Consider the following 55,111-nt stretch of genomic DNA (forward strand, 5'->3'; position numbering starts at 1 on the left):
GATCACCTCGACCATGCTGTCGCTGGTGCTGGTGCCGGTGGTCTACCGCTTCGTGGACGACTTCGAGCAGTGGCTGCGGCCCAGGCTCGCCCAGCTGGTGACACCGCGCCACGCGCCGCTGCAGCCCGCCCCCGAGGACCGCCTCTAGCGGTGCAGGCTTCCGCCGACGGGCCTAGCCGACGGTCCGGAACGGCGCCTATCCTCGCTCGAACTATGGGGCTTGGGAGGGTGTCATGGGCGGGTTTTCGGGGGGGCAGGCGATCGGCTCCGGCTTTGGGCTGATCCGGCGCCATCCGGCGGCTATCGCCGTTTGGGCGGTGTTCTATCTGATCGTGGGCGTCGGCCCGGCGCTCCTTCTCCAGGCCGGAATGTGGAGCCATCTGCCCTACGCCCCGGGCGGCGATCCGAGCGCGGCGCTCGCCCAGCTGTCGCACATGGCCGGCTGGTTTCCGCTGATCTGGGTGCTGAGCCTGTTCCATGCCGCGGTGGCCTATTCGGCGGTCTACCGGGCCGTGCTCGACCCCGAGGACCGGCGATACTTCTACCTGCGGCTCGGCCGCCGCGAGCTGTCGGTCGGCCTGACCGTGCTGGCCCTGCTCGTCGTGTTCTTGGTCGGCATGATCGTGGCCGCGATCGCGCTCTTCGTGGTCGTTCGCTTCGCGCCAGGCGTGGTCGCCTTCCTCGCGACGGTAGGCGCGATGGTGGGCTTGGTGTGGCTGGCCTTGCGGTTTTCCATGGCTGGACCGATGGCCTACGCCGAGCAGCGGTTCGTCTTCGCCGAGTCCTGGACCCTGACCTCAGGTCAGGGTTGGAAGCTGTTCGGCGTCGCGCTCTGCCTCATGCTGATCATGATCGGGCTGGAGTTCGCCATCCTCATCCCCACCGTGCTCGCACTCAGCCTGAGCGGCGCGCTCGGCAGCATGATGGCTGCGGCGCAGGCCGGCCATGGCCCCAGCTCTTCGCCGGCGACGATCGCGGCCTATGCGGTGATCCTGCCGATCCTCGGAGCGCTGGTCGTCGCCATCTTCGGCGCGCCCTGGGCCAGCATCTACCAGCAGCTCTCGGCGGGCCGGACGGCGTCGCCCTACGAGGAGGCCTAGGCCTCGCTGCGCAGGATCCTGGCGAACAGTTCCGGGTCGACGTTGCCGCCGGAGACCACCACGCCCACGGTCTTGCCCTTGGCCTCGACCTTGCCGGTGAGCAGGGCGGCCAGGCCCACCGAGCCGCCGGGCTCGATCACCAGCTTCAGCGTCTGGAAGGCGTAGCGCATCGCCTCGGCCACCTCCGGGTCGGTAAGGCCCACCGCGCCGGTCAGGTTGGCCTTGAGGATCGGCCAGGTGATGTCGCCGGTCGAGGGGCTTTCCAGGGCGTCGCAGAGGGTGCGCACCGTCGGCTTCACCGTCACCCGCTCACCGCTCTCCAGCGACTGGGCCAGGTCGTTGTAGACGCTGGGTTCGCAGCCCCAGACCGCAGTGCGGGGCGACAGTTCCTTCAGCACCTGGGAGATCCCGGCCAGCAGGCCGCCGCCGCCCACCGGCGAGACCACGACGTCGAAGTCGGCGCCGACGGCCTTGGCCTGGGCGACCATCTCCAGCCCGACCGTGCCCTGGCCCGCGGCGATGTGTTCGTCGTCGAAGGCCGGCACCACCACCGCGCCGCGCCCTCGCGCGATCTCCGCGGCGATGGCCTCGCGGCTCTCGGTCAGGCGGTCGAAGAGGCGCACCTCGGCGCCATAGCCCTTGGTGGCCGCGACCTTGATGGCTGGGGCGTCGGACGGCATGACGATCACCGCCGGCATGCCCAGGAGGCGCGCGGCCAGCGCCACGCCCTGGGCATGGTTGCCGGAGGAGAAGGCCACCACGCCGGCCTTCTTCTGCGCCTCGTCGAGCTGGACCAGGCGGTTGTAGGCCCCGCGGAACTTGAAGGCCCCGACCCGTTGCAGGGTCTCGAGCTTCAGGAGGATGCGCCCGCCCAGCCGTTCGTTGAGCGCCGGGCTCTCCACCAGAGGCGTGACCACGGCGTGGCCGGCGATGCGGACGGCGGCGGCCTCGATATCGGCGAAGGTCACGCTCACTTCGCGAACACCATGGCGTCGTCGGCGAAGGCCTTGAACTCCAGCGCATTGCCGGAGGGGTCGAGGAAGAACATGGTCGACTGCTCGCCGGCCTCGCCCTTGAAGCGGGTGTGCGGCTCGATGACGAAGGTGGTTCCCGCGGCGGTCAGGCGCTGGGCCAAGACGTCCCAGGCGGCAGGCGGAAGGATGGCGCCGAAGTGGCGCACCGGCACCTGGTGGCCGTCGACGGCGTTGGTGGACCTATGGCCGACCTCCTCCGGCGCGAGGTGCGCCACGATCTGATGGCCGTGGAAGTCGAAATCGACCCATTCGTCGCTGGAGCGCCCCTCCGGGCAGCCCAGCAGATCGCCGTAGAAGGCGCGGGCCTCGGCCAGGTCGCGGACCGGGAAGGCCAGGTGGAAGCGGGGAATGTCCATAGCCGCCTCTTAAACCGCGACTTTTGATGAGGCGAGAACCGTTTCGCGGCTTCAGGGTTTATTGCGAGGGTTGTTTGGGGGGCAGGTATGATTCGACTGTTTTGGGCCCCGCCGGCGGTTGGGCTGGCGGTTGCGCTGATCGCGATGCCGGCGGCGGCGGCCGACGCCATCCTGGGCGTCTACGCCCACGATGTGACCTTCCTGGGCGACGCCCTGGGCATCGGCTCGGCGGGACGCGAGAACGGCGATGGCGCCGACATCGAGATCGGGGTCCGCTCCGACCGCATCGACTGGCTGAGCTGGATCGGCCGCCCGCAGGCGCATGCGTTCATGTCGCTGAACACCGACGGCCTCAGCAACTTCGGCGCGATCGGCCTCAGCTGGCCGATCAAGATCACCCACACCTTCTACGTCCGCCCGGGCCTGGGCTTGGCCCTGACCGACGGCAAGGCCGGCCTGCCGGCGGTCAATGCGCCGGGCCTGACGCCCGACCAGATCGCCCGGCGGCTGGACGCTTTCGAGCACCGCATCGACTTCGGGTCGAAGGAGCTGTTCGAGCCGGAGATCAATTTCGGCGCCCACCTCAGCCGCCGCTTCGACGCGGAGCTCTCCTGGGTGCACATCTCCAATGGCGAGATATTCCATCACGGGAAGAACCAGGGGCTTGACGATGCGGGCCTGCGGCTGATCTACCGCTTCGGCCCGCACGGCGGATGACGCTGGCGGTTCGAAAATCGATCTTCAGTCGCTGCGCCGAGCACCTGTCGAAGGGCGCAGCTGACAGACCGGGCAGGTCGGGAGACCGTACCCATGGCCAATGTCACCGTGATCGGCGCCCAGTGGGGCGACGAGGGCAAGGGCAAGCTCGTCGACTGGCTGTCGAACCGCGCCGACGTCGTCGTGCGCTTCCAGGGCGGCCATAACGCCGGCCACACCCTGGTGGTCGGCAACCAGACCTACAAGCTGTCGCTGCTGCCGTCGGGCGTGGTGCAGGGCAAGCTCTCGGTGATCGGCAACGGGGTGGTGGTCGACCCCTGGCACCTCCTCGAAGAGATCGACAAGCTGCGCGGCCAGGGCGTCGCCATCACCCCGGACCTGCTGGTCTTGGCCGACAACGCCTGCCTGATCCTGCCGCTGCACCGCGACCTCGACCGCGCCCGCGAGGCCGCCGCGACCCAGAAGATCGGCACCACCGGCCGCGGCATCGGCCCCGCCTATGAGGACAAGGTGGGCCGCCGCGCGATCCGGGTCGCCGACCTGGCCGACCGCGAGGCGCTGGAAGCGAAGATCGACCGGCTCTTGTCGCACCACGGACCCCTACGCCGCGGCCTCGGCCTGCCGGAGGCCGACCCCGCCGCCATGCTGGCCGAGCTGGAGGCGATGGCGCCCAAGATCCTGCCCTACGCCAAGCCAGCCTGGCGGCTGCTGGACGAGCAGGTGAAGGCCGGCAAGCGGGTGCTGTTCGAGGGCGCGCAGGGCGCGCTGCTGGACGTCGATCACGGCACCTATCCCTTCGTCACCTCCTCCAACACCGTGGCCGGCCAGGCGGCGGCGGGCTCCGGGCTCGGGCCTAAGGGGCCGGGCTATGTGCTGGGGATCGTCAAGGCCTACACCACGCGGGTCGGCGAGGGCCCGTTCCCGACCGAGCTCACGGACGAGGTCGGCCGCCATCTGGGCGAGGTCGGCCGCGAGGTCGGCACGGTCACCGGCCGCTCGCGCCGCTGCGGCTGGTTCGACGCGGCCCTGGTGCGCCAGTCGGTGGCGCTGAACGGCATCGGCGGCATCGCGCTCACCAAGCTCGATGTGCTGGACGGCCTGCCGACCCTGAAGATCTGCATCGGCTACAAGCTGGGCGAGGAGGCCCTCGACTACCTGCCCGCCGGGCTGAAGGCCCAGGGGCAGCTTGTCCCCGTCTATGAGGAGATGGAGGGCTGGAGCGAGACCACCCAGGGCGCGCGTTCCTGGCGCGACCTGCCGGCCAATGCGGTGAAGTACGTGCGGCGCATCGAGGAGCTGATCGGTGCGCCGGTGGCGCTGCTCTCCACCAGTCCGCAGCGCGACGACACCATCCTGATGCGCGACCCGTTCCAGGATTAGGCCCGAGGGTTGCGATTGAGCAGGCCTAACGCCCGCCGACAGGCGGTGTGCGGATGAGCCGCGGGACTACCATAGGTTTCAGCGGCTTAACCCTAGGCGAACATGGTTATCGTCAAGGCGTTCTTTACCTGGCTTGGTTTAGCGTGCGCCGCCTAGCCGGAGCGCAGCCTTGTTCAACGCCGACGCCAAGATCATCCAGAAGATGGCGCCCTTGATGCAGCGGGTGATGATCGTCGACCCGCAGCCGGCCAGCGCGCGGCTGATCGGCGAGCTGATGCGCGATATCGCCCGCTCGCAGATCTGGGTCGCCGAGACCAACGAGAAGGCGATCCGCCTGGCGAGCAGCTACGACCCGCACATCATCTTCGCCGAGATGGGTCCCGCGCCGATCGACGGCATCGCCTTCACCCGCGAGCTGCGCCGCAGCCACGCGTCGGCCCGCTACGCCCCGGTGATCATGGTCACCGGCCAGGCCACCGCCGCCGGCATCCTGTCGGCCCGCGACGGGGGCGTTCATGAGTTCCTGCGCAAGCCCTTCACGCTGAAGGACCTGCTGCGCCGGCTGGAAGCGGTGACGCTGCGCCAGCGCGACTGGGTCGAGGCGGTGAACTACGTCGGCCCCGACCGGCGGCGGTTCAACTCCGGCGACTACCAGGGCTCGCTGAAGCGCCGCTCCGACGCCCGCGCCACTCCGGATTCCGAGCGCCTGGCCCAGGCGCTGAAGATCCTGCGCTCGGGCATCAACGCCGTGGGCAGCGACCCGGTCCAGGCCATGCGCTCCATGCAGGCCCAGGTGGTCGACCTGCGCAAATGCGGCATGAGCGTCGCCGACCTGAAGCTGACCACCGCGGCCATCGACTTCGGCCGCCACCTCGACGAGATCGAGAAGAAGGGCGCGCCCTACGACGCCGCCGAACTCAAGGCCAAGGCCGCGACCCTCCTGGCCTACATGCCGAAGGACGTCCCGGACGCCTTCGCGGCCTAGCGGCGGCCCGGTTCCTTCTCCACGAAGCTGAAGCCGGTGATCCGGCAGGTCTTGGGATCGCGCGTCAGCGACACTTCCGCCCAACCGCCCAAGTGCAGGGCGTCTTCGTCTGCGCCGATGGCGAAGCTGCTGACCGTACTGTGCTCGACGTCGACGCCGAGCGTGAGCGGGACCGGCCAGTAGTCGAAGACGTCGCCTGACCGGTTGTGGGTATCGTTCTTGCCGAGCCGGGCCTCGAGGGCCACGACGCTGTCGCCCTCGCGGACGCCGGCAAAGCTGCGGAACGGGCCGAAACCCTTCGCGTCGCCATCCGTCACCGCCAGGCCCCTCATGCGGCCGCAGCGGTTCGAGCTGGTCTCGGTCGGCGGGGCGCTGGCGATCTGCACCGCGCGGTCCTGGAAGTAGGCCACCTTCAGGATCCGCGTCCGAAGCTCCTTGGGCGGCTTGCGCTCCAGCTGTTTGGCCAGGTCGCGGGGGAAAACATAGAAGGCGTTGCGATAGCCGGTCCGGTCCACCTTGGCGGGCAAGTTGACGGTGGGGCCGGCCGTTTCATGATCCGGCGGCCCGATCAGGGCGGCGACCTCCGCGGTGGTCATGCCCAGGGTCACCGGGCCCAGGCGCCAGCAGCCGGTCTCGACGGACGACTCGCCTTGTTCGGATTGGCGCTTGATCTCGGCGGCGCAAGCTCCGGGGCTGGGCGCCGCGAGCGCGGCGGCGGGCAGGGCGGCGAGGGTGAGGGCGGCGAGGGCCAAGACAGCACGCATAGGAAGCTCCGGACGCCCCCGTCAGATGCCCCCAGCCAGCGTCCGGATACAGGCCGGGGCGTCGCCCGTCACGCGATCGTTCGGAGGTGTGATCCTGCAGCCACGGCCACAGCGCGCGAGGCCCCGTTGACGCGGCTTCGGGCTGGTCTATCCCTGCGATCCTCAGCCGGGTGGGGAATTTCCGTATGCTGCGTTCCAGGCTCTTCGCGCGCGCCGCCGCGCTGTCCCTCGCCGCGCCGATGATCGCCTTCGGGGCGGCCCACGCCCAACAAGCCATGGACCCGACCTTCGCCGAGCACCAGAAGGCCTGGACCACCAAGCCGGAGTTCTCCAGCCCGCTGGTCGACCACCTGCCGGCCTCGGCGGCCGGCGGCGTCCCCAGCCCGCGCGACGTCCTGGGCCACGACATCGGCGCGCCCCGGGTGCTCGACCACTACGCCGACCTCCTGAAGTACTACCGGGCGCTCGCCGCCAAATCCCCGCGGGTGAAGATCGTCGAGACCGGCAAGACCGAGGAGGGCCGGCCCACCGTGGTGGTGCTGATCTCCTCCGACGAGAACATCGCGGGGCTGGAGGCCAATCGGAAGAACCTGGCGCGCCTGGCCGATCCGCGCGGCCTGTCCGAGGCCGACGCCAAGGCGATCATCGCCAAGACCAAGCCGATGTACGTGGCGCTGGGCGGCCTGCACTCCGCCGAGACCGGGCCGCCGGAAATGCTGATGGAGCTGGCCTATCGCCTGGTCACCGAGGACAGCCCGCTGATCGACCAGATCCGCAAGAACGTCATCGTCGGCATCAACCCGGCCACCGACCCCGACGGCCGCGACCGCTATACCGACTGGTACCTGCGCAACAAGATCGACGACACCGACGACCTGAACCCGGTGCCGGGCGCGCCCTACTGGGGCAAGTACATCTTCCACGACAACAATCGGGACATCAACTACACCGGCCTTAGTGCGCGGAATCTGCTGGACTTTTATCTGCAGTGGCATCCGCCGGTGATGCACGACCTGCACGAGTCCGTGCCCTTCCTCTACACCTTCTCCGGCCAAGCGCCGCAGAACCCGACGCTGGACCCGATCCTGTTCGGGGAGATGCCCTGGATCGCCAACTTCGAGATGGCGCAGTTGACCAAGTACGGCATGCCGGGGGTCTGGACCCACGGCTACGTGGACGAGTGGTCGCCGGGCTACGTGGGCTTCATGTCCACCAACCACAACGGTCTCTTCAAGATGTACGAGACCTTCGGCAACGGCGGCGCCACGACCGAGCTGCGCCACGTGAGTCCGGTTCACGGGCCGGGCCAGGGTGCGGGCGACGACAACGACCAGACCAAGCGCGACTGGTTCCGGCCGGACCCGCCCTACAAGGTCGTCGAATGGTCGATGCGCAACAACACCAACTACATGGAAACCGGCGTGCTCACCGGCCTCTCGGCGGTGGCCTCGAACCCCGAGCTGATCGTCGAGAACTTCTACCGCAAGAGCCGCAACTCCATCGAGGCGGGCCGCAAGGACGCGCCCTACGCCTTCCTGATCCCGGGCGACCAGCCGGACATGACCCGCGCCGCCCTGGTGGTGAACCTCCTGCGGATGCAGGGGATCGAGGTCGGCCGCACCACGGCGGAGGTGACGCTGAAGGAGGGCAAGTTCCCGGCGGGCTCCTTCATCGTCAAGCGCGACCAGCCCTATGGCCGCCTGGCCAAGATCCTGCTGGAGAAACAGACCTTCCCCGACAACAAGCTCCGCACCTACGACGACAGCGCCTGGACCATGGGGATGATGGCCCATGTGAAGGTGACGCCCACCGCCGACCTGAAGGCCCTGGATGTGGCCGCCACGCCGGTGGACACCGACAAGGTCGAGGGTTCGATCGGCGCGCCCGGCGCGGCGGCCTACGCCGTCCTCGACCGCGGCTCGGTCAACCTCGCCACCCTGCGCTATCGGCTGAAGGGCGAGCCGGTGCGGATCGCGGAAGCCGCGTTCAAGGCCGGCGGCGTCGAGGCGCCGGCGGGCTCGTTCCTGGTCGACGGCAAAGCCTATGAGAAGCTGAAGGCGGCGGTGGTCCCGCTGGGCCTGACGGCGGTGGCGCTGACCGACAAGCCGACGGTGGCCAGCCACGAGGCGGCCCTGCCGCGCCTGGCGGTCTATTCCACCTGGGGCTCGACCCAGAACGTCGGCTGGGTGCGCTACGCCTTCGACCAGTACGAAACGCCCTACGACCTGATCTTCAAGGACGAGGTCAAGAAGGGCGGGCTTCGCGCCCGATACGACGTCATCGTCATCCCCAGCCAGGGCCGCTCCGCCAAGAACCTGGTGTTCGACATCCCTGAGACCGGCAAGCCCTTGCCCTACACCAAGACGGCCGAGTTCCCGACCCAGGGCGCCTATGGCTCATCGCCCGACATCCGCGGCGGCATGGGATTGGCGGGCCTGGAGGAGCTGCGCCGGTTCGTGGCCGAGGGCGGGACCCTGATCACGCTCGGCGACTCCAGCGCCCTGCCCGGCGAGTTCGGCCTGACGCCGCAGGTGGAGGTGAGCCGTCCGGCCCAGGGCTTCTATGCGCCGGGCCCCATCGTCACCGCCAAGATCCTGAAGCCGGCCAACCCGATCTTCTATGGCTATGCGGAGCCGACCACGACGGTGCGCTGGGCCTCGAGCGCGCTGCTCTCGCTGCCGATACGCGACCAGCAGAACGTCCTGATGAGCTTCCCGGGCGGCGACAAGGCCGTGCAGTCGGGCCTGATGGTGGGGGCCGCCCAGATCAAGGACCGCCCGGCCATCGTCGACCTGCCGCTGGGCCAAGGCCAGGTCGTGATGTTCGCCACCAACCCGGTCTACCGCTGGCAGAACTTCGGCGAGTACCGGATGCTCTACAACGCGCTGTTCTCCTACAAGGACCTGCGCACCGGCTTGGGCGGGCCGCCGACCATCCCCGACCCAAACGCCAAGGACGACGACAAGAAGGACGGCGACGAGGCGGAGAAGAAGGCTGGGGGCTGAGCCAGTCCACGAACCACACGAAGAAGCCCAGCGAAGCGGACTAGGTTTTGAACCACAGAAGGACACGTAAAACGCGCGCGCCTCTTTCCGTGAATTCCGTGTTTTCCGTGGTTGAATCCAAGAAGCCTTCGGCTCGTCCCGGATCGCGCCGGTCCGGTTCAGGCAAAAAGAAAGCCGCCTTTCGGCGGCCTTCTCTCGGGTCTGATGAATGCGACCTAGGCGTCGACCAGGTTGCGGTCCAGGGCGGCGGACTTCATCGACTTCTGCAGCTTCTCGAAGGCGCGGACCTCGATCTGGCGGACGCGCTCGCGGCTGACGCCGTATTGCGAGGCGAGGTCCTCCAGGGTCGTGGGCTCGTCCTTCAGGCGCCGCTCGGTGAGGATGTGGCGCTCGCGGTCGGTGAGCTCCGTCATCGCCTCTTCGAGCAGGCTCATGCGGATGGTCTTTTCCTGGCTGTCGGCGACCACGGTCTCCTGGGAGGGCGTGGTGTCGTCCACCAGCCAGTCCTGCCACTCGCTCTCGCTGTCGGCGCGCATCGGCGAGTTCAGCGAGGCGTCGCCGCCGCTGAGCCGGCGGTTCATCGAGATGACTTCCTCGTTGAGCACGCCCAGCTTGGTGGCGATGGTCGAGACCTGGTCGGGATGCAGGTCGCCTTCCTGCAGGGCCGAGATCTCGCTCTTGGCCTTGCGCAGGTTGAAGAACAGCTTCTTCTGCGCCGCGGTGGTGCCCATCTTCACGAGCGACCAGGAGCGCAGGATGTATTCCTGGATCGAGGCGCGGATCCACCACATGGCGTAGGTCGCCAGGCGGAAGCCCTTGTCCGGATCGAACTTCTTCACCGCCTGCATCAGGCCGACGTTGCCCTCGGAGATCACCTCGCCGATCGGCAGGCCGTAGCCGCGGTAGCCCATGGCGATCTTCGCCACGAGGCGAAGGTGGCTGGTGACCAGGCGGTGCGCCGCCTCGGGGTCCTCATGCTCCTGCCAGCGCTTGGCGAGCATGAATTCCTCATCCTTCGCCAGCATGGGAAATTTGCGGATCTCGGACAGATAGCGGCTGAGGCCACCGTCCGGCGACATCACTGAAAGCGCGCTTGCGGCCATTTTCTTACCCCTTATTCCCGGACGTCTGGGCCCGCGCATCCCACGCGCTCAACTCCAGCCGCCCCCTCAACCTGTCAGATAGGTACGAGGTTGCGGGGGCGGAAGAGCTTGGCCAGGGAAAACGGCGGCGAATATCCGACTGCGTTAGTGGGACTTTCTAGCCCCCGAAATGGGCGCCTTCAAGGCGATGGTTTCTCACAGGGCGCACAGGAAACCTGCGCTTTGCGACAGGACGTCAGGTTCCCGAGCTGAACAGCTTGCGGAACTCGATCTTCCAGGTGCGGCCGAGCGGGTCGAGGTAGGCCGGTTGGAAGTTGAGCGGCGTGGCGCCGGTGGCGTCAGTGACCTTCTGGCGCGCGTCGAAGATGTTGGAGACCGAGAAGGAGACCCGCACGCCTTTGAACATCGGATGCTGCTCGATCAGGGTCTTGCGCTGGTTCAGGTCGGCGAAGACGCGGGCGCCCACCTTGACCAGGTCGGAGAAGGTGAGGTCGCCGGTCGAGCCGACGGCGGCGCCGTTCACCGTAGAGCCGCTCTTCCAGTCGGCGTTCAGCTCCGCGCCATAGCCGCGCTCGGCGATGTTGATCTGCGCCTGGACCTCCTGCTGCGGCTGGCCGCCGGCGCCGGCCAGCGAGGAGCCGTTCAGGAAGTCGAGCAGCGGGCCGCCCGGCGCCACCAGGAACCGGTCGGCGAAGTAGATGGTGTGGAAGACGCTGATCCGCAGGCGCCCGTCCTGGGTCCCGCGCCCGCCGCCGCCCCGGAAGCCGCCGCCTCCGCCACCGCCGCCACGTCCGGCGAAGCCCGCGCCGCCGCCCGGACCGCCGCCGCCCGGGCCACCAGGTCCCGGACCATTCCCGGGACCGCCGGGCGCCGCGCCCGGCGGCTGGCCTGGGCCTCCAGGCGTCCCGTTGGGCGTCGAGCCGTCGGGACCCGGAGGCCCGCCCGGCCCACCGGCGCTCGGGTCAAGCGCGGCGCCGGGCGGGCGGCGGCCCACGCCGTTCACGCCGGCTTTGCGAAGCGCCTGGGCGATCTGGTTGCGCGGCGGCGGCGAGGTCGCCGGGCCGATCGGCCGCGAATAGTCGAAGCCCCACTTCAGCGAATTGACGTCCTCGCTGGCGAAGTTGACCGGCCGGTAGTCGACCTCGGTCAGGTCGCCCTCGGAGTCGCGGATGAAGCGCTCGGGGAAGGCCGCCTCAATGGCCGCCGAGGCCGCCGGGAAGGTGGCGATCGGGTTCTTGTAGTGGATCTGGTTGTAGTCGGCCCGGAAGATCAGCTGCTTGTCCTGGAACGGCTGGAAGGTGATCCGGACGGAGGTGCGGTAGCGGTTGTCGCTGGTCAGCGCCGGATTGCCGCCGGTGATCTCCGTCACGTCGACGGTCTGGCCGGTGGCGAAGTCGAAGATACGGGTGTTGGGCGTCAGCAGCAGTGGCGCGCTGGTCTGCTGCTGGGTGGGCGCGGCCTGGTCATGCAGCTGGTTGACCAGGATCGACAGGCCGGTGATCGGCGTCCAGTGGACGCCATAGCCCAGGGTGTCGAGCACGCCGAAGCCGGAGACCTGCTGGAAGGCCACGTGGGTATTGGCCGACAGGTCGCCGAACATCGGCAGGATCTTGTTCTTGGCGCTAGTCAGCGGCACGTCGATGCTGAGCTGAACGTTGCCGCCGTCTTGGCTGAAGGTTTCCGACGGGGTGACGATGCCGCCGCGCTCGGACTCCGAGGTGAAGTCGGAGAGGGTGGCGCCGACGCGGATGCTGGTGCGGATCTCGCCGGCCGGGATGGTCCAGATCGGCCCCGAGGCGACGAACTGGATGTTGCCGGTGTCGGACTTCGAGCGGCTGGTGTCCTGGGGAAGCCGCGACAGCAGGTTGGCCGGCAGGGGGCCGAAGGGATTGACGGTCCCGGCCAGCACGGCGGCCTGCAGGGCGGTGGCGTCGACGCCGACGTCGTTGTCGTTGCGGGTGTCGACGTGGTCGAAGTTGCCGGTCAGCGCCAGCCGCCAGCTCGCGATATCGCGGTTGAAGCTCATGCCGAAGTGGCCGGTCCAACTCTCGGCGTCCTGGTTCAGCGGGCCGAAGTTGGGGATCAGCCGCTCGACCTCCGTGTCGTTGGAGAAGGGCGAAAACGTATTGCCGGCCGGCAGGTCCAGGCCGATCCCGGGCAGGCCGCGCTGGGTGTCGCTGGTCATCACCGTGAAGGTGCCGTTCACGGTGGCGCTGATGCCGTAGAAGATCGGCTGGGTGTAGACGGCGTTCAGCGAGACCTGCTGGCTTTCCGGCACCACGCTGCGGAAGGGCCGCACGTCGGTGGTGTTCGGCGCGTTGGCGGTGGCCAGGAAGTCGGCCAGCGTCAGGGGCCGTCCGGCCACGCCCGCCGGCACCCCCGCGATGGTCACCGGCGCCCCGGCGAGCGCCGACAGGCGCGGGTCGAGTTCGGTGGCCGTCCCACCGGGGATGACGTTGCCGGTCAGGTCGAAGGGCGGGCCGTTGGCGGCCAGCGAGGTCAGATTGCGCTGCTGCTCGGTGAGCGCGGCCACGGGATTGTACTTCAGGTCGATGTTCAGCCGGTGTTCGCCGGAGATGCGGGTGACGCCCGCCTCGGCCTGGCCGCTGGCCCCGCCGCCCTCGGTGGCCGCCCCGCCCTGCAGGTCGGCGAGGATGGCGTCCACATGGTCCTTCAGGACGATGTTGACCACGCGTTGGTTGGCCGAGAAACCGTACTTCAGCGCCGCCTCTTCCGGCAGGATGTCGACCCGCAGGATGGCCTCGGTGGGCAGGTTGCGGATCTCGTTGATGCTGCTGATCCGCTTGCCGTTCAGCAGGATCGCCGGGCCCTCGCCGCCGCGGCCGCTGTTGGAGCCGATCTCCGGCGCCAGCTCTTCGAGCAGCTCGGTGATGGTGGAGACGCCGTAGGACTGGATGTCGTCGGGGGCGAGCTGCAGGTCGGGCTTGATGTCGCCGATCACCGCGCCCGGCTCGACCTTGGGGATGGCCGGGACCACCACCTCGGAGACGGTGGGCGGCGCCGGCCTCGCCGGCGCGGGCGCGGCGGCCCGCTGGGTGGTCACCGGCGTATCCGGGGCCTCGGCCAGCGCCGGGCTGGCGACCGCGGCGAGGGCGGCCAGGCTCACGCCCGCGCGCAGCGCGCTCGCCAGGCGCAGGCGCCCTGAAGATTGCCGGGGATTGCGGATCACGCGCCGTCCATTCTGATGCGGGTCCGCCCCAAACTCGTCCAAAGACCGCGCTGGCCACCCTCGAAGCTCCAGCGTCTGACCTCGCCGTTGAGCCCGGCCAAATGAGGGCGCCATTGTTACGAGCCGATTACCCCGTCTTGAGGCCGTCCTGCGGCGCTGAAATATCAGAGGTTTTCGAGTAACGCCTGCAGGGCCGCCATGTCGGGCGGCAAGAGGCTCTCGAAGCGCAGCGCCTCGCCGGTCACCGGATGGCGGAACCCCAGCACCGCGGCGTGCAGGGCCTGGCGCCTCAGCCCGGCCTCGGCGATGGCGGCGCGGACCGGGGCGGCCGGCGGTCCAGAGCCATAGAGCGGGTCGCCCAGGCAGGGCGCGCCCACCGAGGCCAGGTGGACGCGGATCTGGTGGGTGCGGCCGGTCTCCAGCTGGCAGGACAGCCGCGCGGCCAACGGCCGCTCCGCCGGGCCGAACACCCGCTCGACGGCGTAGTGGGTGATGGCGTGGCGCCCGCCGCCGCGCACCAGGGCCATCTTCTTGCGGTCGGCGGAGGAGCGGCCGATGGCGCCCTCGATGGTTCCGCGGATCTGGCGCGGCGCGCCGCGGGTCAGCGCCACATAGACCCGCTCGATGTCGTGGGCGGCGAACAGAGCCGAGAGTCCCTGGTGCGCCGCGTCGGTCTTGGCGACCACCACGATGCCGGAGGTGTCCTTGTCGATGCGGTGCACGATGCCCGGCCGCGCCACCCCGCCGATGCCGGACAGGCTGTCCCCGCAGTGGCGCAGCAGGGCGTTGACCAGGGTGCCGCTTTCGCTGCCGGGCGCCGGGTGCACGGCCATGCCGGCCGGCTTGTCGATCACGATCAGGTCGGCGTCCTCGTAGAGCACGCTGAGCGGGATGGCCTCGGGCTGCGGCGTGGCGGCGACGGGCGGCGGGATCTCCAGGCGGTAGTCGCCGGCCTGGGCCTTGGCCGAGGCGTCGGCCACCGCCGCGCCGTCGCGGCTGACGCGGCCCTCGGCGATCAGCGCCTGGACGCGGGCGCGCGAGAGCTCCGGCAGGCGGTCGGCCAGCACCTTGTCGATGCGCGCGCCCGCCGCGTCGGGGCCGACCGGGACGACGCGCACCCCGAAGGCGTCGTCCGCCTCCTCGCCGGCCAGCGCGGCCTCGTCCGGATCAGAGTCCATGCTTCTCGCTGGCGTCTTCCTCGTGGCCGACGATCGAGCCCTCGCTGAACAGATATTCCTTCAGTTGCTCGTTCACCTCGGTGTCGTTGCGGCGGATCCACTCCAGCACCATGGCCGCGTGCTCCAACTCCTCGCGGGCGTTGTGCAGCAGGATGGCCTTCAGGCTGGGGTCGTCGCAGTCGTCCGCCCGCTGGCGGTACCAGTCCACCGCCTCGAACTCCTCCATCAGCGAGGTGATCGCGTAGTGCAGGTTGAGGGTTTCCCGGCGCAGCTTCTCGCGGGGGACGTGCAGGACTTCGCTGGACAAGGGGCGCGCCTTTCTTCTGTGCTATTCTCCCGACTCTAATAGGGGCGCGGCTGGGGAAGCGCGAGGCCGGGGACGGAGATGCGATTGGATCGGCGCAGGGCGCTCGCCCTGCTGGGCCTTGGGGCTGCGGCGCCCGCAACCAGAGCGCTGGCCCGCGACCCGGTGACCTTCGAGCACGGCGTGGCCTCGGGCGACCCGTTGCAGGACCGGATCATCCTGTGGACCCGCATCACCGCGCGGGGGTCCGATCCGGTCGCCTACAGCTGGCGGCTCGATCCCCTCGACCGCAAGGGCGGCGGCAAGCACGGCAGCGGCGTCACCGGCGCCGACCGCGACTTCACCGTCAAGGTCGACGTGGTCAACCTCGATCCGGGCCGCGCCTACAGCTTCCAGTTCGAGGCCGGCGGCGTGAAGTCGCCGGTGGGCCGCACCGCGACCCTGCCGGACGGGCCGGTCAAGGACGCGGTGCTGGCGGTCTGCACCTGCGCCCTCTATCCGAACGGCTATTTCAACGCCTATGGCGCGATCGCCCGGCTGGCGCGGGTCGACGCGGTGGTCTGCCTGGGCGACTACATCTACGAATACGGCGGCCCCGGCTCCTACGGCATGGACAGCCCGGTGGCCGACGAGCGGCCGCACCAGCCCGGGCATGAGTGCGTCACCCTCGGCGACTACCGCCGCCGCCACGCCCAGTACAAGACCGACCCCCAGCTACAGGCGGCGCACGCCCGCGCGCCCTGGATCGTGGTCTGGGACGACCACGAGACCGCCAACGACAGCTGGACCGGCGGGGCGGAGAACCACCAGCCGGCCACCGAGGGCGACTGGAACGTCCGCAAGGCCGCCGCCATCAAGGCCTATTACGAGTGGATGCCGATCCGCGAGCCCTCCGGCGGCGGCTTCGCCATCAACCGCTCCTTCGACTTCGGCGACGTGGCCAGCCTGTTCATGCTGGAGACCCGGCTGACGGCGCGCGACCACCAGCTCTATCCGGAGGTGGAGTTGCCCCGCACGCCGACGCCCCTCGACGTGGCCGCCTGGCGCCAGCGGCTGGACAACCCGGCGCGCAAGATGATGTCGGCCAGCCAGGAGGCCTGGCTGGCCACCGGCCTCTCGGCCTCGGTGAAGGCGGGCACGCCCTGGCAGGTGCTGGGCAACGAGGTGGTGATGGCCAGGCTCAACACGCCACCTCTGCGCCGCTACATGACCGCCGAAGCCTATGCGGCGATGAAGGCCGAGCTGCCGAAGCCGTCACAGGCCAAGCTCGCCCGTCTGGAGGCGAACGCCACGCTCGGTCTGCCGTGGGGCGCGGACATGTGGGACGGCTATCCCGCCGACCGCCAGCGGCTCTACGCCCTGGTGGAGAAGGCCAAGGCCAACCTGGTAGTGATCTCCGGCGACAGCCACGCCTTCTGGGCCAATGAGCTGTGGACCGCCGAGACCGGCGGCAAGCGGGTGGGCGTGGAGTTCGGCACGGCCGGGGTCACCAGCCCGGGCCCGGGCGAGGTCTTCCCGCAGGCGCCGCTGGGCGAGGCCTTCGCCCGCTACAACCGCGAGGTCGTGTTCAACAACCAGACGGCCAAGGGCTTCCTGCTGCTGACCCTGACCCACACCCAGGCGACCTGCGAGCTGATCGCGGTCTCCTCGATCAAGGACAAGGCCTACACGACCCGCGCCATCGCGACCTATCGCGCGACGCCCGGGCCGAACGGCGTCTCGGCCCTGAAGGCGGTCTGAGGCTCAGGCCTCAGCGGAAGACATGGATGCCGCCAACCCCGCCGCTCGGCGCCTCGGCCAGGCCACGGATCTCCAGGCGCACGCGCCGCGCGCCGCAAAGGCAGCGGAGGCGGCTCTCCAGTTGGGCGGTGGCTTGGCGCGTCAGCCCCTGGCCGACCCAGGGCCTGGGATCGATCACCGCCTCGCGTCCGCAGCCGCAGACCGCCCACAGGCTGGAACGGGCGGCGAGCGCCTGGAAGAGCCTGGGCCATGCCGGCCACGCCTGGGCGATGTATTGGGCCGCGCCGTCCGCCATGTCCGTTCTCCGCCATCGAGGGGAAGGAACAAAAACAGAACTTCTGGAGCCGCGCGAGTCCCTTGGAGTTGTACCGGCGAACGAGGCGTCTACCGTCGCGAGAGCGCCAGCTTGACGCCGAAGCCCAGGAAGACCGCGCCGGTGGTCCTGTCCAGCCAGCGCACCACGGCGGGCCGCCGCAGGGCCCTGGCGATCGGGCGCGTGGCGCCGACCAGGGCGGCGAACCAGACGAAGCTCATCGCCACGTGCAGCGCGGCCAGCAGGAAGATGAAGGGCGCGGGCGCCACGCCGGCCGGCAGGAACTGCGGCAGGAAGGAGACGTAGAAGACGCCGACCTTCGGGTTCAGCAGATTGGTCAGGAAGCCCTTGCGCAGCCAGCCCAGCGGACTGGCCCTGGACGCGGCGGCGTCGCCCACCTCAAAGCGGTCGCGGGGCTTCAGCAGGAGGCCGATCCCCAGCCAGACGAGATAGGCCGCGCCGGCCCACTTCAGCGCCGTGAAGGCCAGCGCCGAGGCCTGCAGCAGGGCCGCGAGGCCCAGCGCCGTGGCCGCGCCCCAGACCAGGCAGCCCGCGCCGATCCCCAAGGCCGCCAGCCCCGCGCGCTTCGGCCCCTCGACCGCAGCGGTGCGCAGGACGAGCGCGGTGTCGAGCCCTGGCGTCACCGTCAGCAGGCCCGCGGCGACGGAGAAGGCGATCAGCGCCTGGACGACGGTCATGGCGCCTCCCGGAGCTTCCCGTCCGCGATCACCCGGTAGAAGCACGACCGCGCCCCGGTGTGGCAGGCGCCGCCGTCGCCCTGCGGCAGCACCTTCAGCCAGACGCAGTCCTGGTCGCAGTCGATGCGCGCCTCGACGATCCGCTGCACCTGGCCGCTGGTGGCGCCCTTATGCCAGAGCTCGCCGCGGCTGCGGCTCCAGTAGTGGGCCTCGCCGGTGGCCAGGGTGCGTTCGAGCGCCTCGGCGTTCATCCAGGCGAACATCAGCACCTCGCCGGTCTCGGCATGGGTCGCCACAGCGGCGATCAGGCCGGCGGCGTCGAAGCGCGGCGCAAGCTCGGTCCCATGCTCCAGGGCGTGCTTGTCGGGCGCGGTGGGGAAGGTCGCGGTCATGGCCGTCCATATGGCGCCGCTGGCCCAGGCCCCACAACCGACTGTCCCGGCTTTCACCGGGACGTCCGGAGGACGGGCGGCGCGCGGTTACTTCTTGTTCGCGAAGTCCAGGAAGCGTTGGCGCAGCGTCGGGTCGGTCTTGAAGACGCCGGTGAACTGGGTGGTGATGGTCGAGACGTGCCGGTGGTGCACGCCGCGCGTCGTCATGCACTGGTGGGTGGCGTCGATCAGCACGGCCACGCCCGCCGGGCGCAGGCTGTCGGTGATGGCGTCGGCGATCTGCTGGGTCATGGTCTCCTGGGTCTGGAGACGCTTGGCGAAGATCTCGACCACCTTGGCGAGCTTGGAGATGCCGACCACGCGGTTGGTCGGCATGTAGGCCACGTAGGCCTTGCCGAGGAACGGGGCCATGTGGTGCTCGCAGTGGCTCTCCACCTCGATCTCGCGCAGCATGACGATGTCGTCGTAGCCCTGCACGTCCTCGAAGGTGCGGCTGAGCTCCTTGGCCGGGTCGGCGGCATAGCCCTCGAACCATTCGCCGTAGGCGTCGACGACGCGCTTGGGCGTGTCGAGCACGCCTTCGCGGCGCGGGTCGTCGCCGGCCCAGGCGATCAGGGTGCGCACGGCCTCCATGGCCTCCTCGCGGGAGGGGCGCTTCACGGGGTCAAGATCAAGGTCGGTGTTGGAGCCGACCAGGGTTCGGTCGCGGAGAGCGTCCATGATTGTGCGGGGTCTTTCCAGGGCTGAGTTGCGCCGGGACGAGGGTCCCGGAAATGACGCGTGGCCACCCTTTGGCTTGGATGGGGAAACCATCGAGGGGTTCCCGTGGCTTCCCGATCCGCCCATCTGTATATGGGCCGGACCGGTTTCCGGGCAACTGTCACTCCGCGTTAGAAAAGCTCAATGCCGCTCAAGCTCTACGACACCATGGCCCGCGCCAAGCGGGACTTCGCGCCCAAGGATCCCCGCCGGGTGACGATGTATGTCTGTGGGCCGACGGTCTACAACTACAGCCACATCGGCAATTTCCGGCCCGTCGTGGTGTTCGACGTGCTGTTCCGCTTGCTGCGCCGGCTCTATGGCGAGGACGCGGTGCGCTATGCGGCCAATGTCACCGACGTGGACGACAAGATCAACGCCAAGGCCGCCGAGGAAGGCGTGCCGATCACCGCGATCACCGACCGATACCTGGCCGCCTACAACGGCGACGCCGCCGCGCTCGGCGCCCTGCCGCCGACGGTGCAGCCTCGGGCGACTGAGACCATGGACGCCATCGTCGCCATGATCGGCCGGCTGGTGGAGAACAGCTCGGCCTACGCCGCCGAGGGCCATGTGCTCTTCGACACCCAGAACTTCGCCGACTACGGCAAGCTGTCGGGCCGGCCGCTGGACGAGATGATCGCCGGCGCCCGGGTCGAGGTCGCTCCGTACAAGCGCCACCCCGCCGACTTCGTGCTGTGGAAGCCGTCGAAGCCGGGCGAGCCTGTGTGGGAAAGCCCCTGGGGTCCGGGCCGGCCGGGCTGGCACATCGAATGCTCGGCGATGATCGAGCAGGAGCTGGGCCTGCCCATCGACATCCACGGCGGCGGCATCGACTTGGTCTTCCCGCACCACGAGAACGAACTCGCCCAGGGCGTCTGCGACGGCCACCAGCACGGGACCTACGCGAACTACTGGCTGCACAACGGCTTCCTCAACATGGGCGAAGAGAAGATGTCGAAGAGCCTGGGCAATGTGACTCTGGCCCACGACCTCCTGCAGCAACAGCCGGGCGAGGCGATCCGCTGGGCGCTTCTCGCCGCGCACTACCGCCAGCCGCTGTCCTGGACCGAGGACGCCCTGGTCCAGGCGCGCAATTCGCTGGATCACCTCTACGGCGTCCTGGGCCGCGCGCGGCACATCGAGGCCGGCGGCAGCGGGGCGCTGGCCGAGGAGCAGCTGGAGCCGCTGCTGGACGACCTCAACACGCCGGCGGCCATGGCCCAGATCAAGAAGCTGGCCACCGACCTGGACGCCGCCGTGCGCAAGGGCTCCGGACAGGCGGCGCCCCTGAAGCAGGACCTGATGGCGCTGGCCTCGGTGCTGGGCGTCCTGCAGGCCGATCCGCAAGGCTGGTTCCAGGGCGGCGCCGACGAGGGCCTGAAGGACCGGATCGACGCCCTGGTCGCCGCCCGTGACGCGGCGCGCCGGGCCAAGGACTGGGGCGAAGCCGACCGCTTGCGCGCCGAGCTGACCGCGCTCAACGTCGAGGTGATGGACGGACCCGCCGGCGCCACCTGGCGGTTACTGTCGGTGAAAGAGGGGGAGCAGGCCTGACATGCCGATCGCGCCACCGCCGCAACTGAAGGCCGGCCTCTTCGCGCGGGGCTCCGGCACGCTGAAGGGTCCCAAGGCCGTCAAGGGCCCGCCGCCGCCCAAGCCGCCGCCCGGCCTGCGCATCGAGCACCGCGTGGGCATCCAGGCGCCGGCCGAGGTGATCTGGGAGGTGCTCGCCGACCTGAAGTCCTGGGAGCAGTGGTGCAAGCTCTATCCCAAGGCCGCCGGCGAGATCCGCATCGGCTCGGTGCTGGATATCACCCTGGCCCTGCCCGGGCGGCCGGAGGAAGAGATCCATCCGACCGTGCTGGAATGGGTGCCCAACGAGCAGCTGCACTGGCGGCTCACCATGCTGGGCGGCCTGGTGAAGACCACCCGCTTCTTCGAGATCGAGACCCTGGCGGCGGAGAGCTGCATCGTCTCCAACGGCGAGCTGATCGCGGGGCTGATCGGGCCGCGCCTGGGCAAGCGCATGGGCCGCACCATCTACCGCGCCTTCGTACAGATGAACGACGACCTGAAGGCCCGCGCCGAACTCCTCTGGCAGCGCCGCAAGGACTAGCGGCGGGCGGCCTCGGCGAACCGCCCGAGCTGGGTCCAGACCTCGGCGAAGACCGCCTGGACGAAGGTCCCGAGCGCGGCGGGCTGGCCGGCGGCGCGGCCGCGCTCGGCGGTGAGCCGCATGCCGCCGGACACCAGCATGGCCAGGAGGCGCGACGGAAACGGGTCCGCACCCGGCGGCTCTCGGGCCAGGAGGGCGGCGGCCAGGGTGTCCTCGAGGCGGACGTACTTCAGATGCTCGCGGGCCTTCAGCGCCGGGGTGGTCTGGATCAGCGCATCGACGGCGAAGGCGTCGGCCTGGGCGGCGGCGTGGCCTACGGTCTCGACCAGGGCGGCCTCAATGGCCTTGGGCGCGGGCTCGTCGGCCGGACGGGCGGCCAGCGCGGCGGCCAGGGCTTCGCCGAAGGCGTCCTGCCAGGCCAGCACCACCTCCTCCTTGCTCGGGAAGTAGTCGAAGAAGCTGCGCTTGGAGACGACCGCGGCGGCGGCGATCTCGTCGACGGTGGTGGCGTCGTAGCCGCGGGCCAGGAACAGCTTCAGGGCGGCGTCCACGATCCGCGCGCGGGTCTCGCGCCGCTTGCGTTGCCTCAGGCCCTCGATGGCGGGTTCGCCGGTCACAAATATTCACCTATTGCAAATTTGCATTAAATGCAAATATAAGCAGGAACAGATCGAGGAGGACGCTATGGCGGGTTGGACGACCGAGCAAATGCCGACGCAGGATGGGCGGATCGCGCTGATCACCGGCGCCACCGGCGGCATCGGCTACGAGGCGGCCCTGGCGCTGGCCGGCAAGGGCGCCAGGGTGATCGTCGCCGCGCGCAACCCGGCCAAGGGCGAGGCGGCCCTGGCGTCGATCCGCGCAGCCCATCCCGGCGCGGACGTCCGCTTCGAGATGATCGACCTCACCAGCCTGGCCTCGGTCGCCGCCTGCGCCGAGCGGGTGATGGCCGCCGAGCCGCGCCTGGACCTGTTGATCAACAACGCCGGCGTCATGACCCCGCCCACACGGCAGGAGACCGCCGACGGCTTCGAGCTGCAGTTCGGGGTCAACCACCTGGCGCACGTCGCCCTGACCGCGCGCCTGCTGCCGCTGGTGCGGCGCGGCCGGAGCCCGCGGATCGTCACCGTCTCCAGCGGGGCGCACCACACCGGCAAGATCGATTTCGGCGACCTCAACTGGGTCAAGCGCCGCTACCAGCCCTGGCCGGCCTACAGCCAGTCGAAGCTGGCCAATGTCCTCTTCGCCTTTGAGCTGCAGCGCCGCAGCCACCTGGGCGGCTGGGGCGTGATGAGCAACGCCTGCCACCCCGGCTACGCCCGCACGGACCTGATCGCCAACGGTCCGGGCGTTGACTCGCCGATGAGCCGCTACACCCGGTGGCTGCAGCCCTACATCAGCCAGTCGGCGCCGGACGGCGCTCTGCCCACCCTCTATGCGGCGACCTCGCCGGACGCCCAGGGCGGCGGCTACTACGGCCCCTCGCGCCTGTTCGAACTGGTCGGGCCGCCGAAGCGCGCCCGCGTCGCCGCCCCGGCCCGGCGCGCGGCCACCGCCAAGCGGCTGTGGACCGTCTCCGAGGAGCTGACCGGAGCCTCGTTCCCAGCCTGACCGTGGCCGGCGTTGCCCGCGACGACACGCCGTGTACTGTCGCCCTCCAGCGGGATGGAGACTGTCTTGGGCGTGAAGGCGTGGATTCTGGCGAGCGCGGCGATCGCCTCGGTGCTGGGCGCGGGCTGCGTGGCGGAGGCCGCCGGCAAGGCGAAGTTCGGGACCTGGGGCTATGACGCCTCGGCCATGGACGCCTCGGTGAAGCCGGGTGACGACTTCTTCAAATATGTCAACGGCGCCTGGGACAAACGCACCGAGATCGCCCCGGACAAGACCAGCGCCGGTGTCGACGTGGTGCTGGCCGACGAGGCCGAGCAGCAGGTCCACGCCATCGTCGAACGCCTGGCCAAGGATCCCGCCGCGGCCGGACCTGGCGGCCAGCGGGTGGGCGACTTCTACGCCGCCTGGATGGACGAGAAGGGGCTGGAGGCCAAGGGAACCGCGCCGCTCAAGCCCTACCTCGCCAGGATCGCGGCGCTGAAGACCAAGGCCGAGGTCGCCAAGCTGTTCGCCGAGCCTGGCTTCGAGAGCCCGGTGAACGTCGGGATCAACCCCGACCTCGACAATCCCGACATCTATGTGGTGGCCCTCGAGCAGTCGGGCCTGGGCCTGCCCAACCGCGACTACTACCTGCGCGAGGGGGCCAAGTACGACGCCTTCCGCAAGGCCTACCGGGACTATGTGATCAAGGTCCAGACCCTGGCCGGCATCCCGGACGCCGCGGCCAAGGCCGACGCCATCATCGCGCTCGAGCACAGAATCGCCGAGGCGCACTGGGCGCCGGAGCGCACCCGCGACATCGAGCAGATCAACAATCCGATGACGCTGGAAAAGCTGCAGGCGACGGCGCCTCAGCTGCCCTGGGCGGCGATGATGCAGGCCGGCGGCCTGGGCGCGCCGAAGAAGGTGCTGGTGGCCGAGCCCAGCGAGGTGAAGGCCGCCGGCGAACTCTTCGCCTCGACGCCGCTTGCGGTGTGGAAGGACTATCTGGCCTACCACTTCATCCGCACCCACGCGGCCTATCTGCCGCACGCTTTCGACCAGGCGAACTTCGACTTCTTCTCCCACACCCTGCGCGACGTGCCGGTGCAGCGGGAACGCTGGAAGCGGGGCGTGCAGCTCATCAACCGCGGCCTGGGCGAAGAGGTCGGCCGCATCTACGTCGCCGAGCACTTCCCGCCTGAGGCGGAGCGCCAGACCGGCGAGCTGATCGCCAACCTGACGGCGGCCTACGGCGAGCGGTTCAAGAGCGCGGCCTGGATGGACGAGCCCACCCGCAAGGCCGCCCTGGTGAAGCTCGGGACGTTCGATCCCAGGCTCGGTCACCCCAAGAAGTGGATCGACTACTCCAGCCTCAAGATCGACCGCCACGACCTCCTGGGCGATGCGGTGCGCGTCGAGCGGTTCGACTGGAGCCTGCAGCTCTCCCGCTATCCTAAGCCGGTGGACAAGGGCCTCTGGGACATGGTCCCGCAGGAGGTCAACGCCTACTATAACCCGCTCGCCAACCAGATCACGTTCCCGGCCGCGATCCTGCAGCCGCCCTATTTCGACCCGGGCGCCGACCCGGCCGCCAACTACGGCGGCGAGGGCGGGGTGATCGGCCACGAGATGGGCCACGGCTTCGACGACGAGGGCCGCCACTTCGACGAGACCGGCAAGGTGCGCGACTGGTGGACCGCCGACGCCGCCAAGGCCTTCGGCGAGCGCGCCGCCATGCTGGGCAAGCAGTTCGACGCCTACGAGCCGGTGCCCGGCGTGCACATCAACGGCAAGCTGACCATGGGCGAGAACCTGGGCGACCTGGGCGGGCTGGAAGCCGCCTACGCCGCGTGGCGCCGCTACGTGGCCCAGCACGGCGAGCCGCCGCTGATCGACGGCTTCACCGGCGATCAGCGGTTCTTCATCGCCTACGCCCAGTCCTGGCAGGACAAGACCCGCGAAGGCGCGCTGCGCCAGCAGCTGCTGACCAACGAGCACAGTCCGCCGGAGTACCGGGTGAACGGCATCGTCCGGAACGTCGACGCCTGGTACGCCGCCTTCAACGTCAAGCCGGGCGACAAGCTCTACCTGCCGCCCGAGCAGCGGGTGCACATCTGGTAGGCCGCTAAGCCTGCCGCCCCAGCAGCGGGTCGGAGACGCTGGGCTTGCCGTCCTCACCGTGGCCGGCGAAGCGGCGCTGGAAGCTGGGCGCCTCGACGCAGGTGACGGTGAGGTCGTACCAGTTGCGGCTGGCCTTCAGGTCCCAGGTGTCCGTGGCCTGTTCGCCGGGCGCGAGGCGGTGCAGCCGCGCCGGAGCGGCGAAATAGGCCGTGGGCGCCACGTCCAGGGCGATGGGCCTGGTCCCGCTGTTGCGCAGCGTCACCACCAGCTTGCCGCTCCGGGCGTCGAAGCGGGCCGACGCCTCCGGTCCCGCCGCGCCGGCCTCGCCGCGGAAGCCGCGCAGGAAGCCGTTGGGGCCGTACAGCGTCCAGTCGTAGCGGCCGTCGGCGGGGGCCAGGTCGGTCAGGCTCTTGCCGGCCTCCACGGCGTAGAACCGGGGCTCGCCGCCGCGCGGGGCGCGCAGGTCGAAGGCCGCGCCGGCGGTCCCGGTGTTGGCCAGGGTGAGCGCCAGGCCGTCCGGCTTCACCTCGCCCGCCACGTCGAAGGCGTAGGGCAGGGGCCGCGCGAGCCGCTGGCCGGGCTCCTGCCGCGGATGGCTTTCGGCCACCTCGGGCGCCTTAGGCATGGGCAGCGCCTTGGCCTTCTCCGCCCGGACCGGCAGCGCCGAGGCGTCGGGCAGGGCCTGGGGGCTGCGGTTCGGGGTCCTGAAGTCGAACAGGCTCGTCAGGTCGCCGCACACCGCCCGCCGCCAGGGGGAGATCTGCGGCTCCATCACCCCGAAGCGGACCTCCAGGAAGCGGATCACGGATGAGTGGTCATGCAGCTGGGAGTTCACGAAGCCGCCCTTGGTCCAGGGCGAGACCACCAGCAGCGGCACGCGGGGACCTAAGCCCACCGGCTCGCCGTGATAGTCCTCATGCGTGGTGGCCACCGTGCTCTTGCCCGGCGCCGTCCCGACCGGCGGGATCGGCGGCGGCACGTGGTCGAAGAAGCCGTCGTTCTCGTCGTAGTTCAGGATGAAGACGGTCTTGGCCCAGACCTTGGGGTTCGACGCCAGGGTCGCGATCAGCCGCGCCACCAGATGCTCGCCGTCCGAAGGGCTGGCCTGCGGGTGCTCGGAGAGCTTGTAGTTGGTGACGATCCAGGAGACCTGCGGCAGGCGGTCGGCGCTGACGTCGGCGGCGAACTGGTCGACCAGGTGCTGGCCATCGCTATCCTTGGCGTTCTCCTTGGTCGAGCCTGGCGACCAGGCCCGGCCGCGCTGGTAAAGGACCGAGTCCGGGCCGATGCCGCGGAAATTGTCGAAGTAGGCGAGGCCATTGTCGCCGTAGTTCTCGTACTCCTGGTAGACCTTCCAGGAGACGCCCGCCGCCTGCAGCCGCTCGGCGTAGGTGGGCCATTTCAGGCCCTGGAACTTCGGCGAATCCTCCGCCGGATTGGAGTTGTTGTTGGTCTCCTCCGGCGGGTTGGCGACCACGATGCGGCTGTCGTCGCCGGCGGCCAGGCCGCTGGTGCCGGAGAACAGGAACAGCCGGTTCGGGTTGGTCGGGCCGAAGATCGAGCAGTGGTAGGCGTCACAGATCGTAAAGGCGTCGGCCAACGCATAGTAGAACGGGATGTCCGCGCGGGTGAAGTAGCCCATGGTCAGCGGCGTCTTGGCCGGGATCCAGGCGTCGTGGTGCTTCCAGCGCGCGTGGCTGCCCTTCCAGCTGTGATCCAGGTCGATCATCGTCTCGGCCCGGGTGGCGCTGGTGTCGAGGTGGAACGGGCTGACGGTGGAGACGCCGTCCTTGGCCGGCTGCTTCCAGACGCTCTGGCCGCTGGGCAGCATCAGGGGCCGCGGATCGCCATAGCCGCGCACCCCGCGCAGGGTCCCGTAGTAGTGGTCGAAGGCGCGGTTCTCCTGCATCAGGATCACCACGTGCTCCACGTCCTGGATGGTGCCGGTGACGCGGTTGGCGGGCAGCGCCAGCGCCTTGGCCACCCCCGGAGGAAGCGCCGCCGCGCCTACGGCGCCGGCCGCCAGTTGCAGGAAATTCCTGCGCCCTTCCCATCGATTTCCCACCAACGGACCCCATTCCTGCGTCCGCCCGACAGCGGCGGAGCGGACCATAGCTCAACTTAGCGCCCCCGCCGAAGGGCTCAAAAGGCTCTGCGCCGGTTCTGTGTCAGCCGGGCGTCGGTCGATCGGAAGCCGGATTCCCAGTAATTCCCACAATTAACCTCAAATTCAGATGGAAATGGGAACAGGGCCGCGGAACCCGCCGAGAAACGGTCGGGACGCAATCGAGATTCCCGATGACCCGCAGAGCGACGAACACCTCAAAGACCCTGGCCGGCCTTGGCGTCCTGGCCCTGATGGCCACGAGCGCCTTGGCCGGCCCGGCTTCCGCCGACACGGCCGCTGAGCCGGCGGCCGGCGCGCCCGCCGCCGCGGCGCCTGCCGTCGAGCCCTCCAAGGCGAACGACAGCGCCCTGACCTGGAACGGGATCACTCTCTACGGGACCGTCGACATCGGTGTCGCCTATCTGAGCCACGGCGCGCCGCTGACCCAGTACTACGGGCCGGGCCTGCCGTTCGTGATCCAGAAGAACAGTAACAAGGCGACGACCTCGATCTCGCCCAACGGCCTGTCGCAGTCGAAGATCGGCGTCTCCGGCGTCGAGCCCCTGACCAGCGACATCGCCGCGGTGTTCAAGCTGGAGACCGGCTTCCAGCCCACCTCCGGCAACCTGGCCAACGGCCCGAAGAGCCTGCTCATCGACAACGGCCGCCCGCTCGACCAGCAGATCACCAACGGCGACTCCAGCCGCGCGGGCCAGCTGTTCCAGGGCGCGGCCTATCTGGGCCTGGCGTCGAAGACCTGGGGGACGCTGACCTACGGCCTGCAGACCTCGCTCTTGCTGGACAACTTCGCCAAGTACGACCCGCAGTACCAGTCGCAGGCCTTCTCGGTGATCGGCTACTCCGGTTTCGCGTCCGGCGGCGGCGCCACCGAGACGGCGCGCTTCGACAACTCGGTGAAGTACCTCGTGAGCAAGGGCTGGGCCCGTTTCGCCTACCTGCACAACTTCGAAGGGGGCGACAACTTCCCGGGCCAGGCCGACCAGGTCGACGTCGGCGGCGACTACAAGGGCTTCTCGGCCGACCTGACCTATTCGCACGTCGCCGACGCGGTGTCGGAATCCTCCCTGACCGCGGCCCAGAACCTGGCCCATCCGGGCACCCTGGCAGCGACCGTCTCGGACAACACCGCCTACGCCATCGAGGCCCGCTATGTGCTCGGCAAGGCCAAGATCTACGGCGGTTTCGAGAACATCGAGATGGCCAACCCGAACCATCCGCTGCCGGTCGGTTTTCAGGGGATCGGCGGCTATGTGCTGAGCGTGGTCAACAACACCGCCTACGCCATCCACCGGGTGGAGAAGGTGTCTTGGACGGGCCTGCGCTATTCGCTGACCGGCAAGCTGGACCTGACCGGCGCCTACTACCGCTACGATCAGAATAGCTACAAGGGCAACGGCTGCTCCGACGCCAGCGCCTCGTCCTGCTCGGGCCAGCTTTGGGACGCCTCGGCGGTCGCCGATTATCGGCTGAGCAAGCGCTTCGATGTCTACGGCGGCGTGAACCATTCCGCCGTCGCCAACGGCCTGGCCTCCGGCTTCCTGCAAAAGAGCTCCACCGACCCGGTGGTGGGCGTGCGTTTCACCTTTTAGCCCGCCGAAGCCCGGGCCGCGGCGATCGGTCGAGAATCACGGCGGCGCTGCGATCGCAGCGCCGCCGATCCGCCGAGGCGACCGTCGCTGACTTCGAGCCAAGACCGGCGAAACCGCTCCGCCGAACTCAACGCGCCTATAGATAAACTTGAAGCGTCTTTCCCTAGTGTTCCGATAGGAATTGCCGGGCCGCATCTGCGCGGCGTTATGCCGGCGCGCATAGCGCTGTCGTCCGGGTGGTGGCTCAACGGGGAAAGCCACGATGCACGACAAGAAACCGACGGTCCGGCGCCTGCTGCTCGCAGCGGCCGCCACCGGCGCCTTCGCCACCGCCGCCCACGCCCAGACCGCCGCCGACCCGCGCGACGCCGAGATCCAGGCGCTGACGGCGCAGGTGCGGGCGCTGGCCGCCAAGGTCGACGCGCTCGAGGCGCGCGAGATCGTCCAGACGCCCGGCGCGCCGGCGGCCCCGGCCGCCGCCGGCTCGGGACCCACAGCTGCGGCCACCGGCGGCGTGGTCAGCATCGCCGATGGTCATCCGAGCATCGCCAGCGCCGACGGCCGCTTCACCGCCAACCTGCACGCGGTGATGCAGTTCGACGCCGCCGACTATGACCAGGCGACGCCCGGCCCGATCACCTCGGACTTCCGGCGCGGGGCCGCTTCCACCGACACGTCGCACGCCCGCGACCTGTCCTCGGGCAGCGACTTCCGCCGCGCCCGGCTGGGCATCGACGGCCGCGCCTTCGGCGACTGGGACTATGACCTCCTGCTGGAATTCGGCGGGGCGGGCGAAGAGGACGCCGGCCACATCCAGGAGCTCTGGATCCAGTACTCGGGCCTCAAGCCCTTCCACGCCCGGATCGGCGCCTTCGCCCCGTCCGTCGGCCTGGAGGACCAGGGCTCGACCAACGGCATGCTGTTCCTGGAGCGGCCCGCCGTCTCCGACATCGCCCGCAGCCTGGCCGGCGGCGACTATCGCGAAGGCGCGGAGATCTGGGGCGGGTCCAGCTGGTGGTACGTCAACGGCGCGGTGACCGGCCGCGTGGTGGGGGTGGTCAACTCCCAGGCCACCGGCGTCAGCCAGCCCTACGACAGCCAGCTGGGCTTCATCGGCCGCATCGGCTTCCTGCCGATCCATACCCAGAACGCCATGCTGGAGGTGGGCGTCCACGGATCCTACGTCGACCGTCCGGCCGACAACGGCGGCCCGGACACCGCCGCCACCGGCGTGCGCTACGGCATCACCCTGCAGGAGCGGCCGGAGCTGCGCGTCGACGGCACCCGGCTGATCTCCACCGGCGCCATCAACGCCCGCCACGCCGACACCGTGGGCCTGGAGGCCGCCGGCGAACTCGGCCGGTTCTTCCTGCAATCGGAATATGAGAGCTTCGGCATCGAACGGCTGAACCCGGCCGCCGGCGTCACCGACCCGAGCTTCCACGGCTACTACGTCGAGGGCGCCTTCAGCCTGACCGGCGAGCGGCGGCGGTTCAACGCCACGACCTGGGCCTTCGACGGGCCCTCGGTGAGCCATCCGTACAGCTGGGCCGACGGCGGCTGGGGCGCCTTCGAGCTCGCCGTGCGCTACTCCGACATCGACCTGAACTATCACGCCGGCGCCCTGGGGACCGCGCCCAGCCCGGACGCCGTGCGCGGCGGAGATCAGCAGATCTGGACCGGCGGCCTGAACTGGTACCCGAACAGCTTCGTGAAGTTCATGCTGGACTACCAGGACGTGCGCATCGACCGGCTGTCGCCGTCGGCGACCAGCTTCCAGACGCCCACCGGCGTCGAGATCGGCCAGCACTACCACGTGGTGGCGCTGCGCTCGCAGTTCGCCTTCTGAGCCAGGCGCCGTCGCGGTCGGGCCTCGCGCCCTAGACCGCGGCGGCCGCCAGGGCGTCCTCGGCCGCCGGCTCGACGTGGAAGGCGCCTGAAAAGCGAAGGCCGATCGCCAGCATGATCGCCCCGCCCAGCGCGACGAGGCCGGCGTGCAGGCCCCAGAAGGCGCTGGCCGACAGGGTCTCGTAGAGCGACCCCATCCGTCCACTGATGGTGCTGCCCAGGAAAACCGCCAGGTTGTAGACCCCGATCATGGTGGCGTTGACGCTGCGCGGGGCGGCCCGGGAATAGAGCGCCGTCATGGTCGGCGTGAAGTAGAGCCAGCCCAGGTTCGAACCCAGATGAAAGGCGACCGCCCAGATGAGCGGCGTTCGTCCGTGGGCGTCGGTGACCAGTCCCGCCGCGCCCAGCCAGAGGGTCGCGGCGGCGAAGATGAAGCAGCCGATGGCGACCTTGACGAACTCCGTGGGCTCGCGGCCGCGCGCGGCCTGCCAGCGCCAGAACATCAGCATCGGCGGCAGGCAGATGAAGGGCGACAGTCCGTCCAGCGCCTGCAGCCAGGGCACCGGCACGGTGAAGCTTCCCACCTGCAGCTCGATGTGGTCGCGGACCCACAGGTTGTAGGTGTTCCAGACCTGGCTCTGGGCGATCCAGAACAGCGACGCCACCGGCACCAGCGCCAGCAGACGCCAGACGATGCGCCGCTCCTTGGCCGTCAGCGGGACGCGGGCGGCGGCGGGCCCGCGCGGCAGGCGCGGGATCAGCTCACCTTGGCCGGCGACATAGACGATCAGGCCGACCAGCATGCCGAAGCCCGCGAAGGCGAAGCCCACGTGCCAGCCGAAGGCCGCGCCCAGGGCGCCGGTCACCAGGGGCGCGATGAAGGCCCCCAGGTTGATCATCGAGGCGTAGAGCTGGAAGGCCACGGCGCGGCGGCGGTCGTCCGGCGGATAGAGCTCGCCCACCTGCGGCACCAGGTTGCCGCGGAAGATGCCGGCGCCGAAGATCAGGAAGGCGAGCGCCAGCAGGAACGACTGGTCGAAGGCCATGCAGAAATGGCCGGCGGTCATCAGGAGGGCGCCGAGCGTCACGGCGCGGTTGCGCCCCAGCACCCGGTCGCCGAGCCAGCCGCCGAACGCCGGGGTGAAATAGACCAGGCCCACGTAGAGGCCGAAGATCTGGGTCGCCAGGCCCTGCGGCGTCAGGTGGCCGAACACCGCCTGCACCCCGGCGCTGAACCCCCGGAAGCCCACGATCTTCTCGACGTGGCCCGGGGTGAACAGCTGGCCCACCATGTAGAGCGTGAGCAGCGCCTGCATCCCGTGGAAGGAGATGCGGTCCCAAAGCTCCGTGCCCGCCAGCACATAGAGGCCGCGCGGATGGCCGAAGAGTTCGCGGCCCTTCGGCCTCTCGCCCGCCTCGATCACGCCTGCGTCCATGCCGGTCCCCCGCGAGGTCGAACCCTAGGCGGGCTCGACCAGCGGTGGCAACGACGCAGGCGGCCGCGAGTGAGGCGAAGGGTCAGAACGCCTTGGTGACGCCCGCGTAGAAGCCGCGCCGGGGGCCGAACTGCGGCGCGCCCACGCCGATGCCGGTGCCGTCGCGAATCTCATATTCCTCGTCGAACAGGTTGATGATGTCGCCGCGCAGGGTAAGCGGTCCGCCCGGCAGGCCCTTGAACTCGTGCAGGACGCTCAGGTTGACCTGCACATAGCCCGGCACGTGGTCGCCGTTGGGCACGGTCCCGTCCTTGCGCAGGCCCGAGCCGTAGATCAGGTCGCCGGAGACCCGCGTGCCCTCGTCGAACTTGTAGGCGACGCCCGCCGAGGCGGTGTAGGTCTGGTCGTGGTCCAGATAGATGAAGTGGTTCTGGATGAAGGCCAAATCGTCGGGGCTGAAGTTGAACTGGCTGGAGATGATGTCCTTGCCCTTTGCCTGGCTGACCGCGAAGTTGCCGTAGGCCGTCCAGGGGCCGTTCTGATAGTTGCCGCTCAGCTCGACGCCCCGGGCGTAGCCGATGCGGTAGTTGAACGGCGTCAGGATGATCGGCGCGCCGAACTGGCCTTCGTCGATCAGGTTCTTGGCCTCCTTGTCGTAGGCGTCGATACCGAGCGTCAGGTCGCCGATCTTCTGCTGCGCGCCCACGTCGAAATAGTTGTCGCGCTCCGACCGCGGCAGGTCGTTCGCAGTCCCCGGCTGCGCGCCGCTGGTGCCGACGAACTTCAGGACCGCCGTCGAGGCGATCAGCTCGAAGGGCGGTGGCGAGAAGTAGCGCGAATAGCCGGCGTGGAACGTCGTCCCGTCCCAAGGCGTCCACACCAGGTTCACCCGGGGCGAAACCTGGTTCTCGTCGCGGAACGACTCCAGCTGATCGAAGCGCAGGCCGTAGTTCATGGTCAGGCTGCTGGTCAGCTTCCACTCGTCTTCGAGGTAGGCCGAATAGGTCTGGGCGTCGGCGGCGCTGTCGTCGACGATAGTCTCCGCCGCGTTGCCGATCTGATTGCCGTTGGCGTCCAGCGGGAAGACCTGGGAGTTGGTGTTGCTGGTGGTGTGGTCGATGGTGACGATCACCCCGCCGCGCAGGGTGTGGGTGTCGTTGAGCTTGTAGACCCCTTCGATCTGGGTCCCGAAGGCTGTGTCGGTCTTGTCCGCCGCCTGGGCGATACCGTTGAACAAGAGCTCGCCGGTGGACGTCGGGCGTGTACTTCAGCTCGGAATAGCGGGCGAAGACCGAGGCCTGGATGGTGAACTGGTCGGTGGTCTTCAGATAGGTGACGATGGCGTAGGAGGTGCCCTCCTGCTGGTTCTCGTTGAGCTGCGCCGACGGGAAGGTGGAGACGCCGTTCAGGTTGAAGCCCAGGGTAGGCTCCAGGCCGGGCGTGTTGGGGATCTGGAACTTGTCCTGCGAGGTCCCGGCGATCAGCGAGATGCGGCTGGTGTCGTCGAGGATGTGGTCGAGGTAGCCGAAGGCCTGGTACTGGTCGGAGTGGTCGTGGACCGGGGTGCCGCGGCCGTCCGGGCTCTCGATGCCGACGTCGGTGCCGGTGTAGCTGCCGGAGAAGAAGGCGCTGTTGGCGCCGGACGAGCCGCCGTACTCGATCGAGGGCTCGATCATCCCGTGGCTGCCGCCGTAGACACCCACCTCGCCGGAGTTGTCGAAGCCGCTCTTGGTGGTGATGTTGACGATGCCGGCGTCGCGGATGCCGTACTGCGCGGGCAGGGCGCCGGTGATCAGGTCGACATTGGCGGCGAGGCGCGGCGACAGCGACTGGCCGAACACCTGCAGGCCCTCGGGCAGGATGACGTTGTTCAGGCGGAACTGGATGTTGCCGTGGTCGCCGCGGATGTGCAGCTGGCCGAAGCTGTCCTGCGCCACGCCCGGCGCCTGCAAGATCACCTGATTGAGCTCCGCATTGGCGCCGGACGGCAGGTTGTTGATGAACGCCTCGGGCATGGAATAGCTGGTGGCGCCCAGCGAGGGCTCGACCTCGGACCGCGCCGCGTCCAGCCGCGCGGCGGTGACCACGATCTCGGAGACTTGGCCGGGCGCTGCGGGCGGCGTTGGGGCGGCGCCGGACTGTTGCGCGGCCCCCGTTTGAGCGGACACGGGGCCGGCGGCGGCGGCCAGGGCGCAAGCGCCCGCAGCCGCCAGCAGAAGCTGTCGGTAGGTCATGATGATCCTGTCGGGCGGCCGTGGCCGGCGGCCCGCGTGAGGGGTTGGACTTAACGGCCCATGGGTCGAGGCATGTGTTATGATATATCATTACGGTGTCAATCGCCTTTCGCTGAGATTTGACTTCTGTGTCCCGGGCGCCGATCTAGGCGGCGATGATCGACGATCTCTACTCAGGCAGTGTGCTCGCGCTGGCGGCCAACCTGCCGCGGCTCGGGCGCCTCGCCGCGCCCGACGCCAGCGTCGAGAAGGTGGCCAAGCTGTGCGGCAGCCGGGTGGTGGTGGACGTGACGGTCAAGGATGGCCGCGTCGCCGATTTCGCCCAGGACGTGAAGGCCTGCGCGCTCGGCCAGGCCGCGGCGTCGGTGCTGGGCGCCCAGGTGATCGGCGCCAGCCTCGAAGAGCTGGAAGTGACCGCCACGCAGTTCCGCGCTATGTTGAAGGCGGGCGGACCCCCGCCCGACGGACGTTTCTCGGACTTGGCCATGCTCGCGCCTGTGAAGGACTATCCCGCCCGCCACGCCTCGACGCTGCTCGCGTTCGAGGCGGTGACGGAGGCTGTCCGCACGGCCACAGCCCGGAACGCCGGGCGAACTAGCCCCGCCGGCGCAGCTTGATCCTCCGCTAGCGGCAGCGTAATCGCTGCGCGCAAGCGGAAGACCTTAGCCGGCATGACCTTCTACGAACGCTGCGTCAGGGGCGCGCTACGCGCCTACAAGCTGACGCTTTCGCCGCTGATCGGGCGGCAATGCCGGTTCCTTCCGACCTGTTCGGAATACGCCGCAGACGCCCTGATCGGCCATGGCCCGTGGCGCGGGGGAGCCCTCGCCGTCCGCCGGCTGTGCCGTTGTCATCCCTGGAGCGGGGCATCGGGTTTCGACCCGGTCCCGCCTCCGCGCCGACCGAAGACCGCCAAGACGGATCTTGGGCCGCCGGCGCGCAAGTGGACCTGTGAATCATGATCGACCTGATTTTCCCAGACGGCTCGAAGCGCCAGTACGACGACGGCGCGACGGGCAAGGCCGTGGCCGCCTCCATCGCCCCCTCGCTGGCCAAGCGCGCGGCCCTCGTGAAGCTGGACGGCGAACTGCTGGACGTCGACCAGCCCCTGCCGCACGGCGGGCATTTCGAAATCCTGACGCGCGACAGCCTGGAGGCGCTGGAGACCCTGCGCCACGACGCCAGCCACATCATGGCCGAGGCGGTGCAGGAGCTGTTCCCCGGCACCCAGGTGACCATCGGCCCCTCGATCGAGGACGGCTTCTACTACGACTTCGCCCGCGATGAGCCGTTCAGCCTGGACGACCTGGCCAAGATCGAGCAGCGGATGAAGGAGATCGTCGACCGCGACGAGCCGATCCGCCGCGAGGTCTGGAAGCGCGACGAGGCCATCGCCCACTTCAAGTCGATCGGCGAGGCCTACAAGGCCGAGATCATCGAGGGCATCCCGGCCAGCGAGGACGTCAGCGTCTACTACCAGGGCCAATGGAAGGACCTCTGCCGGGGGCCGCACTTCCCGTCGACGAAGTTTGTCGGCAAGGCGTTCAAGCTGACCAAGCTGGCTGGCGCCTATTGGCGTGGCGATCACCGCAACGCCCAGCTGCAGCGCATCTACGGTACGGCCTGGTCCTCCGAGGCCGAGCTCGAGGCCTACATCCATCGAATCGAGGAAGCCGAGCGGCGTGACCATCGCAAGATCGGCCGGGCCATGGATCTCTTCCACCTGCAGGAAGAGGCCAAGGGGATGATCTTCTGGCACCCCAAGGGCTGGACGCTGTTCCGCACGCTGGAAAACTACATGCGCCGGCGGCTGGACGACGACGGCTACGTCGAGGTCAAGGCGCCCCAGCTGATGGACCGCGAGCTGTGGGAGAAGTCCGGCCACTGGCAGAAGTTCAGCCACGCCATGTTCACCTGTGAGACGGAGGAAGGCGAGGTCCTGGCCGTCAAGCCGATGAACTGCCCGGGCCACGTGCAGATCTTCAACCATGGCCAGAAGTCTTACCGCGACCTGCCGCTGCGCATGGCCGAGTTCGGGGCCTGCCACCGCTACGAGCCGTCCGGCGCCCTGCACGGCATCTTCCGGGTCCGTGGCTTCACGCAGGACGACGCCCACATCTTCTGCCGCGAGGACCAGATCGAGGCCGAGTCGACGAAGTTCGTGCGCCTGCTGGAGAGCGTCTACCGCGACTGCGGGATGGAGCTGCACGCGGTGAAGCTGGCGCTCAGGCCCGAGCTGCGGTTCGGCGACGACGGGGTCTGGGACGTGGCCGAGAAGAAGCTGGAGCGCGCCGCCCGGAACGCCGGCATCGCCCATGTAGAGATGCTGCCGGGCGAGGGCGCCTTCTATGGCCCCAAGCTGGAGTTCCACCTGCGCGACGCCATCGGCCGCACCTGGCAGTGCGGCACGCTGCAGCTCGACTATGTGCTGCCGGAGCGGCTGGACGCCGAGTACGTGGCCGAGGACGGCTCCAAGCAGCGGCCGGTGATGCTGCATCGGGCGATCTGCGGCTCGCTGGAGCGCTTCCTGGGCGTGATGATCGAGAATTTCGCCGGGGCCTTCCCGCTCTGGTTAGCTCCCGTTCAGGTTACGGTCGCCACGATCACATCGGACGCCGACGACTTCGCCCGCAAGGCGGCGGCGGCGTTGCGGGCAAGGGGGCTGCGCGTGGAAACCGACCTGCGCAACGAGAAGATCAACCTGAAGGTGCGGGAGCATTCCCTCGCCAAGGTCCCGGTCATCGCCGTGGTCGGACGACGTGAGGCCGACCTGGGGCAGGTGGCGCTGCGCCGGCTGGGTTCTGACGGCCAGCAGGTGCTGGACCTCGCCGAAGCCGTGAACCTGCTTGCCTTGCAGGCCAGTCCGCCCGATGTTGCACGTAGTGCTGGGGGCGCTGAATCGCAGTCTCCTGGTGCGGTCGGCGCCATGGAGGCTGGATGAACGGCATCGCCGCCCCGATCATCGCCGTGGAACCCGCGTCGGTTCCAGAGTTCCTCGCCAAACGCCGAAGCGTCACCGTAGTCATGGTCGTCTACATGACCGGGCCGGCGCTGGAGGAGAGCGTGGCGCGGGTGCTGAGCGACCCGCTGGTCGACGAATTCGTCATTGTCGACAATGGGTCCTCCAGCCCGGAAGCCGCCTGCCTGCATGCCCTGGCCGAGCGCGACAGCCGGGTGGTGCTGCTGAGCGGCCACGGCAATGTGGGCTTCGCCCGCGGCGCCAACCTGGGTGCGCGCAAGGCTGCCGGCGACATCCTGGTGTTCCTGAACCCCGACGCCTTCCTGCAGCCGCGCTGCATCGCCGAGCTGGTCCGTGAGATCGAGCCCCGGCCGGTCCCGTGCATCGTCGGCGGCCGGATCCTGAACGCCGACATGACCGAGCAACGCGGCGCGCGGCGCGGCGAGATCACCCCGATGACCGCGCTGATGTCGCTGAGCCGGCTGGCCGGCAAGACCCGCGGCTGGCGGCGGTTCGAGGTGCACTGGGAAGGCGATGCGGTGCCCGGCCAGGTGGTGGCGGTGCCGACCATCTCCGGCGCCTGCTTCTGCATGCGGCGCGAGGACTTCGACTGCGTTCAGGGCTTCGACGAGGGTTATTTCCTGCACGTCGAGGACGTCGACCTCTGCTGGCGGGTGCGCCGGGCCGGCGGCGTGGTGCTGTTCCATCCCAAGGCCGAGGTGGTCCACCTGGGCCATACCAGCCTGACCAGTCCCGTGCGGGTTGAGTTCCACAAGGGCGTCGGCCTCGCCCGTTACTTCCGCAAGCGCGCCGTGGGCGTGAGCCAGCGGCTGGCCGCCTGGGTCCTGTCGCCGGTGGTCGTGCTGGCCGCCGTGGCGCGCCCGGTGATGTGGCGGCTGCGAGGGCGCGCCGGCTAGGCGCCTGTGGGCTTTAGGCCTTGGCCCCGCGCTTTGTCCGGAAACTGGCGAGCTTCGCGCCGCCTTCGGTGCGCCGCACCCTGGCGGGCGCGCTCACCGACCTGAAGAGCCTGCCCGCGCGCCTGGCCGATCCTGCCCGCCGCGGCGAACCCTGGGCCTTTGTCCACAACGTCGGCGACGGCGATTTCGTCGCGGTGGGCGCCCAGCTCGTACGCCATCTCCGCGACCACGCCGGCCTTCGCCCAAACGACCGGGTGCTGGACATCGGCTGCGGCAACGGCCGTGTCGCCGAGCCGCTCGCCGACCTCTTGGCCGAGGGCGGCGGAAGCTACGTCGGCTTCGACCTGTCGCGGCTGGGGATCGAGGCCTGCCGCCGCCGTTTCGCCGGTCGGCCGTACATGCGCTTCGAACACCTCGACGTCTGGAACGGCGAGTACAACGCCCACGGCCGGCTGGCCGAGGCGGACGTGGTTTTCCCGGCGCCGGAGGCCTCCATAGACCTGGTGTTCGCCACCTCGGTCTTCACCCACATGCGGATGTCGGGGATGCGGCGCTATCTCGCCGAGAGCGCCCGGGTGCTGGCGCCCGGTGGGCGGCTGGCCTTCACGGCCTTCGCCCTGGACGCGGACCGCCAGGCCTCCGAGGTCTTCGCCTTCAGGCCCTTCGACGAGACCTCCATGGCCATCGACCTGCGCTATCCCGAGCGCGCCATCGGCCACCAGCGCCCCGCGATAGAGGCGGCGGCGGCTGACGCGGGCCTGACCCTGCGCGCCAGCCTGAACGGCCTCTGGGCGCCGCCTTCGGCATACGATGGCGGCCAGGACCTGTTCGTGGCGGAAAAGCCCGCCGCCTAGGCCGGGATCGGGAACACCCCGGCGCGGCTCACGAAGGCGGCAGGCGGCTTGCCCAGAATCCCGGCCATCCACTTGGCGGTGGCGATCAGGGCCGGCAGGTCGTAGCCGGTCTCGAAGCCGGCGCGCTCCAGCATGTAGACCAGGTCCTCGGTGCCGATGTTGCCGGTGGCGTCCGGCGCGAAGGGGCAGCCGCCCAGGCCGCCGCAGCTGGCGTCCAGCACGTCGACGCCCGCTTCGACGCTGGCGTAGGCGTTGGCGAGGCCGGTGTTGCGGGTGTCGTGGAAATGCATGCGCAGGCGCTGGTCCGGCGCGGCCTCGCGGGTCGCCTCCACGCGCTTTCTCACCAGCCAGGGATCGGCGACGCCGATGGTGTCGGCGAGCGCGATCTCGGTCACGCCGGCCTCGGCCGCCGCGCGGACGATGCGCAGCACCTGATCCTCGGAGACCTCGCCGTCGAAGGGGCAGCCGAAGGCCACCGAGATGGTCACGGTGATCGGCGGGCCGCCCTCGGCCTTCTGCCGCGCGGCGATGGCCTGCATGGCGGCGGTCTGCTCGGCGGCGGAGGCGCCCTGGTTGCGGATGCCGAAGCCGTCGGTGGCGCAGACCACCACATTGGCCTCGTCACAGCCGGCGGCGACGCAGCGGTCCCAACCCTTCTCGTTCAGCACCAGGCCAATGCGCGAGCGGCCGTCCGTGCGCGGCAGGGCGGCGCTGATCTCCTCGGCGCCGGCCATCTGCGGCACGCGCTTGGGATTGACGAAGGAGACGGTCTCGATCCGCCGCGCGCCGGCGGCCTCCAGGCGGGCGATGAAGTCGAGCTTCTGGGCGACCTCCAGCAGGGCCTTCTCGTTCTGCAGGCCGTCGCGGGGGCCGACTTCGACGATCTCTATATGGCGGCTCATGGCTGGCCTCCCGGGGCTTGCGGACTGCTGGCGTCGGCCTGGTAGACGCGCAGGGTCATCTTCTTGCCGTCCGAATAGTCGAGGCCCTTCACCGACGCCACCACATGGGCGCTCGCGTGGTAGCCCGCCAGGGCCTGGCGGAAGGCGGCGTCCTGCCGTTGCTCGACCACGGCGGGGCGGTGCTCGGAGATCGCCTGGGCGGCGTCCTCGGGCCCGGCGATCTCGGTGGAGGTGCCGAGCGCGAAGACCAGGCTGGGCTCGGCGTAGCCGGTGACGGTCACCGGCGCGTCGACGATCCCCTGATCCGGCAGGAGCTGGGCCTTGCCCATGGCGTTGGCGACCCGTTCGGAGAGCCAGAGCGGCAGGAGGCGCGGCGCGAGGCCGGCGGCCAGCACCGCGTGCCCGGCCAGGCCCAGGGCGACGGCGGCGGCGACCGCGCCCTCCGGTGTCCGCCGCACCAGCAGCCAACCGCCGAAGAGGCCGGCCGCGGCCAGGAACAGCGCCGCGGGGATGGCCGCGGGCAGGTCGGTGGCGTCGCCATAGGCCTTGACCAGGTAGAAGGCCGCGCCGGCCAGCAGCACGCCGAACAGCCCGGCCAGGACCGCCCCGGTCCAGCGGGTCTTCTTGCCGATCGGCTCGACCAGGGCCCCGGCGGCCAGCCAGGCGACCGCCCCGTACATCGGCAGGGTGTAGTGGACGAGCTTGGTCGGCAGGGCCTCGAACACCAGCCAGCTCGGGACCAGCCAGGCCAGCGCGAACCGCACGCCCGGCTCGCGCCAGCGCCGCCAGGCGGTGACCGCCGCAGCCGGCAGCATCAGGGTCATGGGGAACATCAGGATGGGCGAGAGCAGGGCGTAGTAGCCGGGCGGCGCGCCGTGGGTCTCCTGGCCGCCAGCCAGCTTGGGCGCGAGGTCGCCGCCCAGGGCCGCGCTCCAGAAGCCGCCGTCGGTGGCCACGGTCACCGCCCAGGCCCAGGGCCCGCAGATGGCCACCAGCAGGATCAGGCCCCAGGCCCAGTTCAGCCGCGCAAGCCAGGCGGCCTTCCGGTCCAGCGCGATCAGCACCAGGATCGCCAGCCCCGCGACCATCGGCGCGATGGGGCCCTTGTCGAGGGTCCCCAGCGAGATCCCCAGCCAGAACAGCAGCCAGGCCCGCTTTCCGGCCGGCGGGCCGCCGTGCGACTCTGCGTAGAGCCGCCCTAACGCCGCCAGCGCCAGCGTCGTGGTCCCGCACAGCACCGCGTCGGTCTTGGCGATCAGGGCCTCGGTCGACAGCATGAAGGTCGCGCCCAGCATCGCCCCGGCCAGGAGGCCCGCGGGCCGGCCGAAGAAGGCCAGCGCGCCCCAGGCGCAGGCGGCGGCGGCCAGCATAGCGCCCATCAGGCTCGGGATGCGGTAGGCCCAGATCTGGCGGTCTTCCGGGTTGGACAGCAGGGAGACGCTGGCGGCCTGCAGCCAGTGGATGCCCACCGGCTTCTTGAAGCGCGGCTGGTCCTGGTAGCGGATCACCGTGAAGTCGCGGCTCTCCAGCATCTGGGCGGTAGCCTGGGTGAAGCGCGATTCGTCGCGGTCCAGGGGCGGCACGGCCAGCAGGCCCGGCAGGCCGGCCAGGAAGGCCACGAACGCCGCCAGCGCCGGTCCCCGCCAGCCTCGGCTCAGCCTCTGCAATTCACCCTCTAGCGTCATCGCGACCCTGATAGCACGATCCTTCCCAACGCCCGCTTTTCCGCTATGGGAGGCGGGAATGGCAAAAGCTCCCGCCTCCGCCGCGTCAATTCCCGACATCTCCGTGGTCGTGCCGGTCTTCGACGAGGAGGGCGCGGCGCCCGCCCTGGCGCGGGAGATCGCCCAGGCGTTCCAGGGCCGCAGCTATGAGCTGATCTTCGTCGACGACGCCAGCCGCGACGGCACCCGGGCGGCGCTGAAAGCGCTCTCGGCCGAGATCCCGCAGCTTCGCGTGCTGGCGCACCGCAAGAACTCCGGCCAGAGCCGGGCCATCCGCACGGGTATCCTAGGCGCGCGCGGCGCGGTGGTCGTGACCCTGGACGGCGACGGCCAGAACGACCCGGCCGACGGTCCGGCCCTGGTCGACGCCTTGCTGGCCGGGCCGCCGGAGCTGGCGCTGGTGGGCGGCGAACGGGTCAAGCGCCAGGACAGCCAGGCCAAAAAGATCGCCTCACGGATCGGCAACGGGGTCCGGAAACGCCTCCTGCGCGACACCGCCAACGACACCGGCTGCGGCCTGAAGGCCTTCCGCCGCGAGGCCTTCCTGCGGCTTCCCTACTTCGACCATATCCACCGCTACCTGCCGGCGCTGATGCAGCGGGAAGGCTATCTGACGGCTTTCCGGCCGGTGAACCACCGCCACCGCCAGACCGGGGCGTCGAAGTACACCAACCTCGGCCGTCTCTGGGCCTCGCTGTCGGACCTGTTCGGGGTGATGTGGCTGCAGTCGCGGGCCCGCAACCCGGGCGGCGTGGACGAGGCCTGAGCCTAAGGGCGGGCGATCAGGTCAGCGCCGACAGGATCAGGGCCACGACCGTGACGTCGACGATGCGGAAGACGGCTTGCAGCATGAACCCGGCCCGTGATGGAAATCCCAAGGCATGGTTAAGCAAGACCGGCGCCAGCTTCGGACCGACTCCATGGCCCTGTTCTTCGACGCCGACTGGTTCGACGCCCGCCTCGGCGAGCGGGGGCTTTCGCGTGGAGTCATGGCTGCCTGCGTAGGCATGAGCGCCCAGGATCTGGCGCTGGCCTTCAAGGACCAGAGGGAGATTTCAGCCGGGGAGGTGGCGGCTTTTGCCGAGCTGCTGGGGGCGGATCCTGCCGAGGTGGCCGCCCGCGCCGGCGTCTCGACGCCGGTCCCCGGACGCGACCCCGCGGAAGCGCGGCTGGCGGCGCTGGAACGCCGGGTGGCGGCGCTGGAGGCGGAGGTGGCGCGGCTTAAGAGAAATTAGACGTCGGTCTTGGCGGCGCGGCCCTTGGGCGTGCGGCGGTCCTTGGAGCCGGACCATTCGGTCTTGTTGTAGGTGACCTTGGCCTGGTCGATCACCGAAGCGCCGGCCCGTAGGCCGCGGCGTTCGCCGATCAGCTGGGCCTCGATGGCCGCGGCGCTGGCCACCGGGGTCTTGGGCGGGATGGTGCGGGCCGGCGAGACCGGCACGGGCAGGTGGGCGGGCTCGGCGGCTTCGACGCCTTCATCCTCGTCGTCCGCCGGCGCCGCGCGGTCGACCTTGCTCGTCTTGCGGACGGGCGGCGATCTGCGGGGCGGCTCGATCGAGGAGGTCATGACGGACAGACGACTCGCAAGTTCCGCGCCAGCCTAGCGCTTGCCGGCCAGTTTCTCGATCTGAGCCTGCATATCTTCCATCTGCTTGCGCAGCGCGACGAGGGCCTCGTCCGAGGCGGCGGCGGCCGCGGCGGGCGGCGGCGGCTCGGCCTTCGGCGGCGGCTCCTCGGCCTTGGCGGGGGCGTAGGCGAAGGGCGAGAACATCTTCATCGCCCGGTCGAAGAGGGCGAGGTTCTGGCGCACCTGCTCGTCGAAGACGCCCACGCCCGGCGTGTGGCCGAGCGCGGAGAACTGCTTGCGCATCCGCTCCTGCTGCTCGGTGAAGCTGGCCAGCGACAGTTCCAGGTAGGACGGCAGGAAGGCCTGCATGGAGTTGCCGTAGAAGCCGATCAACTGGCGCAGGAACTGGATCGGCAGGAGGCTCTGCCCCTGGCTCTCTTCCTCGAAGATGATCTGGGTCAGGACCGAGCGGGTGATGTCCTCGTTGGTCTTGGCGTCATAGACCACGAAATCGACGTTGCGCTTCACCATCTCGGCGAGGTGCTCGAGCGTCACGTAGCTGGAGGAGGCGGTGTTGTAGAGTCGCCGGTTGGCGTACTTCTTGATGACGACGCGCTCGCCCGGCGTGGCGCTGCTCTGGGCGCTGCCCGGGGGGCTACTTTGGGTGTCGGCCATCCCTGATCCTTGTTGACGGAGCCCGCCCGCAAGCGTTGCGAACCCCCGGTTTCGGCGCCGCAGTATCGCGGATGCGAGCCGAATGGCAATCGGCCTCCCGCGCAAGCGGGCTTGCGGAAACCACACGCGCTCCCAATAGATGGGAAAGGGCCTGCTCTTACCGACCGAGGAACCCCCGCCATGAGCGACATCGTCATCGTCTCCGCCGCCCGCACGCCCGTGGGCTCGTTCAACGGGGCGCTTTCCAGCCTGCCGGCCCACGAGCTGGGCAAGGTGGCCATCCAGGCGGCCATCGAGCGCGCCGGGATCACTGCCGCCGACGTGGACGAGGTGGTGCTGGGCCAGGTGCTGCAGGCCGCCGCGGGCCAGGGCCCGGCCCGGCAGGCCAGCGTCAACGCCGGCATCCCGGTGGAAAGCCCGGCCTGGAGCCTGAACCAGCTCTGCGGCTCGGGCCTGCGGGCGGTTGCGCTCGGCGCCCAGCAGATCCTCGACGGCTCGGCCGAGATCGTCATCGCCGGCGGCCAGGAGAGCATGAGCCAGGCGCCGCACGCCCAGAACCTGCGGACCGGCCAGAAGATGGGCGACCTCGCCTTCGTCGACACCATGATCAAGGACGGGCTGTGGGACGCCTTCCACGGCTACCACATGGGCCAGACGGCGGAGAACATCGCCGCGCGCTGGCAGATCACCCGCGAGGATCAGGACAAGTTCGCCGTCGGCTCGCAGAACAAGGCCGAGGCCGCCCAGAAGGCCGGCAAGTTCGCGGACGAGATCGCGCCGGTCACCGTTAAGGGCCGCAAGGGCGACACCGTCGTCGACCAGGACGAGTTCATCCGCCACGGCGTGACGCTGGAGAGCATCTCCGGACTGAAGCCTGCCTTCACCAAGGACGGCTCGGTCACCGCCGCCAACGCCTCGGGCCTCAACGACGGGGCCGCGGCCCTGGTGCTGATGAGCGCCGACGAAGCCAGGAAGCGCGGGCTGAAGCCGCTCGCCCGCATCGCCTCCTGGGCCCACGCGGGCGTCGATCCGGCGATCATGGGCACCGGCCCGATCCCCGCCAGCCGCAAGGCGCTGGAGAAGGCCGGCTGGTCGGTGGCCGACCTCGACCTGGTGGAATCCAACGAGGCCTTCGCGGCGCAGTCGCTCTGCGTGGTCCGCGACCTCGGGCTCGATCCGGCCAAGGTCAACGTCAACGGCGGCGCGATCGCCATCGGCCACCCGATCGGCGCGTCCGGCGCGCGGATCCTGACCACCCTGCTGCACGAGATGCAGCGCGGCGACGCCCGCAAGGGTCTCGCCACCCTTTGCGTCGGCGGCGGCATGGGCGTCGCAATGTGCGTCGAAAAGGTCTGACAGGCAGTTTAGGCGGCGAGCGCCGGATCAACCGGCGCCGCCCACCAGGGAGACGGACAGGATGGCCAGGGTTGCGCTGGTCACGGGAGGCACCCGTGGCATAGGTCGGGCGATTGTCGAGCGCCTCGTCGCCGACGGGATAAGCGTGGCCGCCGGCTACTCCGGCAACGATGAGGCGGCCGAGGCCCTGAAGCGTGAGACCGGCGCCATGGTGGTCAAGGGCAACGTCGGCCATATCGAGGACTGCCGGCGCGCCGTCGCCACCATCGAGGCCGAGCTCGGCCCCATCGAGATCCTGGTCAACAACGCCGGCATCACCCGCGACGGCGTCTTCCACCGCATGACGCCCGAGCAGTGGAGCGAGGTCATCCGGGTGAACATGGACTCGCTGTTCAACATGACCCGCCAGGTGATCGAAGGCATGCGCGAGCGCGAATGGGGCCGGATCGTCAACATCTCCTCGATCAACGGCCAGAAGGGCCAGATCGGCCAGACCAACTATTCCGCCGCCAAGGCCGGGATGATCGGCTTCACCAAGGCGCTGGCCCTCGAGAACGCCAAGAAGGGCGTGACGGTGAACTGCATCGCCCCGGGCTACATCGACACCGAGATGGTGCAGGCGGTGCCGGAAAAGGTGCTGGAGGGCATCATCAGCCAGATCCCGGTGGGGCGTCTGGGCCGCGGCGACGAGATCGCCGACATGGTGGCCTTCCTAGCCGGCGAGCGGGCCGGCTATGTGACCGGAACGACACTGTCGCTGAATGGCGGACAGTACCTGGTGGGCTAAGGCTGCGCCGTCTGGCGAAGGCCTCAGCCCGGTCCAAAAAGCGCCCTACTCACTCGGCATCCCCGTGGGTGTCATGACGGGCAAGCCAGCGGCTTTTTCGAGGGGGCGCGCAGCGGCGGTCAGCGTGGCCACGCTTTGCGCGGCGTTAGCCACCCCGTACGTGGCGTCGGCGGGGCCCATGGAAAGCCTGCGCCAGGGCCTGTTCGGCCATCACCCGTCCGACCTGCGCCAGTTCCCCGCGCCCCCGGTGGCGCGTTACATCTCCGAGGACGGCGACGTCTTCACCCTGGACCGAACCCAGCCCAAACCGTTGCTGAAGTTCGAGAACACGGGCGAGGTCTGGGTCCTGCAGGCGCAGCCCGCGCCGCGCGGCGACACCATCTACAAGAACGAGCTGGGCGAGCCGGTGCTGCGCGCCACGCGGCTGGGCGGGCTCACCCTCTTCAGCGAGCACCGGCCGAGCGGCGAGGCCGCAGCGCTGGCCGGCCCTGGCGCGCCGATCCACCTGACGGTCCTGGGGCCGCAGGCGCTGATCGAGAAGCTGGCCCAGGCGAGCTTCCACGTGAGCCACGCCCTGCACCACACCGTGGCCTTCGACGCCGAGGCCTCGCCCGCGTCCTCGGCCCTGATCGCCGACGCGGCCATGGTCACGACGCTCGCCATGGTGCGCAGCGCCGACAAGCCGGACGCGCAGGGGTTCTTAGGCAAGCTGCGGCGCGTCTTCCTGATCGAGGGCCGCAAGTCCTCGGCGCAATTCGACCAGGGGACGCTGAAGATCACCGTCGTCCCTGACGAGGGCATCGCCGGACGGCCGTCGTCGGAACGGATCGTGCAGGTCACCCAGAGCTTCCGGAACAACTAGCCGCCGGAACGCCGGCCGGGACCGGACGTCAGCCCTTGAACACGTCCTTGGCCGCGCGCACGGCGCCGAAGGCCTTGTAGTCCGGCTCGCCGGCCACCCCGACCCGTTCCGCCAACCTGGGCGCGCGCAGGAAGGGGTTGGTGGCCTTCTCCAGGCCGATGGAGGTGGGCACGGTGGGCTCGCCGCGTTCGCGCAGGGCGAAGATGTGGTCGGCGCGGGCCTTCAGCGCCGGATCGTCATCGACGGAAAGCGCGAAGCGGGCGTTCGAGGCGGTGTACTCGTGCGCGCAGTAGACGGTGGTTTCGTCCGGCAGGGCGGCCAGCCGCTGCAGGCTGGTCCACATCTGCTCCGCCGTGCCCTCGAACAGCCGCCCGCAGCCCAGGGCGAACAGGGTGTCGCCCACGAAGGCGATGGCGTCTGCGGCGTCGAAATAGGCGATGTGGCCCAGCGTATGGCCGCCGGTCTCGATCACCTCGAAGCGGGTCTCGCCCAGCATCACCACGTCGCCGCCCTTCACCTCGCGGTCGAGGGCCGAGATGCGGGTGACCTCGGCCGGGCCGACGATGGTCGCGCCGGTGGCGGCCTTGATCTCGGCGTTGCCGCCGGCGTGGTCGGGATGCCAGTGGGTGTTGAGGATCAGGTCCAGCTTCCAGCCCAGCGTATCCAGCGCCTTCAGGATGGCGCCGGCTTCCGGCGTGTCGATGCAGGCGGCTAGGCCCGTGGCCTCGTCGCGGGCCAGGAAGCCGTAGTTGTCCTCAAGGCAGGGGAACTGGTGGACGGTGAGCGGCATGACGGACTCCCACGGGGGCGGCCTTACGGGGGCGCACACGATTTAGGTTGGCGGGACGGCCACGTCGAGCATAGCGATGGAATATGCGCCGCGATGTCCTGGACCTTCGCCAGTTCTACGCCTCCGACCTGGGGCAGGCGGCGCGCGCCATGGTCGGGCGCAAGGTGATCGAGGCCTGGGGCGACGCCCGCGGCCTGGACGTGCTGGCCCTGGGCTATGCGACGCCTTTCGTCACCGAGGCGCGCCGCGCCGCGCGCCGGGTGGTGGGCGCCATGCCGGCCCAGCAGGGCGTCGAGATCTGGCCCGCCGGCGAGCGCAACCTGACCACCCTGGTGGGCGAGGACGCCCTGCCGTTCCCGAACGCCCTCTTCGACCGGATCCTGGTGGCGCACGGCATAGAGGAGAGCCCCGATCCGCTGGCCTTCCTGCGCGAGGTCTGGCGGGTGCTGGCGCCCTCGGGCCGGGTGGTGGTGGCCGTCGCCGCGCGCAACGGCCTTTGGGCAAACTCCGAGCGGACGCCCTTCGGCCATGGCCGCCCCTACAGCCGCGGCCAGCTCGCCGAACTGTTGCGCGAGGCCGAGCTCGAGCCCTCCGGTTGGACCCGGGCGCTCTACGTGCCGCCGCTGAACTGGATGGCCGGCTGGGCCGAGGGCTTCGAGCAGACCGGCTCGCGGCTGTGGCCCGGATTCGCCGGCCTGCTCCTGATGGAGGCGGTGAAACAGACCTTCGCGGTGAAGCCCAAGGGCCACGCCCAGCGGGTGCGCCGGCCCCGGCCCTTGCTGGCGCCGGCGCCCAGCGGGGCGCCTGTTTCCCAGGCGCCGGCCAAGCTGACGCGGGGACGCCTCTTGGAGGACGTGGGCGAAGGCCTTAGCCTTGCTCCGCAAACCAACCGAAAGGCGGCGCCATGAAGATGATCGTGGCGATCATCAAGCCCAGCCGGCTCGACGCCGTCCTGGATGCGGTCACCGAGGCCGGCGCTTCGGGCCTGACCGTCACCGAGGTGCGCGGCTACGGCCGCCAGCGCGGCAAGACCGAGGTCTACCGCGGCGCGGAGTACGAGGTGAAGCTGCTGCCCAAGGTGAAGCTGGAGATCGCCGTCCCCTCCGACATCGTCGACGCCGTGGTCGAGGCGGTGTCGCGCACCGCCAACACCGGCAAGATCGGCGACGGCAAGGTCTTCGTCATGGACCTGGAGCAGGCCCTGCGCATCCGCACCGGCGACCGCGACGCCGCCGCCATCGCCGGCTGAGGTCCGCCTAAGGCCGCTGGCCGGTCTCGCGCAGGTGGATCAGTTCGTCGGGGCTGAGCGGCGTCCGGTCCCGGTTGGAGGTGCGGATGAAGCCCGCGTTGATCCCGTGGTCGTGCAGGCGGATGATGTCGTCGGCGGTCACCCGGTCATAGCCCATGGCGTGGAGTTCGCTGATGAAGCCGCCCGACACGCCGTGATCGCGCAGCCGGCTGATGTCGTCCGGCGTCATGCGATAACCCGCCTGGCGCACCTCGCCCATGAAGCCGCTGCTGACCCCATGGTCGCGCAGATGGATGAGCTGGTCGACGGAGAGGCCGGTGTAACCCTCGTCGGCCAGAGCCATGAGGTAGCTGGCGCTGACGCCGTGGTCGCGCAGGTGCAGCAGCTCTTCGGCCTTCAGGTTGGCGTAGCCGTGAGCGTGGAGGTCGGTGAGGTAGCGGGCCGAAACCCCGTGGTCGTGCAGGCGGACCAGGGTGTCGAGGTCGCCGAACCGATAGCCGGTGGCGTTGACGGCGGTGAGCTGGCGCAGGCTGACCCCATGCTCCACGGCGCTGATCAGGGCGTCGGCGTTCGGGGTGGCGTAGGCGCCGCGCTTCAGCTCGTCGAGGTAGTTGAAGCCGACGTCCGACAGCGCCAGCTCGAACTGTGAAACGCCGCTGATCGGCCCGGCCACGCCGCGTTGGGCGAGCGCCGCGGGGAAGCCGGCGTTGGCCGCGTAGACGCAGGTCCCGACGCCCTTGCCTTCGCCGGCCACCCCGTGACAGCGGAAATCGCCCGCATCGCGGTGGACGACGAAGCTCACCTGGCCGCCGGGGCCGGACAGCTGGGCGGGCGAGAGCCCGGCGAGGTCGGTGGCGATGACCGGTCGGCCCCACCAGCTGGAGTTCAGGAACGACTTGTAGCCGAGCTCAAGCTCGACGGAGCCGGCCGGCGCCTGGGAATCGCGGTCCACCGGCTCGATCCGCCAGTCCAGCGACGAGGGGATCTCGCCGCGGAACCCAAAATTCAGGCCGAAGGTGACGTGCGTCGGCGCGGGCGGAGCGGGCGGCGCCGGGGGCGCTGGCGGGGCCGGAGGCGCGGGCGGTGCAGGCGGCGCGGCGAGCGCCGGAGCGGCGGCGAGCGCCAGGAGGCTGGCGGCGGCCAGGGCGGCGGCTTTGAACATCGGTCGGATCCCTCGTCCAACGGCGGATTTGCGCCGATGGAAGAGGCAACCGGCCGGCCGGTCACGTTAATTAATGGACAGGACGGTGTCGGCGCCGTTTCCGACCTGAAGCGTTGGCGAAACACAGCGCGGCCTCTAACAAGGGCCGATGGTCGCCGCCAAGGACAGCCCGGAACCGGGAAGCCGCTCAGAATCGGAAGGCCGCTATGTCTTCCTGGACTATCTCCGGACCGTGGCGGCCTGGTTGGTGGTCTGGGATCACTTGGCCAACATCGTGCCGGAAGCCCTGGGCCACCCATTTATCCCGGCGCACTGGGTGCGCGACAACATCACCGGGCCGCTCGGGGTCATCCAGGACTTCGGCTGGTTCGGCGTCGCCCTGTTCTTCCTGATCAGCGGCTTCATCATCAGCGACCGCGCCGCGGTGGAAAGCCCCTACAAGTTCATCGTGCGCCGGGTGCTGCGCATCTATCCGATGGTGATCCTGGCGGTGCTGCTGTCGATGGCGCTGGGCCTGCCCACCGTGCGGCCCACCCTGGGGCAGGTGCTGCTGAACTTCAGCCTCATCAACTATCTGATCGCGCCGCAGGTCGTGCTGCTGGGGGTCGCCTGGACTCTGATCATCGAGGTGGTGTTCTACGCCATCACCGCGCTGACGCAGTTCATGCGCCGCTCGCCGCACCGCATCGCGCTCAACCTGGTCTTCTCCGCCCTGGTGATCTGGAAGCGCGGCGCGTTCGGCCCCGACTTCGCCCTCCTGGCCACGGTGGCGAGTTATCTGCCGGTGCTGGTGATGGGCCAGATCGTCTACTGGTGGCTGGAGAAGAAGCGGCTGTCGTGGATCTGGGGCTTCGCCTACCTGGCGGCGGCCTGCGCGGTCTTCCTCTACGGCCTGCGCGCGATCCAGCCCGGCTTCCTGGTGGTGACCAACTCCTATTTCATCTCGGTGGCCTACGCCTTCCTGCTGTTTGTGGCCCTGATGCACATCAAGCTGCCGCAGTGGCCGATCGTGCGCTTCCTGTCCGACACCAGCTATTCGGTCTATCTGATGCACGGGCTGGTGGGTTGGCAGTTGCTGATCGTCCTGACGCAGCACCATCTGCCGCTGACCTTCGGGATCCCGCTGTCGGCGGCGGCGTCACTGGCGGCGGCCTGCGTGACCTTCTGGCTCGTGGAGAAGCCGACCCAGCGGCTGGCGCGGATCCTCACCCGCAACCGCTGACCGGCCAGGAGGCGCCGATGACCGCCGAAGCTCCGCTCGCGCCGCCGCCCGCCATAGACCCGCTCGCGCCGATGATCGCGCGGACCGAGCGGATCGTCGTCGAGCGCCGGCCAGAGGCGGCTTACGCCTATGTCGTCCTGGGTCCGCTGCGGGACATGATCCCGCAGACGCGCCGTCTGCCCGGTGTGACCGGCGTGACGCCCCTGACGCCCGGCCCCTGGGGCGCGGTCGGCGGGCGGCGCCACGTGCATCTCAGCGACGGCTCGCAGACCACCGAGCAGGTGCTGGAGGCGATCCCCGGCGAGCGCTTCCGCTACGAGGTCTGGGACTATTCGACCGCCGCGGCCAAGCCGATCGCCTACGCCCTGGGCGAGTTCCGGTTTGTGGCCCTGGCGGGCGGGCGGACGGAGATCGTCTGGACCTACGCGTTCCGGCTGCGCGGCGACGTCTTCCCGGGGAATCTGGGCGGCGTCGGGCGCTGGCTGCTGCGGTTGGCCTTCCTCGACAGCGCCTACGCCCAGCTGATGCGGACGGCGCTGGGGGCGATCAAGGCCAAGGTCGAGCGCGCCTAAACCTTGGCGCGCTTACCGCGCGGACGCGGCGCGGGCTCCGGCTTCGGCAGGGCGACCTCGCCGAACAGGTCCGTGGGCGCCTCGTGCGAGCGGTCCTCCGGCCGGCGGCTCAGGAGAAAAAGGGCGGTCTCCGACCGCCAGTTCTCGAAGACGCCGTCCGGGCGGATCGGCCGCGCCGGCTTGCCCGCCGACAGCGCCGCGCAGGCGTCGACCCTGAGGTCCAACTCGCGGCAGAGGTCGATGAAGTCGCGCAGGGTGCAGAGGTGGATGTTCGGCGTCGACCACCAGGGATCGGGCAGGGCGCGGGTCTCCGGCATCCGGCCGCGCGCCATCAACGAGACCCGCATCCGCCAGTGGCCGAAGTTGGGGACCGAGACGATCGCCTGGTCGGCGATGCGCAGCAGCTCGGAGAGCACGTGCCGGGGCTCGCGCATCTGCTGCAGGGTCTTCGAGAGGATGGCGTAGTCGAAGGCCCGGGTCGGGAAGTGGTCGAGGTCACGGTCGCCATCGCCCTGCACCACCGCCAGGCCCTTGGCGAGGCAGGCCGAGACGCCGGCCGGGCTGATCTCCAGCCCCTGGCCGTCGACGCGTTTCTCGCGGGTGAGGAGCTCCAGCAATTCGCCGTCCTCGCAGCCCACGTCCAGCACCCGCGCGCCCGGGCGCACCAGGCGCAGGATCTCGGTGAAGTCCTCTCGCCCGTTCTGGCTCCTGGGGGCGCTCAACCTAGCCCCCGCGCCAGGGCGGCGGAGGCGAAGAAGCCGCGCAGGGCGGCGTCGAACAGCGGCTCGTCGAGGAAGAAGGCGTCGTGGCCCTTGTCGGTCTCGATCTCGGCGAAGCTGGCGCGGCAGCCGGCGGCGTTCAGGGCCCGGACGATGTCGCGGCTCTCGGCGGTCGGATAGAGCCAGTCGGAGGAGAAGGAGAGCACGCAGAAGCGCACGCCGCGCGCCTTGCGGAACGCCTCGGCCAGGGTCCCGCCATGCCGTGCGGCCAGGTCGAAATAGTCCAGCGCGCGGGTGATGTAGAGGTAGGAATTGGCGTCGAAGCGGTCGACGAAGCTCGTCCCCTGGTGGCGCAGGTAGCTCTCCACCTGGAAGTCGGCGTCAAAGCCCCAGGAAAGGCCGTCGCGCTGCAACTCGCGGCCGAACTTCCGCTGCAGGGCGGCCTCGGAGAGGTAGGTGATGTGCGCGGCCATCCGCGCCACCGCCAAGCCCTTCTCCGGCCGCACGCCGGCGGCCTCATAGGCCCCGCCCTTCCAGTCGGGATCGGCCATGATCGCCTGGCGGCCAACCTCGTGGAAGGCGATGTTCTGGGCGGAGTGGCGGGGCGCCGCGGCGATGCAGACGGCGCTGAACAGCTTCTCCGGATAGTCCGCCGCCCACTGCAGGACCTGCATGCCGCCCATGGAGCCGCCGACCACCGCGAACAGGGTCTCGATGCCCAAGGCCTCGATCAGCATGGCCTGGGCGCGGACCATGTCGGCGATGGTGATCATCGGGAACGCCAGGCCGTAGGGCTGGCCGGTCTTGGGGTTGGTCGAGGCTGGGCCCGTCGAGCCCATGCAGCCGCCCACCACATTGGTGGCGACGATGAAGTGGCGCTGCGGGTCCAGCGGCCGGCCAGGGCCGATCACCTGATCCCACCAACCGGGCCGTCCGGTCAGCGGATTGACCGAGGCGGCGTGCTGGTCGCCGGTGAGCGCGTGGCAGACCAGCACCGCGTTGGTCTTGGTCTCGTTCAGCCGGCCATAGGTCTTGTAGCCGATCTCCAGGGGGGCGAGCGTCGCGCCGGAATCCAGGCGTAGCGGCTTGCCCGCCGGGAAGCGCCAGGTCCCGCCGCCGGTCTCGCTCTCAGGGCTGGGGTCCGCGCCTGCGTCCATCTGCGCCTTGGAACCGCCAAGCCCACCCCAAGTCAATGGCTTCGCAGCCGACGCGGGCGCCGCTATGACGGGGCACGCACGGGAGCGTCGATGGACCGGCTGATCCTCTTCCGCCACGGCAAGGCCGAACCGGAGTCCGCCAGCGGCGAGGACTTCGACCGCAGGCTCGCCCCGCGCGGGGTCGCCGAATCCGCCGAAACGGGCGCCCAGCTGGCCGACCTGGGCTTCCTGCCCGACGTGGTGCTGGTCTCGACCGCGGCGCGCACGCGGGAGACCTGGGCCGCGGCCGAAGCGCACTTCCCCAAGGCTCGCGCCCGGTTCGAGGACGAGCTCTATCACGCCGATTCCGGCTGTGTGCGGCGCGAGGCCGAGCGGGCCGGCGCCCAGGCCGGCACGGTGATGGTGGTGGGCCACAATCCAGGCCTGCAGGAACTCACCGTGCGGCTCCTGACCGAGGGCGCGGCGCCGCCCTCGCTGATCGCCCGCGCCAGCCGCCAGTTCCCCACCGCCGCGGCGGCGGTCTTCCTGTTCGACGCCGCCGGCCGCCCGGCCTTCGACGGCCTGTTCTTCCCGGACCGCGCTTGAGCCGGATCTACAAGATCCTGCCCCGCGCCGAATGGGAGCAGGCGCTCGCGGCGGGCCGGTTCGAAGGCTCCGGCATCGACCTCCAGGACGGCTACATCCACTTCTCCACCGCCGCCCAGGCGCGGGAGACCGCGCGGCGCCACTTCGCCGGCCGCGAGGAACTCGTCGTGCTGGAAGTCGAGGCCCTCGACCTGGGCGCGGCGATCCGCTGGGAGCCTTCGCGCGGCGGCGATCTCTTCCCGCACCTCTACGGCGTCCTCGACGTTGCGCAAGTGCGTGGCGTCGCCGATGCGCCGTTGGGCGCGGATGGCGTCCCGATCCTGGGCGCGCTGGCGTGAGCCTGCATGGCCTGGCCACCCGCGCGCTGCGCGGCCTCGATCCGGAGGACGCCCACGGCTGGGCGATCCGCGGGCTGAAGCTGGGGCTGGGGCCGGCCGATGGGGGCGACGACCCGATCCTGGCGACCTCGCTCGCGGGGCTCAGCCTGCCCAACGCCGTGGGCCTGGCGCCGGGCTTCGACAAGGACGCCGAGGTGTTCGGCCCCATGCTGCGCGCCGGCTTCGGCTTCGTGGAGTGCGGGACGGTGACGCCGCTGCCGCAGTCCGGCAATCCGCGCCCGCGGCTGTTCCGGCTCAGCGAGGACCGGGCGGTGATCAACCGCATGGGCTTCAACAACCGCGGGCTGGAGGCCTTCGCAGAGCGCCTGGCGAAGCGTGGACCCCCAGCGTCAGACATCGGCGTGGTCGGCGCCAACATCGGGGCCAACAAGGAAGCCGCCGACCGGATCGGAGACTACGTCATCGGCCTGAAGCGCCTCTGGGGGCTGGCCTCCTACTTCACCATCAACGTCTCCTCGCCCAACACGCCGGGCCTCCGCGCCCTGCAGACCCGGGCGGCGCTGGAGGAACTGCTGGGCCGGCTCGCCGAGGCGGCCGACGCCCTGCCGGCGGCGGGCCGGGTCCCGAT

54 protein-coding genes (2 of these 54 cut by a window edge) are annotated in these 55,111 nt (G+C 69.9%); 31 read left to right on the top strand and 23 right to left on the bottom strand.

The features are described 5' to 3' along the window. Positions 1-148, top strand: partial view of an efflux RND transporter permease subunit gene (locus tag E8A49_RS14000; protein WP_293382280.1) — the 3' end only. The gene continues 2,981 nt to the left of window position 1, outside the view; 148 of the gene's 3,129 nt are visible here — the last part of the coding sequence; its start codon lies beyond the left edge, outside the window; the stop codon is at positions 146-148. A gap of 85 nt (positions 149-233) precedes the next feature. Beyond that, entirely contained in the window at positions 234-1,100 is an 867-nt protein-coding gene (locus E8A49_RS14005) for a hypothetical protein (RefSeq protein ID WP_293382283.1), read from the top strand. Here E8A49_RS14005 and E8A49_RS14010 read toward each other — a convergent pair. Continuing rightward, the gene (locus E8A49_RS14010) at positions 1,097-2,074 is read right to left on the bottom strand and encodes a threonine/serine dehydratase (protein WP_293382286.1); all 978 of its coding nucleotides are present in this window, start codon (positions 2,072-2,074) and stop codon (positions 1,097-1,099) included. The genes E8A49_RS14005 and E8A49_RS14010 overlap by 4 nt on opposite strands. Beyond that, positions 2,071-2,490, bottom strand: a complete 420-nt coding sequence (locus E8A49_RS14015) for a VOC family protein (protein ID WP_293382288.1) — start codon at positions 2,488-2,490, stop codon at positions 2,071-2,073. Before E8A49_RS14015 ends, E8A49_RS14010 begins: the two co-directional genes overlap by 4 nt. Before the next feature lie 87 nt (positions 2,491-2,577). Here E8A49_RS14015 and E8A49_RS14020 point away from each other — a divergent pair, with 87 nt between their 5' ends. From E8A49_RS14020 to E8A49_RS14030, 3 genes are all read left to right on the top strand, one after another. Next, positions 2,578-3,207: an acyloxyacyl hydrolase gene (locus tag E8A49_RS14020; protein ID WP_293382291.1), complete on the top strand. Its 630-nt coding sequence runs from the start codon at positions 2,578-2,580 to the stop codon at positions 3,205-3,207. Positions 3,208-3,300: 93 nt separating this feature from the next. Continuing rightward, positions 3,301-4,587, top strand: a complete 1,287-nt coding sequence (locus E8A49_RS14025) for an adenylosuccinate synthase (protein WP_293382294.1) — start codon at positions 3,301-3,303, stop codon at positions 4,585-4,587. A 169-nt stretch (positions 4,588-4,756) separates the two neighbouring features. Continuing rightward, entirely contained in the window at positions 4,757-5,572 is an 816-nt protein-coding gene (locus E8A49_RS14030) for a response regulator (protein ID WP_293382297.1), read from the top strand. On the opposite strand, the gene E8A49_RS14035 is transcribed toward E8A49_RS14030, so the two are convergent. Next, positions 5,569-6,336 carry a hypothetical protein gene (locus E8A49_RS14035; RefSeq protein ID WP_293382300.1) on the bottom strand — a complete coding sequence of 256 codons (768 nt, stop codon included), beginning with the start codon at positions 6,334-6,336 and terminating at the stop codon, positions 5,569-5,571. The genes E8A49_RS14030 and E8A49_RS14035 overlap by 4 nt on opposite strands. 185 nt (positions 6,337-6,521) lie before the next feature. On the opposite strand from E8A49_RS14035, the gene E8A49_RS14040 reads away from it, so the two are divergent. Then, positions 6,522-9,341, top strand: coding sequence for a M14 family zinc carboxypeptidase (locus E8A49_RS14040; RefSeq protein ID WP_293382303.1), 2,820 nt, complete (start codon positions 6,522-6,524; stop codon positions 9,339-9,341). Positions 9,342-9,556: 215 nt separating this feature from the next. Here E8A49_RS14040 and rpoH read toward each other — a convergent pair whose 3' ends face one another. The 4 genes from rpoH to E8A49_RS14060 form a co-directional block, all read right to left on the bottom strand. Beyond that, positions 9,557-10,483 (bottom strand): RNA polymerase sigma factor RpoH, encoded by a 927-nt coding sequence (gene rpoH / locus E8A49_RS14045; protein ID WP_293382306.1) that lies wholly within the window; start codon positions 10,481-10,483, stop codon positions 9,557-9,559. A 196-nt stretch (positions 10,484-10,679) separates the two neighbouring features. Beyond that, a complete protein-coding gene (locus E8A49_RS14050; protein ID WP_293382309.1) occupies positions 10,680-13,634 on the bottom strand; it encodes a TonB-dependent receptor in 2,955 nt (984 codons plus the stop codon). A 164-nt stretch (positions 13,635-13,798) separates the two neighbouring features. Next, positions 13,799-14,812, bottom strand: a complete 1,014-nt coding sequence (locus E8A49_RS14055) for an RluA family pseudouridine synthase (RefSeq protein WP_293382312.1) — start codon at positions 14,810-14,812, stop codon at positions 13,799-13,801. Next, entirely contained in the window at positions 14,802-15,119 is a 318-nt protein-coding gene (locus E8A49_RS14060; protein WP_293382315.1) for a ferritin family protein, read from the bottom strand. The genes E8A49_RS14055 and E8A49_RS14060 overlap by 11 nt, the downstream gene beginning before the upstream one ends. 78 nt (positions 15,120-15,197) lie before the next feature. On the opposite strand from E8A49_RS14060, the gene E8A49_RS14065 reads away from it, so the two are divergent. After that, complete coding sequence (locus tag E8A49_RS14065) at positions 15,198-16,856, top strand: alkaline phosphatase D family protein (RefSeq protein ID WP_293382318.1); 1,659 nt, start codon at positions 15,198-15,200, stop codon at positions 16,854-16,856. Positions 16,857-16,866: 10 nt separating this feature from the next. On the opposite strand, the gene E8A49_RS14070 is transcribed toward E8A49_RS14065, so the two are convergent. From E8A49_RS14070 to folE, 4 genes are all read right to left on the bottom strand, one after another. Continuing rightward, complete coding sequence (locus tag E8A49_RS14070; RefSeq protein WP_293382321.1) at positions 16,867-17,151, bottom strand: hypothetical protein; 285 nt, start codon at positions 17,149-17,151, stop codon at positions 16,867-16,869. A gap of 89 nt (positions 17,152-17,240) precedes the next feature. Beyond that, on the bottom strand, positions 17,241-17,867 hold the full coding sequence (locus E8A49_RS14075) for a LysE family translocator (protein WP_293382324.1): 627 nt from the start codon (positions 17,865-17,867) through the stop codon (positions 17,241-17,243). Continuing rightward, on the bottom strand, positions 17,864-18,259 hold the full coding sequence (gene hisI / locus E8A49_RS14080) for a phosphoribosyl-AMP cyclohydrolase (RefSeq protein ID WP_293382327.1): 396 nt from the start codon (positions 18,257-18,259) through the stop codon (positions 17,864-17,866). The genes E8A49_RS14075 and hisI overlap by 4 nt, the downstream gene beginning before the upstream one ends. Positions 18,260-18,346: 87 nt before the next feature. After that, a complete protein-coding gene (gene folE / locus E8A49_RS14085) occupies positions 18,347-18,979 on the bottom strand; it encodes a GTP cyclohydrolase I FolE (RefSeq protein WP_293382330.1) in 633 nt (210 codons plus the stop codon). 183 nt (positions 18,980-19,162) lie between these two features. On the opposite strand from folE, the gene cysS reads away from it, so the two are divergent. Then, positions 19,163-20,575, top strand: a complete 1,413-nt coding sequence (gene cysS, locus E8A49_RS14090; protein ID WP_293382333.1) for a cysteine--tRNA ligase — start codon at positions 19,163-19,165, stop codon at positions 20,573-20,575. 1 nt (position 20,576) lies between these two features. Next, positions 20,577-21,137 carry an SRPBCC domain-containing protein gene (locus E8A49_RS14095; RefSeq protein WP_293382336.1) on the top strand — a complete coding sequence of 187 codons (561 nt, stop codon included), beginning with the start codon at positions 20,577-20,579 and terminating at the stop codon, positions 21,135-21,137. On the opposite strand, the gene E8A49_RS14100 is transcribed toward E8A49_RS14095, so the two are convergent. Continuing rightward, the gene (locus E8A49_RS14100; protein WP_293382339.1) at positions 21,134-21,754 is read right to left on the bottom strand and encodes a TetR/AcrR family transcriptional regulator; all 621 of its coding nucleotides are present in this window, start codon (positions 21,752-21,754) and stop codon (positions 21,134-21,136) included. The genes E8A49_RS14095 and E8A49_RS14100 overlap by 4 nt on opposite strands. Positions 21,755-21,821: 67 nt before the next feature. On the opposite strand from E8A49_RS14100, the gene E8A49_RS14105 reads away from it, so the two are divergent. Then, complete coding sequence (locus E8A49_RS14105; protein WP_293382341.1) at positions 21,822-22,748, top strand: SDR family oxidoreductase; 927 nt, start codon at positions 21,822-21,824, stop codon at positions 22,746-22,748. Positions 22,749-22,820: 72 nt separating this feature from the next. Then, positions 22,821-24,851 (top strand): M13 family metallopeptidase, encoded by a 2,031-nt coding sequence (locus E8A49_RS14110; protein ID WP_293382343.1) that lies wholly within the window; start codon positions 22,821-22,823, stop codon positions 24,849-24,851. Positions 24,852-24,855: 4 nt separating this feature from the next. Here E8A49_RS14110 and E8A49_RS14115 read toward each other — a convergent pair whose 3' ends face one another. Continuing rightward, positions 24,856-26,916: a phosphocholine-specific phospholipase C gene (locus tag E8A49_RS14115; protein ID WP_293382345.1), complete on the bottom strand. Its 2,061-nt coding sequence runs from the start codon at positions 26,914-26,916 to the stop codon at positions 24,856-24,858. A gap of 233 nt (positions 26,917-27,149) precedes the next feature. Here E8A49_RS14115 and E8A49_RS14120 point away from each other — a divergent pair, with 233 nt between their 5' ends. Together E8A49_RS14120 and E8A49_RS14125 are read left to right on the top strand one after the other, a co-directional pair. Then, positions 27,150-28,568, top strand: coding sequence for a porin (locus E8A49_RS14120; RefSeq protein WP_293382347.1), 1,419 nt, complete (start codon positions 27,150-27,152; stop codon positions 28,566-28,568). Positions 28,569-28,830: 262 nt separating this feature from the next. Beyond that, the gene (locus E8A49_RS14125; protein ID WP_293382349.1) at positions 28,831-30,417 is read left to right on the top strand and encodes a porin; all 1,587 of its coding nucleotides are present in this window, start codon (positions 28,831-28,833) and stop codon (positions 30,415-30,417) included. 31 nt (positions 30,418-30,448) lie between these two features. On the opposite strand, the gene E8A49_RS14130 is transcribed toward E8A49_RS14125, so the two are convergent. Then, positions 30,449-31,852 carry a peptide MFS transporter gene (locus tag E8A49_RS14130; protein ID WP_293382351.1) on the bottom strand — a complete coding sequence of 468 codons (1,404 nt, stop codon included), beginning with the start codon at positions 31,850-31,852 and terminating at the stop codon, positions 30,449-30,451. Positions 31,853-31,934: 82 nt separating this feature from the next. Beyond that, entirely contained in the window at positions 31,935-33,089 is a 1,155-nt protein-coding gene (locus E8A49_RS14135; RefSeq protein ID WP_293382353.1) for a TonB-dependent receptor, read from the bottom strand. Here E8A49_RS14135 and E8A49_RS14140 point away from each other — a divergent pair. The 6 genes from E8A49_RS14140 (at position 33,082) to E8A49_RS14165 (ending at position 38,816) form a co-directional block, all read left to right on the top strand. Continuing rightward, a complete protein-coding gene (locus E8A49_RS14140; protein ID WP_293382355.1) occupies positions 33,082-34,140 on the top strand; it encodes a hypothetical protein in 1,059 nt (352 codons plus the stop codon). The genes E8A49_RS14135 and E8A49_RS14140 overlap by 8 nt on opposite strands. Positions 34,141-34,241: 101 nt before the next feature. Further along, the gene (locus tag E8A49_RS14145) at positions 34,242-34,703 is read left to right on the top strand and encodes an iron-sulfur cluster assembly scaffold protein (protein ID WP_293382357.1); all 462 of its coding nucleotides are present in this window, start codon (positions 34,242-34,244) and stop codon (positions 34,701-34,703) included. Positions 34,704-34,757: 54 nt separating this feature from the next. Beyond that, positions 34,758-35,048 carry a membrane protein insertion efficiency factor YidD gene (gene yidD, locus E8A49_RS14150; RefSeq protein ID WP_293382359.1) on the top strand — a complete coding sequence of 97 codons (291 nt, stop codon included), beginning with the start codon at positions 34,758-34,760 and terminating at the stop codon, positions 35,046-35,048. Beyond that, positions 35,045-37,027: a threonine--tRNA ligase gene (thrS, locus tag E8A49_RS14155; protein ID WP_293382361.1), complete on the top strand. Its 1,983-nt coding sequence runs from the start codon at positions 35,045-35,047 to the stop codon at positions 37,025-37,027. Before yidD ends, thrS begins: the two co-directional genes overlap by 4 nt. Beyond that, entirely contained in the window at positions 37,024-37,962 is a 939-nt protein-coding gene (locus E8A49_RS14160; protein ID WP_293382363.1) for a glycosyltransferase family 2 protein, read from the top strand. The genes thrS and E8A49_RS14160 overlap by 4 nt, the downstream gene beginning before the upstream one ends. 20 nt (positions 37,963-37,982) lie before the next feature. Next, positions 37,983-38,816, top strand: a complete 834-nt coding sequence (locus tag E8A49_RS14165) for a class I SAM-dependent methyltransferase (protein WP_293382365.1) — start codon at positions 37,983-37,985, stop codon at positions 38,814-38,816. Here E8A49_RS14165 and E8A49_RS14170 read toward each other — a convergent pair. Both E8A49_RS14170 and E8A49_RS14175 read right to left on the bottom strand, forming a co-directional pair. Next, the gene (locus E8A49_RS14170; RefSeq protein WP_293382368.1) at positions 38,813-39,718 is read right to left on the bottom strand and encodes a hydroxymethylglutaryl-CoA lyase; all 906 of its coding nucleotides are present in this window, start codon (positions 39,716-39,718) and stop codon (positions 38,813-38,815) included. The genes E8A49_RS14165 and E8A49_RS14170 overlap by 4 nt on opposite strands. Further along, a complete protein-coding gene (locus tag E8A49_RS14175) occupies positions 39,715-41,385 on the bottom strand; it encodes a glycosyltransferase family 39 protein (RefSeq protein WP_366928826.1) in 1,671 nt (556 codons plus the stop codon). Before E8A49_RS14175 ends, E8A49_RS14170 begins: the two co-directional genes overlap by 4 nt. 76 nt (positions 41,386-41,461) lie before the next feature. Here E8A49_RS14175 and E8A49_RS14180 point away from each other — a divergent pair, with 76 nt between their 5' ends. After that, positions 41,462-42,208 carry a glycosyltransferase family 2 protein gene (locus E8A49_RS14180; protein ID WP_293382374.1) on the top strand — a complete coding sequence of 249 codons (747 nt, stop codon included), beginning with the start codon at positions 41,462-41,464 and terminating at the stop codon, positions 42,206-42,208. A 154-nt stretch (positions 42,209-42,362) separates the two neighbouring features. Then, positions 42,363-42,677 carry a DNA-binding protein gene (locus tag E8A49_RS14185; RefSeq protein WP_293382377.1) on the top strand — a complete coding sequence of 105 codons (315 nt, stop codon included), beginning with the start codon at positions 42,363-42,365 and terminating at the stop codon, positions 42,675-42,677. Here E8A49_RS14185 and E8A49_RS14190 read toward each other — a convergent pair. Both E8A49_RS14190 and phaR read right to left on the bottom strand, forming a co-directional pair. Beyond that, positions 42,674-43,009, bottom strand: coding sequence for a hypothetical protein (locus E8A49_RS14190; protein ID WP_293382380.1), 336 nt, complete (start codon positions 43,007-43,009; stop codon positions 42,674-42,676). The two genes, E8A49_RS14185 and E8A49_RS14190, sit on opposite strands and share 4 nt — an antisense overlap. A gap of 33 nt (positions 43,010-43,042) precedes the next feature. Further along, a complete protein-coding gene (gene phaR, locus E8A49_RS14195) occupies positions 43,043-43,684 on the bottom strand; it encodes a polyhydroxyalkanoate synthesis repressor PhaR (protein WP_293382383.1) in 642 nt (213 codons plus the stop codon). A gap of 180 nt (positions 43,685-43,864) precedes the next feature. Between phaR and E8A49_RS14200 the strand changes: the two genes are divergently transcribed. The 3 genes from E8A49_RS14200 (at position 43,865) to E8A49_RS14210 (ending at position 46,689) form a co-directional block, all read left to right on the top strand. After that, positions 43,865-45,040 carry an acetyl-CoA C-acetyltransferase gene (locus E8A49_RS14200; RefSeq protein ID WP_293382386.1) on the top strand — a complete coding sequence of 392 codons (1,176 nt, stop codon included), beginning with the start codon at positions 43,865-43,867 and terminating at the stop codon, positions 45,038-45,040. Positions 45,041-45,101: 61 nt separating this feature from the next. Next, entirely contained in the window at positions 45,102-45,827 is a 726-nt protein-coding gene (phbB, locus tag E8A49_RS14205) for an acetoacetyl-CoA reductase (RefSeq protein WP_293382389.1), read from the top strand. A gap of 178 nt (positions 45,828-46,005) precedes the next feature. After that, positions 46,006-46,689: a DUF4908 domain-containing protein gene (locus E8A49_RS14210; protein WP_293382392.1), complete on the top strand. Its 684-nt coding sequence runs from the start codon at positions 46,006-46,008 to the stop codon at positions 46,687-46,689. A 28-nt stretch (positions 46,690-46,717) separates the two neighbouring features. On the opposite strand, the gene gloB is transcribed toward E8A49_RS14210, so the two are convergent. Further along, on the bottom strand, positions 46,718-47,479 hold the full coding sequence (gene gloB / locus E8A49_RS14215) for a hydroxyacylglutathione hydrolase (RefSeq protein ID WP_293382395.1): 762 nt from the start codon (positions 47,477-47,479) through the stop codon (positions 46,718-46,720). Positions 47,480-47,562: 83 nt separating this feature from the next. Between gloB and E8A49_RS14220 the strand changes: the two genes are divergently transcribed. Further along, a complete protein-coding gene (locus E8A49_RS14220; protein ID WP_293382398.1) occupies positions 47,563-48,387 on the top strand; it encodes a methyltransferase domain-containing protein in 825 nt (274 codons plus the stop codon). After that, the gene (locus E8A49_RS14225; protein ID WP_293382401.1) at positions 48,384-48,728 is read left to right on the top strand and encodes a P-II family nitrogen regulator; all 345 of its coding nucleotides are present in this window, start codon (positions 48,384-48,386) and stop codon (positions 48,726-48,728) included. The genes E8A49_RS14220 and E8A49_RS14225 overlap by 4 nt, the downstream gene beginning before the upstream one ends. 7 nt (positions 48,729-48,735) lie before the next feature. Here the strand turns inward: E8A49_RS14225 and E8A49_RS14230 are convergent, their stop codons facing one another. Continuing rightward, entirely contained in the window at positions 48,736-49,890 is a 1,155-nt protein-coding gene (locus E8A49_RS14230) for a hypothetical protein (RefSeq protein ID WP_293382404.1), read from the bottom strand. Between the two features lie 148 nt (positions 49,891-50,038). Here E8A49_RS14230 and E8A49_RS14235 point away from each other — a divergent pair, with 148 nt between their 5' ends. Together E8A49_RS14235 and E8A49_RS14240 are read left to right on the top strand one after the other, a co-directional pair. Further along, a complete protein-coding gene (locus tag E8A49_RS14235) occupies positions 50,039-51,112 on the top strand; it encodes an acyltransferase (RefSeq protein ID WP_293382407.1) in 1,074 nt (357 codons plus the stop codon). A 17-nt stretch (positions 51,113-51,129) separates the two neighbouring features. Continuing rightward, positions 51,130-51,684, top strand: a complete 555-nt coding sequence (locus tag E8A49_RS14240; RefSeq protein ID WP_293382409.1) for an SRPBCC family protein — start codon at positions 51,130-51,132, stop codon at positions 51,682-51,684. Here E8A49_RS14240 and metW read toward each other — a convergent pair. Beyond that, the gene (gene metW / locus E8A49_RS14245; protein ID WP_293382412.1) at positions 51,681-52,406 is read right to left on the bottom strand and encodes a methionine biosynthesis protein MetW; all 726 of its coding nucleotides are present in this window, start codon (positions 52,404-52,406) and stop codon (positions 51,681-51,683) included. The genes E8A49_RS14240 and metW overlap by 4 nt on opposite strands. Then, a complete protein-coding gene (locus E8A49_RS14250) occupies positions 52,403-53,560 on the bottom strand; it encodes a homoserine O-acetyltransferase (RefSeq protein ID WP_293382415.1) in 1,158 nt (385 codons plus the stop codon). The genes metW and E8A49_RS14250 overlap by 4 nt, the downstream gene beginning before the upstream one ends. Positions 53,561-53,650: 90 nt before the next feature. On the opposite strand from E8A49_RS14250, the gene E8A49_RS14255 reads away from it, so the two are divergent. The 3 genes in view from E8A49_RS14255 to E8A49_RS14265 are tightly spaced (each overlapping or abutting the next) and all read left to right on the top strand, a layout consistent with a single transcriptional unit that may run on beyond the window. Next, complete coding sequence (locus E8A49_RS14255; RefSeq protein ID WP_293382418.1) at positions 53,651-54,145, top strand: histidine phosphatase family protein; 495 nt, start codon at positions 53,651-53,653, stop codon at positions 54,143-54,145. After that, positions 54,142-54,483 carry a DUF952 domain-containing protein gene (locus E8A49_RS14260; RefSeq protein WP_293382421.1) on the top strand — a complete coding sequence of 114 codons (342 nt, stop codon included), beginning with the start codon at positions 54,142-54,144 and terminating at the stop codon, positions 54,481-54,483. The genes E8A49_RS14255 and E8A49_RS14260 overlap by 4 nt, the downstream gene beginning before the upstream one ends. Then, on the top strand, positions 54,480-55,111 hold the 5' portion of the coding sequence (locus E8A49_RS14265; RefSeq protein WP_293382423.1) for a quinone-dependent dihydroorotate dehydrogenase. 424 nt of this gene lie beyond the right edge of the window; the window shows 632 of its 1,056 coding nt (coding positions 1-632); its start codon is at positions 54,480-54,482; its stop codon lies beyond the right edge, outside the window. The genes E8A49_RS14260 and E8A49_RS14265 overlap by 4 nt, the downstream gene beginning before the upstream one ends.

Source organism: Phenylobacterium sp. (assembly GCF_004799515.1).
Classification (GTDB): Bacteria; Pseudomonadota; Alphaproteobacteria; order Caulobacterales; family Caulobacteraceae; genus Phenylobacterium.

Bases quoted from the DNA above. Each gene is read 5' to 3' on its own strand.
- E8A49_RS14005 (WP_293382283.1), top strand. From the start codon at position 234: ATGGGCGGGTTTTCGGGGGGGCAGGCGATCGGCTCCGGCTTTGGGCTG.
- E8A49_RS14015 (WP_293382288.1), bottom strand. From the start codon at position 2,490: ATGGACATTCCCCGCTTCCACCTGGCCTTCCCGGTCCGCGACCTGGCC.
- E8A49_RS14020 (WP_293382291.1), top strand. From the start codon at position 2,578: ATGATTCGACTGTTTTGGGCCCCGCCGGCGGTTGGGCTGGCGGTTGCG.
- E8A49_RS14025 (WP_293382294.1), top strand. From the start codon at position 3,301: ATGGCCAATGTCACCGTGATCGGCGCCCAGTGGGGCGACGAGGGCAAG.
- E8A49_RS14035 (WP_293382300.1), bottom strand. From the start codon at position 6,336: ATGCGTGCTGTCTTGGCCCTCGCCGCCCTCACCCTCGCCGCCCTGCCC.
- E8A49_RS14040 (WP_293382303.1), top strand. From the start codon at position 6,522: ATGCTGCGTTCCAGGCTCTTCGCGCGCGCCGCCGCGCTGTCCCTCGCC.
- rpoH (WP_293382306.1), bottom strand. From the start codon at position 10,483: ATGCGCGGGCCCAGACGTCCGGGAATAAGGGGTAAGAAAATGGCCGCA.
- E8A49_RS14055 (WP_293382312.1), bottom strand. From the start codon at position 14,812: ATGGACTCTGATCCGGACGAGGCCGCGCTGGCCGGCGAGGAGGCGGAC.
- E8A49_RS14065 (WP_293382318.1), top strand. From the start codon at position 15,198: ATGCGATTGGATCGGCGCAGGGCGCTCGCCCTGCTGGGCCTTGGGGCT.
- E8A49_RS14070 (WP_293382321.1), bottom strand. From the start codon at position 17,151: ATGGCGGACGGCGCGGCCCAATACATCGCCCAGGCGTGGCCGGCATGG.
- E8A49_RS14075 (WP_293382324.1), bottom strand. From the start codon at position 17,867: ATGACCGTCGTCCAGGCGCTGATCGCCTTCTCCGTCGCCGCGGGCCTG.
- hisI (WP_293382327.1), bottom strand. From the start codon at position 18,259: ATGACCGCGACCTTCCCCACCGCGCCCGACAAGCACGCCCTGGAGCAT.
- folE (WP_293382330.1), bottom strand. From the start codon at position 18,979: ATGGACGCTCTCCGCGACCGAACCCTGGTCGGCTCCAACACCGACCTT.
- cysS (WP_293382333.1), top strand. From the start codon at position 19,163: ATGCCGCTCAAGCTCTACGACACCATGGCCCGCGCCAAGCGGGACTTC.
- E8A49_RS14095 (WP_293382336.1), top strand. From the start codon at position 20,577: ATGCCGATCGCGCCACCGCCGCAACTGAAGGCCGGCCTCTTCGCGCGG.
- E8A49_RS14105 (WP_293382341.1), top strand. From the start codon at position 21,822: ATGGCGGGTTGGACGACCGAGCAAATGCCGACGCAGGATGGGCGGATC.
- E8A49_RS14120 (WP_293382347.1), top strand. From the start codon at position 27,150: ATGACCCGCAGAGCGACGAACACCTCAAAGACCCTGGCCGGCCTTGGC.
- E8A49_RS14125 (WP_293382349.1), top strand. From the start codon at position 28,831: ATGCACGACAAGAAACCGACGGTCCGGCGCCTGCTGCTCGCAGCGGCC.
- E8A49_RS14130 (WP_293382351.1), bottom strand. From the start codon at position 31,852: ATGGACGCAGGCGTGATCGAGGCGGGCGAGAGGCCGAAGGGCCGCGAA.
- E8A49_RS14145 (WP_293382357.1), top strand. From the start codon at position 34,242: ATGATCGACGATCTCTACTCAGGCAGTGTGCTCGCGCTGGCGGCCAAC.
- yidD (WP_293382359.1), top strand. From the start codon at position 34,758: ATGACCTTCTACGAACGCTGCGTCAGGGGCGCGCTACGCGCCTACAAG.
- thrS (WP_293382361.1), top strand. From the start codon at position 35,045: ATGATCGACCTGATTTTCCCAGACGGCTCGAAGCGCCAGTACGACGAC.
- E8A49_RS14160 (WP_293382363.1), top strand. From the start codon at position 37,024: ATGAACGGCATCGCCGCCCCGATCATCGCCGTGGAACCCGCGTCGGTT.
- E8A49_RS14170 (WP_293382368.1), bottom strand. From the start codon at position 39,718: ATGAGCCGCCATATAGAGATCGTCGAAGTCGGCCCCCGCGACGGCCTG.
- E8A49_RS14180 (WP_293382374.1), top strand. From the start codon at position 41,462: ATGGCAAAAGCTCCCGCCTCCGCCGCGTCAATTCCCGACATCTCCGTG.
- E8A49_RS14185 (WP_293382377.1), top strand. From the start codon at position 42,363: ATGGCCCTGTTCTTCGACGCCGACTGGTTCGACGCCCGCCTCGGCGAG.
- E8A49_RS14190 (WP_293382380.1), bottom strand. From the start codon at position 43,009: ATGACCTCCTCGATCGAGCCGCCCCGCAGATCGCCGCCCGTCCGCAAG.
- phaR (WP_293382383.1), bottom strand. From the start codon at position 43,684: ATGGCCGACACCCAAAGTAGCCCCCCGGGCAGCGCCCAGAGCAGCGCC.
- E8A49_RS14200 (WP_293382386.1), top strand. From the start codon at position 43,865: ATGAGCGACATCGTCATCGTCTCCGCCGCCCGCACGCCCGTGGGCTCG.
- phbB (WP_293382389.1), top strand. From the start codon at position 45,102: ATGGCCAGGGTTGCGCTGGTCACGGGAGGCACCCGTGGCATAGGTCGG.
- E8A49_RS14210 (WP_293382392.1), top strand. From the start codon at position 46,006: ATGGAAAGCCTGCGCCAGGGCCTGTTCGGCCATCACCCGTCCGACCTG.
- gloB (WP_293382395.1), bottom strand. From the start codon at position 47,479: ATGCCGCTCACCGTCCACCAGTTCCCCTGCCTTGAGGACAACTACGGC.
- E8A49_RS14220 (WP_293382398.1), top strand. From the start codon at position 47,563: ATGCGCCGCGATGTCCTGGACCTTCGCCAGTTCTACGCCTCCGACCTG.
- E8A49_RS14225 (WP_293382401.1), top strand. From the start codon at position 48,384: ATGAAGATGATCGTGGCGATCATCAAGCCCAGCCGGCTCGACGCCGTC.
- E8A49_RS14230 (WP_293382404.1), bottom strand. From the start codon at position 49,890: ATGTTCAAAGCCGCCGCCCTGGCCGCCGCCAGCCTCCTGGCGCTCGCC.
- E8A49_RS14235 (WP_293382407.1), top strand. From the start codon at position 50,039: ATGGTCGCCGCCAAGGACAGCCCGGAACCGGGAAGCCGCTCAGAATCG.
- E8A49_RS14240 (WP_293382409.1), top strand. From the start codon at position 51,130: ATGACCGCCGAAGCTCCGCTCGCGCCGCCGCCCGCCATAGACCCGCTC.
- E8A49_RS14250 (WP_293382415.1), bottom strand. From the start codon at position 53,560: ATGGACGCAGGCGCGGACCCCAGCCCTGAGAGCGAGACCGGCGGCGGG.
- E8A49_RS14255 (WP_293382418.1), top strand. From the start codon at position 53,651: ATGGACCGGCTGATCCTCTTCCGCCACGGCAAGGCCGAACCGGAGTCC.